41 protein-coding genes and 2 tRNA genes (1 of these 43 running past the window's edge) are annotated in these 57,671 nt (G+C 48.7%); 6 read left to right on the top strand and 37 right to left on the bottom strand.

Annotated elements, in window-relative coordinates; genetic code table 11:
- Positions 1 to 98: 98 nt before the first annotated feature.
- From C3B51_RS15855 to nhaR, 33 genes are all read right to left on the bottom strand, one after another.
- Entirely contained in the window at positions 99 to 2,855 is a 2,757-nt protein-coding gene (locus C3B51_RS15855) for an Ig-like domain-containing protein (RefSeq protein ID WP_130245694.1), read from the bottom strand.
- An 87-nt stretch (positions 2,856 to 2,942) separates the two neighbouring features.
- On the bottom strand, positions 2,943 to 5,585 hold the full coding sequence (locus tag C3B51_RS15860; RefSeq protein WP_130245695.1) for a glycosyl hydrolase family 18 protein: 2,643 nt from the start codon (positions 5,583 to 5,585) through the stop codon (positions 2,943 to 2,945).
- A 19-nt stretch (positions 5,586 to 5,604) separates the two neighbouring features.
- On the bottom strand, positions 5,605 to 7,194 hold the full coding sequence (locus tag C3B51_RS15865) for a lytic polysaccharide monooxygenase (protein ID WP_130245696.1): 1,590 nt from the start codon (positions 7,192 to 7,194) through the stop codon (positions 5,605 to 5,607).
- Between the two features lie 49 nt (positions 7,195 to 7,243).
- Entirely contained in the window at positions 7,244 to 10,405 is a 3,162-nt protein-coding gene (locus tag C3B51_RS15870; protein ID WP_130245697.1) for a glycosyl hydrolase family 18 protein, read from the bottom strand.
- 634 nt (positions 10,406 to 11,039) lie between these two features.
- A complete protein-coding gene (locus tag C3B51_RS15875) occupies positions 11,040 to 12,761 on the bottom strand; it encodes a DUF3466 family protein (protein ID WP_130245698.1) in 1,722 nt (573 codons plus the stop codon).
- Positions 12,762 to 12,772: 11 nt separating this feature from the next.
- Positions 12,773 to 14,686, bottom strand: coding sequence for an ATP-binding cassette ATPase Uup (uup, locus tag C3B51_RS15880; RefSeq protein ID WP_130245699.1), 1,914 nt, complete (start codon positions 14,684 to 14,686; stop codon positions 12,773 to 12,775).
- Position 14,687: 1 nt separating this feature from the next.
- Positions 14,688 to 14,918, bottom strand: a complete 231-nt coding sequence (locus C3B51_RS15885; protein WP_130245700.1) for a glutaredoxin family protein — start codon at positions 14,916 to 14,918, stop codon at positions 14,688 to 14,690.
- Positions 14,911 to 17,022, bottom strand: coding sequence for a bifunctional 23S rRNA (guanine(2069)-N(7))-methyltransferase RlmK/23S rRNA (guanine(2445)-N(2))-methyltransferase RlmL (gene rlmKL, locus C3B51_RS15890; protein WP_125780201.1), 2,112 nt, complete (start codon positions 17,020 to 17,022; stop codon positions 14,911 to 14,913). Before rlmKL ends, C3B51_RS15885 begins: the two co-directional genes overlap by 8 nt.
- Before the next feature lie 121 nt (positions 17,023 to 17,143).
- On the bottom strand, positions 17,144 to 17,674 hold the full coding sequence (locus C3B51_RS15895) for a cell division protein ZapC domain-containing protein (RefSeq protein ID WP_130245701.1): 531 nt from the start codon (positions 17,672 to 17,674) through the stop codon (positions 17,144 to 17,146).
- Positions 17,675 to 17,916: 242 nt separating this feature from the next.
- Positions 17,917 to 18,927, bottom strand: a complete 1,011-nt coding sequence (gene pyrD, locus C3B51_RS15900; RefSeq protein ID WP_130245702.1) for a quinone-dependent dihydroorotate dehydrogenase — start codon at positions 18,925 to 18,927, stop codon at positions 17,917 to 17,919.
- A gap of 256 nt (positions 18,928 to 19,183) precedes the next feature.
- Positions 19,184 to 24,022 carry an NAD-glutamate dehydrogenase gene (locus tag C3B51_RS15905; protein ID WP_130245703.1) on the bottom strand — a complete coding sequence of 1,613 codons (4,839 nt, stop codon included), beginning with the start codon at positions 24,020 to 24,022 and terminating at the stop codon, positions 19,184 to 19,186.
- 202 nt (positions 24,023 to 24,224) lie between these two features.
- Positions 24,225 to 26,555, bottom strand: coding sequence for an efflux RND transporter permease subunit (locus tag C3B51_RS15910; RefSeq protein WP_130245704.1), 2,331 nt, complete (start codon positions 26,553 to 26,555; stop codon positions 24,225 to 24,227).
- The gene (locus tag C3B51_RS15915) at positions 26,555 to 27,553 is read right to left on the bottom strand and encodes a WD40/YVTN/BNR-like repeat-containing protein (RefSeq protein WP_046003128.1); all 999 of its coding nucleotides are present in this window, start codon (positions 27,551 to 27,553) and stop codon (positions 26,555 to 26,557) included. Before C3B51_RS15915 ends, C3B51_RS15910 begins: the two co-directional genes overlap by 1 nt.
- Positions 27,554 to 27,664: 111 nt before the next feature.
- Positions 27,665 to 29,032: a DUF1329 domain-containing protein gene (locus tag C3B51_RS15920; protein ID WP_130245705.1), complete on the bottom strand. Its 1,368-nt coding sequence runs from the start codon at positions 29,030 to 29,032 to the stop codon at positions 27,665 to 27,667.
- Positions 29,033 to 29,043: 11 nt separating this feature from the next.
- The gene (locus C3B51_RS15925; protein WP_130245706.1) at positions 29,044 to 31,161 is read right to left on the bottom strand and encodes a DUF1302 domain-containing protein; all 2,118 of its coding nucleotides are present in this window, start codon (positions 31,159 to 31,161) and stop codon (positions 29,044 to 29,046) included.
- 236 nt (positions 31,162 to 31,397) lie between these two features.
- Positions 31,398 to 31,619 (bottom strand): DUF2835 domain-containing protein, encoded by a 222-nt coding sequence (locus C3B51_RS15930; RefSeq protein ID WP_125721390.1) that lies wholly within the window; start codon positions 31,617 to 31,619, stop codon positions 31,398 to 31,400.
- A gap of 42 nt (positions 31,620 to 31,661) precedes the next feature.
- Positions 31,662 to 34,253: an aminopeptidase N gene (gene pepN, locus C3B51_RS15935; RefSeq protein WP_130245707.1), complete on the bottom strand. Its 2,592-nt coding sequence runs from the start codon at positions 34,251 to 34,253 to the stop codon at positions 31,662 to 31,664.
- Between the two features lie 190 nt (positions 34,254 to 34,443).
- A complete protein-coding gene (gene nhaC / locus C3B51_RS15940; RefSeq protein WP_125721394.1) occupies positions 34,444 to 35,919 on the bottom strand; it encodes a Na+/H+ antiporter NhaC in 1,476 nt (491 codons plus the stop codon).
- A gap of 242 nt (positions 35,920 to 36,161) precedes the next feature.
- On the bottom strand, positions 36,162 to 38,198 hold the full coding sequence (prc, locus tag C3B51_RS15945; protein ID WP_130245708.1) for a carboxy terminal-processing peptidase: 2,037 nt from the start codon (positions 38,196 to 38,198) through the stop codon (positions 36,162 to 36,164).
- A 10-nt stretch (positions 38,199 to 38,208) separates the two neighbouring features.
- Positions 38,209 to 38,880 (bottom strand): RNA chaperone ProQ, encoded by a 672-nt coding sequence (gene proQ, locus C3B51_RS15950; RefSeq protein WP_010386041.1) that lies wholly within the window; start codon positions 38,878 to 38,880, stop codon positions 38,209 to 38,211.
- 8 nt (positions 38,881 to 38,888) lie between these two features.
- Positions 38,889 to 39,173 carry a hypothetical protein gene (locus tag C3B51_RS15955; protein ID WP_125721398.1) on the bottom strand — a complete coding sequence of 95 codons (285 nt, stop codon included), beginning with the start codon at positions 39,171 to 39,173 and terminating at the stop codon, positions 38,889 to 38,891.
- A complete protein-coding gene (locus tag C3B51_RS15960; RefSeq protein WP_130245709.1) occupies positions 39,174 to 39,632 on the bottom strand; it encodes a GAF domain-containing protein in 459 nt (152 codons plus the stop codon).
- Positions 39,633 to 39,754: 122 nt separating this feature from the next.
- The gene (locus C3B51_RS15965) at positions 39,755 to 40,132 is read right to left on the bottom strand and encodes a hypothetical protein (RefSeq protein WP_130245738.1); all 378 of its coding nucleotides are present in this window, start codon (positions 40,130 to 40,132) and stop codon (positions 39,755 to 39,757) included.
- A gap of 89 nt (positions 40,133 to 40,221) precedes the next feature.
- Entirely contained in the window at positions 40,222 to 43,446 is a 3,225-nt protein-coding gene (locus C3B51_RS15970; RefSeq protein WP_130245710.1) for a complex I subunit 5 family protein, read from the bottom strand.
- Positions 43,443 to 44,957 (bottom strand): complex I subunit 5 family protein, encoded by a 1,515-nt coding sequence (locus C3B51_RS15975; protein WP_130245711.1) that lies wholly within the window; start codon positions 44,955 to 44,957, stop codon positions 43,443 to 43,445. The genes C3B51_RS15970 and C3B51_RS15975 overlap by 4 nt, the downstream gene beginning before the upstream one ends.
- On the bottom strand, positions 44,957 to 45,244 hold the full coding sequence (locus tag C3B51_RS15980) for an NADH-quinone oxidoreductase subunit K (RefSeq protein WP_046003137.1): 288 nt from the start codon (positions 45,242 to 45,244) through the stop codon (positions 44,957 to 44,959). Before C3B51_RS15980 ends, C3B51_RS15975 begins: the two co-directional genes overlap by 1 nt.
- Positions 45,241 to 46,002 (bottom strand): Na(+)/H(+) antiporter subunit B, encoded by a 762-nt coding sequence (locus tag C3B51_RS15985; protein WP_130245712.1) that lies wholly within the window; start codon positions 46,000 to 46,002, stop codon positions 45,241 to 45,243. Before C3B51_RS15985 ends, C3B51_RS15980 begins: the two co-directional genes overlap by 4 nt.
- A 33-nt stretch (positions 46,003 to 46,035) precedes the next feature.
- Positions 46,036 to 46,278 (bottom strand): DUF4040 domain-containing protein, encoded by a 243-nt coding sequence (locus C3B51_RS15990; protein ID WP_125721405.1) that lies wholly within the window; start codon positions 46,276 to 46,278, stop codon positions 46,036 to 46,038.
- Positions 46,265 to 46,606 carry a cation:proton antiporter gene (locus C3B51_RS15995; RefSeq protein ID WP_130245713.1) on the bottom strand — a complete coding sequence of 114 codons (342 nt, stop codon included), beginning with the start codon at positions 46,604 to 46,606 and terminating at the stop codon, positions 46,265 to 46,267. The genes C3B51_RS15990 and C3B51_RS15995 overlap by 14 nt, the downstream gene beginning before the upstream one ends.
- Positions 46,603 to 46,860 (bottom strand): monovalent cation/H+ antiporter complex subunit F, encoded by a 258-nt coding sequence (locus tag C3B51_RS16000; RefSeq protein ID WP_130245714.1) that lies wholly within the window; start codon positions 46,858 to 46,860, stop codon positions 46,603 to 46,605. Before C3B51_RS16000 ends, C3B51_RS15995 begins: the two co-directional genes overlap by 4 nt.
- A complete protein-coding gene (locus C3B51_RS16005) occupies positions 46,857 to 47,426 on the bottom strand; it encodes a Na+/H+ antiporter subunit E (RefSeq protein WP_125721410.1) in 570 nt (189 codons plus the stop codon). The genes C3B51_RS16000 and C3B51_RS16005 overlap by 4 nt, the downstream gene beginning before the upstream one ends.
- Positions 47,423 to 50,185: a cation-transporting P-type ATPase gene (locus tag C3B51_RS16010; protein WP_130245715.1), complete on the bottom strand. Its 2,763-nt coding sequence runs from the start codon at positions 50,183 to 50,185 to the stop codon at positions 47,423 to 47,425. Before C3B51_RS16010 ends, C3B51_RS16005 begins: the two co-directional genes overlap by 4 nt.
- Before the next feature lie 146 nt (positions 50,186 to 50,331).
- Positions 50,332 to 51,234 carry a transcriptional activator NhaR gene (gene nhaR / locus C3B51_RS16015; protein WP_125721415.1) on the bottom strand — a complete coding sequence of 301 codons (903 nt, stop codon included), beginning with the start codon at positions 51,232 to 51,234 and terminating at the stop codon, positions 50,332 to 50,334.
- Between the two features lie 178 nt (positions 51,235 to 51,412).
- Here nhaR and C3B51_RS16020 point away from each other — a divergent pair, with 178 nt between their 5' ends.
- Positions 51,413 to 51,718, top strand: a complete 306-nt coding sequence (locus tag C3B51_RS16020; RefSeq protein WP_125721417.1) for an HPF/RaiA family ribosome-associated protein — start codon at positions 51,413 to 51,415, stop codon at positions 51,716 to 51,718.
- 59 nt (positions 51,719 to 51,777) lie between these two features.
- On the opposite strand, the gene C3B51_RS16025 is transcribed toward C3B51_RS16020, so the two are convergent.
- Positions 51,778 to 51,868, bottom strand: a tRNA-Ser gene (locus tag C3B51_RS16025).
- Positions 51,869 to 51,927: 59 nt separating this feature from the next.
- Positions 51,928 to 52,018 (bottom strand) — tRNA-Ser (locus C3B51_RS16030).
- 261 nt (positions 52,019 to 52,279) lie between these two features.
- Here C3B51_RS16030 and C3B51_RS16035 point away from each other — a divergent pair.
- From C3B51_RS16035 to C3B51_RS16055, 5 genes are read left to right on the top strand one after another with little or no spacing between them, the layout of a single operon-like run.
- Positions 52,280 to 52,945 carry a Bax inhibitor-1/YccA family protein gene (locus C3B51_RS16035; RefSeq protein WP_125721418.1) on the top strand — a complete coding sequence of 222 codons (666 nt, stop codon included), beginning with the start codon at positions 52,280 to 52,282 and terminating at the stop codon, positions 52,943 to 52,945.
- Positions 52,946 to 52,999: 54 nt separating this feature from the next.
- Positions 53,000 to 53,353 carry a DsrE family protein gene (locus tag C3B51_RS16040; protein WP_125721420.1) on the top strand — a complete coding sequence of 118 codons (354 nt, stop codon included), beginning with the start codon at positions 53,000 to 53,002 and terminating at the stop codon, positions 53,351 to 53,353.
- Entirely contained in the window at positions 53,350 to 53,709 is a 360-nt protein-coding gene (tusC, locus tag C3B51_RS16045; RefSeq protein WP_125721422.1) for a sulfurtransferase complex subunit TusC, read from the top strand. The genes C3B51_RS16040 and tusC overlap by 4 nt, the downstream gene beginning before the upstream one ends.
- Entirely contained in the window at positions 53,706 to 53,981 is a 276-nt protein-coding gene (locus C3B51_RS16050; RefSeq protein WP_130245716.1) for a hypothetical protein, read from the top strand. The genes tusC and C3B51_RS16050 overlap by 4 nt, the downstream gene beginning before the upstream one ends.
- Positions 53,982 to 53,983: 2 nt before the next feature.
- Complete coding sequence (locus tag C3B51_RS16055) at positions 53,984 to 54,313, top strand: TusE/DsrC/DsvC family sulfur relay protein (protein WP_125721426.1); 330 nt, start codon at positions 53,984 to 53,986, stop codon at positions 54,311 to 54,313.
- Positions 54,314 to 54,319: 6 nt separating this feature from the next.
- Here the strand turns inward: C3B51_RS16055 and C3B51_RS16060 are convergent, their stop codons facing one another.
- A complete protein-coding gene (locus C3B51_RS16060) occupies positions 54,320 to 56,227 on the bottom strand; it encodes a propionyl-CoA synthetase (protein ID WP_130245717.1) in 1,908 nt (635 codons plus the stop codon).
- A 207-nt stretch (positions 56,228 to 56,434) separates the two neighbouring features.
- Positions 56,435 to 57,671, bottom strand: partial view of a hypothetical protein gene (locus tag C3B51_RS16065; protein ID WP_130245718.1) — the 3' portion only. It continues 506 nt past the right edge of the window; 1,237 of the gene's 1,743 nt are visible here — the last part of the coding sequence; its start codon lies beyond the right edge, outside the window — the gene reads right to left on this strand; it ends in the stop codon at positions 56,435 to 56,437.

A 57,671-nucleotide genomic window follows, 5' to 3' on the forward strand; every position in this document is an offset into this window, starting at 1 on the left:
TTTTGCTATTTAGTTGTTATAAATAAGAAATTTTTAACACTGTCAGCGTCATATTTGCTCCGTCAAATTGAACAGGTATTAAGTGGAATGGGTATTATCTACTTGCAATCACCTTTTTCTTTCCACACAGCCCAGCGGCTAGCATTATCGGCCGGATTCTGGTTGCGTGTCCACCACTTGGCCTGGAACAACCGACCGTTATAACTCACCTGTTCACCCGCGGTATAAACCGTATTGGCGGACCAGGCACCGACTCGACATCCAGGTGTCTTTGTTTTGACGCTGATGTTGTGCGTGGCTGAGCGAGTTTGCAGCCCACTCTTATCGCTGGCCACCGCATATACCTCATACGCACCCACTTCGCCCAAGGTCACCGAGGCTGAGTAAGGCTTTGTATGACTGCTTGCCACCTGTTTGCCATTAACAAAATAACGGACTTGAGCCAGGTCCCCATCCTTATCAGACGCACTGACCTGGAGTGCGATTGGCTGCCCCGGTGCAAACTCACTGCCATTTTTGGGGCTGTTCAGGGTTACCTCTGGTGCATGGGTCTCACTTTTTATGGCATTCACTTTGATTGTGCGTGTAACTGCTTCTGAACGGGCACCCTTGTTATCTATGGCAACCGCACTCAGAATGTATTCTCCAGCTTGTTTTGCGGCAAAGTTAAATGCATAAGGTGCCTGAGTAAGCTCAGTCAGCAACTGCCCATTGACACTCACTGATACCTGTTTAATCGTGCCATCTCTGTCGGTAGCCTTTAATGCCACCGCAACTTTGCTGCCTTCACTCACCTCGAGATCATTGTCTGGTGATAAGAAGGTCAGTTCAGGCACCTGATTTGGTTGCTCCGCTTTGATACCACACTCAACGCCGCGCTGCCACACGCCCCAGGAACCTGAGTTATGCGCTGGGCTCTGGCCTCGGTTCCACCATTTGGCCGTATATTCAAAGCCATCAAAGGACGCTTTATTACCCTGGACATAGACCTGACTTTCTCTCCACTGGGGTGTCTGGCATTGCGCAGGGTCAATTAAGGTAAAGCGCACGGCCTCTGAGGTGACTGTCAGTCCTTCGTTATCTTCTACAATCGCGCTGAGTTGATAGGTGCCGGTTTCACCGCTTTGCCAGTTTATCTCATAAGGCTCAGCGGTTAATGTCCGATATTGCTCGCCGTTTATAACAAAAGTGACTTTAGCAACCTCACCATAATCATCCTTTGCATCTGCACTGAAGGTCAGCGCTGAGTTAATCTTAAAGCGACTGCCCTCGCCCGGGTTTGTTATGCTAATTTCTGGTGGTTTATTTTCTGTACAGGCAAAAACCCCCACCTGTTTAAACGCCGCGCCAACCTCTTTAGTGTCGTAGCCCAGCTCCTCGGCGGCATCCGTTACGCCGCAAGCCAGCGACTCAAAATTGCCGTTGTAAACCCAGTAGTGTTTGTTGGCATGTAACATCACTTCATAGGCTTTTTTCACACCCCAGCCGGGTGTGTTTGCCAGATGATAAAATGCTTTATTAAACACCCCAGAGCTATAGTGAACATCCAGCCCTATGGTGTAATCATCCGCATGACCAATCGACTTGCCATCTTTGGTTGGGTCATCCATATAGCGCAGCGCTGTGCGGTTTTTGAAAATACTGGCACCAATTAACCAGTCTACTTCACAATTGCCATCGGCGTCTTGATTCAAAAAGCACTCCAGTGCTTCCGATGTCATATCTGAAAACGCTTCGTTTACACCGCCAGACATACTGCTATATATCAGCTTGGAGTTTTGTGACGTCACACCATGGGCAATCTCATGGGCGACCACGCCCAGTGATGTAAAGGGATATACGCCATAACGCGACAAGTTGCCATCGCCAAACGTCACTTCCTTGCCATTCCAAAATGCATTGAGGTAATTTTCACGGTAGTGCACCCGCATCACCAAATCGCCTTCAAGCGCGCGGCTGCTGTACCAGTCATCAAACATCTCAAGCGTTGCTTTACCATAGTACATGGCATCATTCAGCGGAGAGTACGCACCGTTAACTGACTTATGCTGGTTCTCGTGGCAATCAAACACAAAGGTCTCTGTATTACTGATGTCGTGTTCCATGTCGATAACGCGAATATCATCATGTGCCAGGGCACAACGCCCATCATCACGCTCTGTGGCATAAAACTTTGGCTTATCCTCACCATAATAGTGGCGGCCGATTTTCTCATTGCCGCCGGGGCCCGTGCCAATTTTGCCGTGGGTCAGTGTTTCAACATGACTCAATACCTCTGCACTATGGGCATCAATAAAGAACTCCGGTCGGCTGGGTGCTTGCTCTGTCTCAGCAAAAAAGCTAATCCGATAGGCCAATCTGAACCCATTCTGATAGGGGTACACCACCAGCTCAATCTGTTCGTCCTGGGTCAGCAAAAGGTTCGGGATACTGGCTTTTGCGCTGCGCAAAGCTTGCGCTTCATCAATTGACGCCACAACCGAATCCAGCTTAGGCGCCGGTACCACTGAGCCACTGACACCCGTGATATTCCCCTCTGGGGAAAACCACACACTGAGCAGGTTTTGCGCATCATGATGGGTCACAATTTCACCACCGTGTACTCGTACTCCCTGGTAATACTGACTGCGACGCAGGTGCTTGCCATCTTCGCTGCGGCTGTGGGTTTTAAATTCAAAGTCTGGCTGAGTATTTGCCTGACGGGATTGGAAAAAGCGCGTTGACTGCTGCAACTGTTCAATCAGCTGAGATTCCAGCTGTTTGTTACTGTGGACACTGATCGGTGCGGTGTTTGCAGTAGAACCAAATACACTCACTGCAGCGAGAAAAGACGCTATGGGTGATAACTTATACATGATTTTACTCTTTTTGTTCGTTGTTTTTATTTATCTTTAGAAGCGCATCCCTGCGCTCACAGGAGTTATCCGTAACAGCCGATTAATTTATAGCTTGCGCCACACACCGTTACTGCCAGGCGTCTGACCACGGGTCCACCAGCGTGCCTGCCAGGTTTCGCCGCCATGTGTTACTTTGTCACCGCCGGTATAAACCAGGTCACTGCGCCAGGCACGTACTTTGCCATCGTCTGGGATGATCTCCTGCCATACACCGCCATTGGAAGGCAACGCACCTCGTGTCCACCAGCGAGCGCGATATTCCACACCTTTGTAAAACACCTTGTCGCCGCCTACATACACTTTATTGGCATCCCAGGTGGTGTTGCCATCACCAGGGGTCGGTTCAGGTGTTTCAGTCAGATTTTTTACTGTGACGTTGAATTGACGTTGTACTTCATGGACACCATCGCTGACGGTCACAGTCCCGGTCACAGTCTGTGTTTTATCCACTTCGGAGGCCGTCAGGGTCACAGATGCGCCCTGACCACTGATTGTGTGACCAGGCACATTCCACTGGTAACTCAGTTTTTTACCTTCCGGATCAGTGGCACCCACGGTCAGGGTTTTGCTGGCCTTTTCATCCAGACTAATACTCGCTATGTCTCCAACAACGGGGGCTTTGTTTTCAACTACCATCGCCTTCACCAGTACTTTGACTTGTCGCTGTACCTGGTTCACCCCATCGGAGACCTGTAAGTTGACCGTAAAAACCGAGTCCTGAGCGACATTGGGCGCTGTTACGATAACGCTGTCATGCTCGCTTTGCAGATTCAGCTGAGCATCGCCTGACCAGCGATAGGTCAGCGCTTTGCCTTCCGGGTCCCGCGCGTCGGCAGTCAGGATGTAGATGTCACCCGCCTGCAAAATCAGGCTAGCCGGCACAGTAACTGTGGGTGCTTTGTTCACGGGCACCGGCTTAGTCACTTTCCCGGCCAAGCCTTCGTGCATGGCATTGAGAATATCGCCGTTATCGGCATCAATTTCCCAGGCGAACAAGCCGCCCAGGTTGTGCTCACGGACATACTGGCCCTTGGCTCTGACGGAACGCGGGCTGTCATAGGTCACCAGCGTCCCGGTATCGCGATTCCACACAAAGGCTGCTTCGGCTGTAGTGTCATAACCCACCTCAAAGCCATTAATGCCCTGCTCACCACTGCCAATCATGTGCGCCTTCAGACCTTTATAGTCGATGACACCCGCTTCCCAGACGCCCTGTGACGTGCTGCCTCGTAGCTTACCATTGGCCGGTGCCGTCATCGGGTTGTCGGCGATTTTGGCATTTTTGGGATATACCCCTTCCCAGCCACGTCCGTACATGGCTGCACCGACGACCAGTTTTTCACTGGGAACGCCTTGCTTGAGTAGTAGCTGAATAGCATTATCCAGCGTATAAGCGGGGCCTTTTCTTGCTTCACCTTGCTCATCAACACCCGTGCCCTGGCACTCATCTGAATTCAGATGTGAACCACAGTAAATGCCCGTCTGGTGGCCTGTTTCGTTGTTCCAGCCGCCGTAAAAGTCATAGGTCATGGCAAAGATGTAATCCATGTACTGCGCAGCATCGCGATAATCAACATCTTCGATTTTGTCCCAGCCGGTACCAATGGCTGAAGTTAATTCGAATTCACGACCGGTTTCAATTTCCAGCTCATCCAACATCTCTCTGAGCTCTTTCATCAGCAACACATAGGTTTCGCCATCCGTGCTGGCGCCCAAATCAGGGTGAGCACCATCACCACCGGGAAATTCCCAGTCAATGTCTACGCCGTCATAGAATTTCCAGGTGGTCAGGAACTTGCGCATTGACTTCACAAAGGTGTCGCGATTTGCTTTGTCCGTAAAATCAAAGAAAGGATCGGATAAAGTCCATCCCCCTACCGAAGGTAAGATCTTCAGATCCGGGTTGTGTTGTTTCAGCGCCATTAATTGCGCGTAGGTGCCACGAATTGGATCGTTACTGCTGATCCCAGGCAGTGCCTTTTGAACCGCAGCCCAGGGGTCGTGGATCACCACTTCATAGTCATCAGAGCTGCCACAGGCCAGCTTTAGGGCGCGCAGACTATTGCCATTTTCTATCTCAGCCAACGAATCATTCGGACCACAAATAGGAATAAAGCCATATAAAAGGTGGGTCAGATTATCCGCCGGGATTTGGGTCACATCAAAGTTTCGGCCGTATATGCCCCACTCAACAAAATAGGCACCTACTACCGTATTGGGATCAGTGTCATGCTTTTTGTTATTGGGGTTGACGTTTAGCTTGAGTGGTTCCAGGTGCCCACCATCGGTATCCGCAATTACGATGGGCTTGCTGGCAGAGGTGGCACAGCCCGACGCATCACACAATGCAATGCGCAATTCATGCCGCCCTGATCTATGATAAGGGAAGCGGATCACCCCGCTGGTGGTGCCTTTCGCCAGTTTACCTTCATTGACCACCTTGTCATCAAAGTACACTTTGTAACTGTCACCCCCCTTGCCCGACCAGGCATTCCATTCAATCGCGATATCGACCACCTCTTTGGCCTGGATCAGCTGTTTGTATGACCCTCGGCCATAAATATTCACATCAACAAAGGAGTAGTTTTGCGGTTTCCAGTTAATGCTCGGGGTTGATGGCGCAGCGACAGCTGTCGCTACTGATAAAGCTGATGCGACCGCAGCCGCACTGATCAAATAGTTAAACATGTTCTTTCCTCGTTCGTTGTTATAGTTTTTTCCACACGCTGTGTTTGCCAGGTTGCTGGCCTCGGGTCCACCAGCGCGCCTGATAACGCTCGCCCTGATAGCGCACAATTGCACCGCCGGTATAAGCCACGGAGGCTTGCCATAGGTCTTGCGGTTCTGAGGGCGGCGCAATGCGCTCCCAGGCATGGCTTGTATCGGGGCGTTGCCCGCGAACCCACCATTTGGCGCGATATTGGCTGCCGTTAAAGCTGACAATGTCTCCGCCGGTATAGACCTTATCCGCCTGCCAGGTATCACTATCGGGGGGCGTCGGGGTGTCATTTTGGTTGGTCACGGCAATGACCAGGTTGACTGAGGTGCTGAGTTGTCCGTCGGAAACCGTAACTTTGCCGCTAAATTGCGTGTCTTTATCTACTTGTGGGGCCGTGACTGTGATGGTTGCGCCGTTGCCGGTGTAACTGACTTGGGCAGGCAACTGCCAGTCGAAATCCAGTCTGCTTTGCTGGTCATCAAAGGCATGCACATGCAAATGTGCGCTTTGTCCTTCTTGTACCGTCAAGACGGCCGGGGTATGCACTGTGGGTGGTGTATTCACGGGCCTGGCAACCACACTGAGATTAAAGGTATGCGCCTGATCGCTCAAAAAAACCTGATTGCTCGCCAGATTAGTTGTATCAAAGTGAATATTGCCGTGCGCATCTTGCACCCCAATGCGGATCAGTGCAGCGAACGCCTCATTGAGCTGCGTCGCAAAATACGCTGGCCAGTCGGCAAGGCGCTGCTCAGAAATGGTGAGTTTTTCCTGAATAAGCTCTTTGCCGTTGCCGTCGAACGCCCGCAACCAAATGGTATCGCCAATATTGGCCGTCTGCCCCTGACGCAGATAGTACCCGGCGCTGTGCCAACTTTGTGGCGGCTGGGGTTCAGCGTCTCTGATGAGCGTAATATCACTACAGTTATAAAAGCCTTCTCCGACTATATCATCCCGTTGCCAGCGGCTGTAAAGGATGGCATCGCCCGAAAACTTATCAGGAACGGCCACTGTCATCTCATAATAACGGTTACCGTCGGGTGCCATAAAAAAGTCGACATTGCCATGACTTTGCACCAGCTCCAGATTAGCCCAGCTGAGTGCTTTGTTTTCAAAATCCACGCCCGGCTTGGTTAAATAAAACTGCCAAAAACTCGGGTTGTGCGGCGTTGTGGCCCGATAACGGATCTTGATTTGCCCTTTACCATCGACCATTACAGGGGTTTTCTGCCAGTCTTTGGAGGGTAAGCCCATGCCAGCTTTGTTTTTATCTCCGGCATGGCATAAAGTCCCATCGGGAATATTCGCCTCAACCGCGCTTTGATCGTTAAACTCTGCCGTATTGACGGCAAATTCATGTTTCTGGATAAACTGCACATGGCCGGATTTCAAAAATGCAGCACGGCAAGCTCCATTGGGGATTTTGGAACCATCTTTTGGCCACCAAAACCCGCCCTGCTCCTGACAAATCGCCTGACGGGCCTTGGGAAAGTCCATATAGCCATGGGCATGCGCCTGATTGATGGCAGCCAGGGTCATCCCAACGGCCAAAGCCGATAGGGTTTTATTGTATTTCATAGGGTTATCTCCTGCGGTGGCAGTGATGCCACCGCTATTTTTTTGAGGATTAAAGCGCGCAAACCTGCTGCCACGCACCACCATTAGACGGTGTTGCATTGGTCCACCATTTTGCTTTGTAAACGTAACCGTTATGGATCAGCATATCGCCACCGAGCGCATGACTCGGTGTACCGGCCCAATTAGTGCGCGGCCACTGAGGATATTGATTGATATTGCCCAGCTCAACGCCCTGACAACGTGAGCCCTGTGGTGGATTACCGCCGGATGTGTCGTCCGACTTTTTCGCTACAGGCAGTTGAGGGTATTCACTACTGAAGGCGTATTGTTTGCCATTTTTTTCAATGATAAAGTTAACCGGTCCCGTGATCGGCATGTAGTACATCACCTGGGCATTCACGGTCTCTCCCGGCTTAAACGACTCCAGCTGGCCACCCCACTCGTTTTTCAGGGTAATTGAGAAACGATGGAATTCGTTGTCAAAGCCACCTATGTTATTACCGCGTGTGTTGCTGGCATCATGCTCTACTTTCATGCCGAGCTTTTTGCGGGCATTCCAGTTGGATTTAAAAATCGCCGAGGTTGAGACTGGCACATTGAAGCTGATAGTTGCCCCGCTCAGGTCTAGCTCCGAGTGGTTAGTGAACGCAAATGTAGGTCTGATCGGGTAGTTCTGATCGCCAACCGGGAAGTCTTTGGCATCAAAGCGAATATCGACTGCCATCTCAGGTACCGTGAATTCGGCATCACCCTGCGTCGTTGCGTAGTTAGTACCATCTTGATTGAAGGTGTTATAGGCAAGGCTGGTCATGGTCGAACCCATGAAGTACTCACCTTTATCCGCATGGTAGTCGAAGTCGCCAGCCAGCTCCCAGAACATCACGCCACCCAGACCTTTTTCAACCACATAATTGAGCTTAGTCTGCATGGATCCGGTATCTTCCATCGACAGGAAGACTTTTTTCTGTGCATTGTACAGCCAGGGCGCGACAGCGATGTCATCGTAATGCCGCACATACTCGCCACGCAGCACATCATCCGAGTCTGTGTCTGGTGTTAAGCCATAATCGGTTAGGTAGCTTGGGTTGATACCGTGTTGCAAGTTCTTTGCGTGCCAAAGTGGATTGGAGCCTGCTGCGACTTCTTGTCCGTTTTCAATGTCGTGCCATAGGTTGTCGATGCCAATGGCGCCGTTGCCACATTTGTTTTTCTCGCCAATCCCAGTTCCTTTCGGACAGGCGTTTTGATCTGGCAGAGGCGCGCGACCCCAGAGACCGTTTTCACCGCCACGCACATCTTTAAAGCCACGGGTGTAATAAGGGATGCCTATGTTGATCCGCCCCGCAGGCAATGCACCTCTGAAATAATTCACGGCCCAGTCTGTGTTGAGATAGCCAATTCCCCCAAACTCTTTGGTGCCATAGACATTCCAGGTTTTCAGCTCGGTGTCTTTACCCGTGTCATACAAAGGTGCGTTATGGCCAACATGGTCATTCCAGGCGCCGTGCAGGTCGTAACTCATGATGTTCACAAAGTCGAGATATTGCGCGGTCTGGAACGTTTCCATACCTCTTAGTAAGTAGCCCGAAGAAGGAGACGCTATGGTCAGCATATAGTGCTTACCATCCTGCTCGCCTGCTTTATCCAGTGCTTCACGCAGGGATTTCATCAGCACCTGATAAGATTGATTCAGGCCAGCGCGGCGCTGATTGCTGATCTCAAAATCTTCAGGATGGCCCGAGTCTTTCATCGAGGACGGATATTCGTAGTCAATGTCCAGACCATCAAAACCGTACTGACGTAAGAAGGCCACAGAGCTGGCAACAAACGCTTCTATCCCCTCATGATTAACACTGCCATCGGCGTGGGTGGTCATAGTGTAAAACCCGCCACTGTTGACGCGCTTTCCGGTTTCATCAAAGTAACCGCCCGTTTCTGCCCAGCCACCAACTGAGATCATGGTTTTGACGTGTGGATACTGCTTTTTGTAACGATTCAATAAGTTAAAGTGACCGGTATAAGGCAGACTTGGATCCATTTCGGCGCCCGGCTCGCCCGGCCAGGTCATATTGGTTGCAGCGTTGCCCTCAGCGTTAGGGTCGCCAATGCTTAGCTCATTTTGGCTATTTACATGAGCAAACGCATAGTTAATGTGGGTGATCTTGTCCCAGGGAATATCATTGACCAGATAACTTGGCTGACCGTTTTTACCATGTCGCCAGCTGGTAAAGTAACCAATCACGCGCCGGGGATGATCCGCCCCCATTTTCTCCCGACCTTCGCTATCGTATACATCACAATAAGCACTGGTTACGCCGGGTGTACGATATAGTCCGGCAGGCAAACAATCCAGCTGGCTTGTTTTATCGTCACCAGGCGCTTTCACAATGAAAGTACGCGTTATTGTTTCTGACACCAGGCCATGCTCGTCCGTTGCCTGCAAAGTAAACTCGTGACGGCCGGCCGATGCAGCTGACCACTCATATTGCGCCTCAGTCAGTTCTGTACGCTTAACCTCTTCCCCATTTAGCGTCAGTATCTGAGTTAAACCATCATTTTCTTTGTCATGGCTTCGCAATGTGAGGCGAACCAGACTGCCCACTTCCAGTTCACTGGGCAACTCGGCTGTCAAACGTGAAACCGGTGCGGTGTTTTTTTCTTCCGGCGGTAACGCGTTCACTACGACTTTCCGCCTGGTCGATACAGTTTTTGCGCCATCGTCATCAATGGCCACCGCATGAAACAGGTGTTCCCCTGTACGTGCTTTCCAGTCAAGTACATAGGGGGCTTTGTCTAAAACTTTGACCAGGGTGTCATTGTGATAAACCAAAACCTGCTTGATCACACCATCACTGTCACTCGCTTCAAAAGCGAACTGGATCTGTTCGCCTTCACTTACATTTACCTCACCCTGGGGCTGAGTGACATCAATAACCGGTGACTGATTGGGTAGCTCAGTGCCACGACATTCACCCAGCTTACGCCATTCCTGCCATTGACCGGAGCGGAGCTTAGGTGATGAACGATTCCACCAATTTGCCTGGTAGGCTATGTTATCTTGTTGCACTTGCTGGCCGGACGTATACACCTGACCGGCTTGCCACTGAGGTATCCCACTACAATCCACCGCCGCACTCGCGTGGTGTGCCATTAATGCCAGCGCTATTGCGCTAAGCTTAACGGCTGGCTTTGACATGTTAATTATCTGCATAAATACATCCTCACTTGTTTTTATTTTTAACCTGACATCAATGAAAAATGAGTTTGTTTTCCATCTCGGTCCAGGCGGATGCAGTGTATCGTTCCAAATAGACATAACAAGTGACTATATAAAAATAATAATCTAGTACATTTTTACTTTTATTTACTCTGCAACGTGAGTCATAAATGCTTTTATGCTATTGATAATAGTAAAGATTATTTATTTGTTGCGTTTTTATGAATACTGAGATAACCAGCCTTCATCATTGCGTATCTTAAAACTTACAAAAAGCACTGGTAAGAACAGCCATAAGGATGGCTAAAAATGATTTTTATAGTACTTTTTAACCAATCAGAAGATATAAAATGTATGTTTCACGGGGTAAAATTGATTAAAACAGTGCTCTTATCGCACAATTAAACATGCGAAACGACAGCCAGAAAGAGGACAAACCATCCGTTTTACGTGCTCGATTTGTACAATATTAGAAGTCAGCCATAAGGCCAAACGGTCGCAGTAGGAAACTTATCCTAATCGTAGCCAATAACGACTGGCGGCTTAGGTAGATATAGCGCTCTAAAAGGACAGGTTTGGAGTGGTAATAAATACGGGGCATACCGGTAAAGGCATGCCCCGAGGGTGTTTATTTCTGACGTCTGCGGCGTACCCACAGCAGCGGCAGTGCAAGTAAAGACAACCAGCTCAGAGACGCTGACTGACGTTCATAAGTCTCAGTTTCCGGGGCAACACACTGCTCCAGGTCTGTACTGCCCGTTTTTGTCAATACGACTGGTATAGTCACTGATTCTGACGCTTCATTGCCATCGGAGTCTTTGTCCGGGTTGCCAAATGAATCCAACTTAGTAACCGTTTTGGTTGCTACTGCGTAAATCGTATTATCATCTGTTATGCGAATGGCTTCCGCCACGACATATGGGAATTCATCGCTTTGACAAGGCAGTAAATCATTGATGTTAGTCAGCTTTTCATCGCCAATCTTATACATAAAGGCCTCGCTGCGAGGGCTGGAAACGTTTTTCTCTATTTCACCCTGACCCACAATGTAACCGGCGTTGTTGATGTCTCTGACATAAGTGTCTGAGCCACTGAAATAACTGGGCAGTTCCACAAACGTTTTATTGCTCATATCGTAGTAAAACCCGGCTACTTCAAATAAAGAGCCTTGGTATTGTCGGCCTACATATCCGGCAATGACGTTACTGTCGTTGATGTCGACCGCATTACCGGCCTGGTCAAAAACATCGTGCTCTCGCAAAGTGAAAAATTGACCATCCTGGTAATAGCCCGGCTCTTCATAGGCTTTCAGGCTATCGTCAATTCTGATCCTGGATTTACCAACGGCGACCCCCGCCTTATTGATGGCAAACGCCGAGCTGTAAAATGGATTGTTTTCATCGTCTTTGCGCTCGAGGCCAATACCCAGGTTCTTTGCCTCAATAACGTTGAAATCTTTATCCAATGTCCATTGGAAAGCGCGTAAATCATAGATACCACGGCCCTGACGCCAAATACAAACAGCTTCTGGTTCGTCTTTATTGTCACAGTTATCTGTAATGGTGGTTTGGCTGTTTTCTGGCAATCCCACTGATGCCTGGCCCACCACCAGATAGTTGCCTTCATCGGTCAGGGTAATGTCTGTCGCGATACTGTAGCCGCCATATTCGGTGAACTCAGGCTCAAGTGTGACACGCTTGCCACCTGGCGAGATTACGATACCACGAGCATGCCAGTCACGAACAAAATAGGTTTTCGCCTCACTTTCTCCCTCAGGCGTAAACGTGATCTTTTTAAAAGGCGCAGAGCCCCAGCCAGCCACAGTGCCATCTGCCGCGATGGCGGTCACCGCATTGCTGACGGAACGTGTCAGGCCCGCATAGTCTGGCGACTCGACATCGAACAAGTCAATCAGATTAACACTGGTGCCGGTGAATTCGAGCCCAGATACAGAACTGATTTTTTGGAACTCAGCACTCGCACTTTGTGTACCAGATGACAAGTAACCCAGCATAAAGTTATGTGCTTCTGCGTCTGTTGTAAGCGCATCACCATTCTCTATGTCATCCAGGGTAAAAGAGATGGTTTCTTCCCTGTTTTCTAAAATTCTTTTGTAGGTGTCGTAATAATCGACAATCGAACTGTCTTGAAAATCGATATAACTGATATCGACAGGCAGATTATACAGTCCCGTTACGCGGCCGATGGCATCACCGCTCTCATTGGCATCCGTCACATAGTGCATTTTGCCTATGTCGCTGGTTGGTAATTCAGTGAGTGTATACGGCGCGGCACTCACCGCACCAGACAGGCCAAAGATAATGCTGGCGGCCATAAGTGAATATTTCATTTCAATCCTTACTACTGATTCTGTAATGCTTCTAATTCTTCCCAACGCTCAAACGCGGCTTCAAGCTTGGACTCAAGGTCAGCCAAATGGTTCAACGCGGTTTGGGTCGTTTCAGGATCTTGCTTGAAAAACTCCGGTGAATTCACCAGGTTTTGCTGCTCTTCCAGCTCGTTTTCCAGAGCCTCTACTTTACCCGGCAACGCTTCCAGTTCAAGCTTTAATTTGTAGCTTAACTTGCCGGATTTGTTTTTATTGGCTGATTTTTTGTTATCGCTCGCCTGCTGTTTCTCTTTATCGAGCTTTTCCAACGCTTTTTGCTGCTCCAGGCGCTGTTCCCGGTATGCTTCAAAATCACTAAAGCCACCGACAATCTCGGTTACTTTACCTTCGCCTTCGAATGCCCAGACACTGTTACAGGTATTATCAATAAACTCCCTGTCGTGGCTGACAATCAGGATAGTGCCCTGATACTGGTTAATGATCTCTTCGAGCAATTCCAGTGTTTCGATATCCAGGTCATTGGTCGGCTCATCGAGTACCAAAACATTTGAAGGTTTAAGGAATAGCTTGGCCAGCAACAGACGGTTCTTCTCTCCGCCGGACAAGGCCTTAACCGGGGTACGCGCTCGCGCAGGCGGGAATAAGAAGTCTTGCAGATAACCAAGGACATGGCGACTGCGCCCCCCCATTTGTACTTCCTGCTTGCCTTCGGCAACATTGTCCTGAACGGTTTTTTCCTCATCCAGCTTTTCCCGATACTGGTCAAAATAGGCCACTTCAAGGTTAACGCCCTGCTTCACTTTGCCGTTATCCGGTGCAATATCACCAAATAAAATTTTCAGTAAAGTGGTTTTACCGACGCCGTTGGGACCGATCAGACCCACCCGATCGCCGCGCATGACCAGCGTCGAGAAGTCATCCACAATGCGCTTATCTTTAAAGGCATGACCAATATGTTGTGCCTCGAAGACCAACTTACCGGAGCGCTCGGCTGACTCAATGTTAAAGTCAGTCTTGCCGACTTGCTCAACACGTTGCTTACGCTCAACCCGCAGTGCTTTGAGGGCTCTGACTCGCCCCTCGTTGCGTGTGCGGCGTGCTTTGATCCCCTGACGGATCCAGGCTTCTTCTTCTGCTAGTTTTTTGTCGAATAAGGCGTTTTGTGCCTCTTCAACTTTCAGGTCGTGCGCCTTTTGCTCTAAATATTTCGCATAATCACCCGGGTAAGAGATAAGCTTACCGCGATCCAAATCAAGAATACGCGTTGCAACGCCGCGGATAAATGCCCGGTCGTGGGAGATAAAAACAATACCGCCTTTGAATTCCTTTAAGAATTGCTCAAGCCACTCAACACTGCTCATGTCCAGGTGGTTGGTTGGTTCATCCAGCAGCAACAAGTCCGGGTCGCTCACCAGTGCCTTCGCTAAAGCCACTTTACGCAGCCAGCCACCGGAGAGTTTTTCCAGCTTCATATTGGCACTCAGTTGCAATTGGGTCAGGACCAGCTTGATACGGCTTTCGAAACGCCACGCATCTTTTGCTTCAATGTCGGCTGATAAACGCTCCAGGCGACTGAGCAAACTGCTTGAATGATCCGTTTGCAGTGCTTCACTGACATGATGATAATCAATCAGTAGCTGGGCAATATCTGGCAGGCCACCGGCCACATAATCGAATACACTGCCCTGTGCGCCCTTTGGCGGATCTTGCTCGAGCCGCGATACTTTCAGGCCAGACACCCGGTTAATTTCGCCATCGTCGAGCTGAACTTGCCCGTCCAGAACCTTAAGCAGGGTTGATTTACCGGCACCGTTGCGCCCGACAATACAGACCCGCTCTCCGGCTTCAATGACCGCATCCGCCTGATCTAACAAAGGATGAGTACCAAAAGCCAGCTGGGCCCTTGCAATTCTGATTAAATCCATCTTACTTTAACAACTCTTTTATATCTTGTTCTGTGAAGGGCCAGAACAAAGTTCTGGCACTGTCTGTTGACTTAAGTACGGGAATGGACGTCTGATAGTCAGCCATCAGCTGAGGGTCGTCCACAATATCCTGATGCACTACCGCGTCGCTGTCGACACAGCGTAGCACCAATTCAAGAGCTTGCTCGCAAAGGTGACAGCCGTCAGTATAAAACAGGGTAAGCTTAGCCATGGGTGATCAACCAACTGTTGTGAATTTGCTTGTTGCGCTTGAAATCCGGTGACAAAGTTTGCTCTGACACGTTTTCAGCCTTGAGCCCAAGTCCCATGAGACCAACTTCATCCATTTTAAAGCCGCGCTTGTTATTGGAAAACAACAAGGTACCACCCGGGCTGAGGATTTTTTTCACCCATCCCAGTAGCTGGATATGGTCGCGCTGCACATCAAACACGTCTTTCATACGTTTTGAATTGGAAAACGTTGGCGGGTCAAGGAAGATCAAGTCATATTGACCCTGAGCATGCTCAAGCCACTTAAGACAGTCTGCCTGCTCAAATCTAAAACGTGGGTTACGCAACTCGTTTAACGCGAAGTTCTCTTCTGCCCACTTCAGGTAAGTTTTAGACATATCGACCGTAGTCACTGCTTTTGCGCCACCGAGCGCGGCATGGACAGACGCACTGCCGGTATAGGCAAACAAGTTCAGGACACGCTTGTTCCTGGCATTTTGCTGAATATAGCGCCTGGCCAGTCGGTGATCTAAAAACAATCCAGTGTCCAGATAATCGAACAAGTTAACTTTGAACTTGGCGCCAAACTCTTCAATCACTTGCACTCGGTTTTGCTTGCTGAGAGCATTGTATTGTTCCTGACCTTTTTGCTTTTTACGCACCTTAACCGCAATATCTGAAGGGTCGATATCCAGCGTTTCCGCGGTCAGCGTGATAACATCCTGAAGGCGCTTGTTGGCGACTAACTCGTCGATTTCTTTTGGTGCGGCGTATTCAAATACCACAGCACTGTCGCCGTAGACATCCACCGCCACATTATACTCTGGAATATCGGCATCATACACACGATACGCCTGTACCTGCTCTTTTTTGAGCCAGCTTTTCAAAGCTTGCTTGTTCTTTTTAACCCGATTGGCAAACGCCCGTGACTGTTCAAAATGCAGCGCGCCAGTCTGTTCGTTTTGCGCCACCTGGCGCTCATCCATATCGTAAAGATACAAAGCGACATCGAGCGGACCGTTTTTAAATTTATAACGCTTTTTCGACGACAGTTTGAGGGTTTTAAAGAGTGCCTCATCTGTGCCAAGTAAGGCCACAGACCAGTCTTTATAGTGTTTTTTGAATCGCTCGCCCATACCCCGGTACAGACTAATTAGTTCTGCCATAGAGCCTAAACGCTCACCATAAGGCAGGTTGCTAAGCAATGTACCTGGGCGTTTGGCAACGCAAGTCAGCTGACTGGCATCTCCCTCACTAAAACGGATGTATTGCTCGAGCCCGGCACGTTTGGCGTTGCCTATTGCCGTTTCCAGCACCTGAGCGTCAATGTCCTGACCGATGATCCACAAGGGTTTATCCAGTTGTGCCTGTTTTAACTCGCTTTTTAGCTCTTTAAATTTGGCATCACGAAACCCCGGCAAACGCTTGAAGGCAAAGTCTTTGTTTATATTGGCAGGCAGGTTCAGCGCCATGCTGGCCGCTTCAATCAGCAAAGTACCAGAGCCACAACACGGGTCGAACAAAGGCTTAGAGGTATCATTTAACCAACCACTGCGCTGCACCAATGCCGCAGCGAGGTTTTCGCGAATAGGTGCCCGGCCTTGCTTGGTACGATAACCCCTGTCTGACAGACGTGGACCTGAATAGTCGATATAAAGGGCAATTTTTTCCTTATTGAGTTTAGCTATTACGCGTACATTGGCGTCTTGCTTATCGACGGACGGTCGTTGCTCGTACAGATCCTGAAAATAATCGACAATGGCGTCTTTGATCACCAAACCGGAAAACTGCGTGTTTTTCAGCTCCCGGTTGGTACCATTGAACTCAACCGCAAATGTTTGCTTAGGACCAAACCACTCCTGCCAGCCCTGGAAACGTGCGAACTTGTATAGATCGTCTTTGTTGTTGATGTTTTCGTGCTCATCAATCAGCATCATGACGCGCGTTGCAAAGCGCGTGGTCATACAGAATTTCTGCACTGCCAGACTATCCGCAGTAAAGCGGACCGAACCAACACTTTGTTTGACAACTTCCAGTCCCTGAGACTGAAGCTCTTCAAGCAGTAAGTTTTCAATTCCGATAGACGTTAAGGCGATAAACTGCAATGTAAATACTCAATAATTTCAATTGCAGCGAGTATAACACAGCAAGGAGCAGACTGGCATATCAGAGTCACACAGCGAGACTGACTCTGCAGATATCACAAAGCAGAAATTGGCATGAACGTCAGGCAGTCTGGCTCTGTTTATGTACCTGAATTAGAGGGTGTATTCTGTCGTTAAGGACTTTGATTGCCTGAAACTGTTCAAGCTCGATGTTTTCATCCAGCATAAAGCCTTGTGTCAGATTTATACACAAGCTGGTTTCATGGTTATGATCAACAATCAGGAACTCACCGCGCTGGCACCTTGAATGCAGGGTCACGACGGCGTCGCATAAAGGCTGACCTCCTGTGTAACGACTAAAGAACCAGCTTTTAGCCTGCACAGGAAGTAAATGGAATTTCGCGGCAGTGGCGTTAAGTGCGATTTGACAGCTCTGAGGCTCAGACCAGACTTTGAATCCGAGCAAGTAATCATAGACATTACGATAAAATGCGGCTTCTTCGACGCTTAAGTTAACACTTTGCAGGGAGTCTCCCGTTAATTGTCTGAGACGAAACGGCGTGCATAACTGAAGGTCATCACCCAAATCAACAAGCAGTCTGTTCCTGTGGCTACATCTTATCCACCGCCACTCTTTGGATGCTTGCAAAATGGACCTCCCGATATCAATGTGTTACGCATCTAAGACCTAGACAGAAGTATATCGCGAAATATCGCTGTGTGAAAATTTTTGTAATAACAAATTGCTTTAGATCATCGCGCTATATGAATGATCTTTATAAGGAAAAAACGATCATTGCGGTGTGACAATGATCGTTTTATCAAAGTGTATCTGAATGGCGGCTAAGTTACAGAATAATTACAACTATATTCAGTAGCTTAGAAAACAGCCGGTTAGATCTCCGTGATGATCTTTTTGATCAACTGAGGACCTTCATAAATAAAACCGGTGTAAACCTGGATCAAATCGGCGCCGGCTTCAAGCTTTTCTTTTGCCGCAGCTGCGCAATCGATTCCGCCAACGCCAATAATCGGGAGCTTACCTTCGGTCATGCGCTTCAGTTCGCTCACTACCTGTGTCGACTTTTCGCGTACAGGGCGACCCGATAAACCACCCGCCTCTTCTGCGTGCGCAAGACCTGTAACCGCTTCTCGCGACAATGTGGTGTTAGTGGCAATAACACCATCAATGCGGTTATTAACCAGTGATTCGGCAATTTGCTGCAACTGAACGGCATCCACATCCGGTGCAATCTTAACCAGCATTGGCACTGACTTTTTATGTTTTTCGATCAGATCTATCTGCTCGTTTTTCAGGCTCTGTAGTAAATCATCGAGGGCTTTACCGTATTGCAGGTCGCGTAATCCTGGTGTATTCGGCGAGGAAATATTAACGGTAATATAAGACGCGTGCTCAAACACTTTACGCATACAGTGAATATAATCATCTTTACCCTGCTCGTTCGGCGTATCTTTGTTTTTACCTATGTTGATACCCAGGATACCGCTGTAGCGGGCCGCTTTAACATTTGCGACCAGATTATCTACCCCTTTGTTATTAAAACCCATGCGATTAATAATCGCGTTGGCTTCTGGCAAGCGAAATATCCGGGGCTTGTCGTTACCGGCCTGAGGTCTGGGTGTAACCGTACCCACTTCAATAAAGCCAAAACCCATCTGGCTGAATGCATCAATACACTCTGCATTTTTGTCGAGTCCCGCAGCTAACCCCACCGGGTTGTCGAACTCCAGGCCCAGAAAATTAACCGGTTTCTTTGGAAGTGACTGTGACCAGGCCATACTTAATGGGGTGTTCGCGAAGCGGCGTAAATTTCCGAGCGCAAAATCATGAGCCCACTCGGCATCTTTACTGAACATATAGCGACGCGCTAAATCATAAAACATGGAGACTCCTTAAGTTCCTAGTAACGTATGACACCAATCAGCATTCATGCATAAGCCATTTAAAGGATGAATCGTCGCTAACTGCGCTAAAAATTTCTGATTTAGTGCCACACTAAATAGAAAATTTTTGCCTGGTTATCACCGAGATTGTCTTGCCTCTAAACAGATTACTTAAGCGAAGCGACTTGGTGCCAATTTTCAAATCTGAGATAAAAAAATACCCCAGCAAAGCCGGGGTATTTTAACGGGTTATTTTCTATTTGGAAGTGTCACAGTTGTGACTCAACAACATCAGTTCACGCAATGCCACTGAGAACTTGGCAAAGTCATGACTCTGCGACGTCTTGAACTCAGCCAGCATTTGCTGCCAACGTAGCAATAGCGTTGACTGATTTTCCATCCACTGATTGATCAGTGAATCGACATCGTGATCATCGCCCTCAAAGCTGTTCAGAACAACTTCAGACAATGCGCGTTGCTGCCAGTCCAGCTCTTCACGGTAAGAGGCACGTGCCAGCGCCTGCCAGTGGTTGGCAACCGGTTGTGCCGTGATCTGGTCAAGGAACCAGTGCAGCCCCATGTTCGCACCCAGTTTAAAGTAGGTGTTAGACACTACATCAATGGCACGGCCAGAGCTTGCAGCCACTTCTGCCAGGTCCATGACTGAGAACAGGCTAGACAGAGACACAATGCGCATTGCGATTTGCTCTGGTACACCTTGTACGATAAGCGCATCGGCTTTTTCTGCCAGGCGTGCACTTTCTTCTTCAACCATGTAGCTGTTCAGGTTTTTGCTCAGATCTGCAAAGGTCGGCGCAAAGAACGCAATGGTTTGCTCAATTGTCATACCCTTGTTGCGGTGACGCAGGAACCAACGCGTTGTACGGCGTACAGTACGACGTAGCTGATACAACATTTCTGTCTGAACCGCTGATGGAATATGGTTATCCAGCGCAGCAATTGACTGCCAGGTCTGTTTCATTTCAAAGATTTCGCTGGCAATTGAATAGCACAGCGCAATCTCGGCTTCCGTAGCACCGGTTTCTTCGTGCATACGAACCATGAAGTTCAGACCCATGTCGTTCACTATGTTGTTAGCTAGTTTCGTCGCGATGATTTCTTTACGCAGTGGGTGGTTATCCATCGCCGCGTTAAAGCGCTCGCGCAGTGGCACCGGGAATGAATTCACTAACAGCTGACGGTAATACGGGTTTTCTGAAATTTCATCAACAACCAGCGATTCTTTCAATACCATTTTAGAGTAAGAAACCAGTACCGAAAGCTCAGGACGTGTCAGATCAGACCCTTCCGCAGCGCGCTCAGCCAGCTCTTCATCAGTTGGCAAGAACTCAATCGTACGGTCCAGTTTACCCTCTTTCTCCAGTGCATGGATAAAGCGGATCTTCTCTTTCAGTGTTGCCGGACCTTTCGACTTAGTGATAGACAAGGTATGCGTCTGACGGTAACAGTCAGCCAGTACCAGTTCAGACACTTCGTCCGTCATGGCATACAGCAGTTCATCACGCTGTTTCTTGGTCAGGTCGCCTTCTGCTACCAGACCGTTCAACAAGATCTTGATGTTTACTTCGTTATCCGAACAAGCCACGCCACCTACGTTATCAATGAAGTCGGTGTTAATGCGTCCGCCTTTCTCGGCAAACTCGATACGACCCAGTTGCGTTGCACCCAGGTTACCACCTTCACCAAAGATCTTAGCGCCCAGCTCTGAACCATCAATACGCAGACCGTCATTCGCGCGGTCGCCTACATCCGCATTGGATTCCGACTTAGCTTTAATATAAGTACCGATACCACCGTTCCACAGCAGATCAGCTGGCATTTTAAGCAAGGCTTTGATTAGCTCGTTAGGTGTCATGCTGGCTTTTTTGGTGCCCAGCATCTTCTTCATTTCAGCCGTCAGGTTAATTGACTTAGCTGCACGAGAGAAAACACCACCACCTTCAGAGATCAGCTCTTTGTTGTAATCTTCCCAGCTTGAGCGAGGCAGATTAAACAGGCGTTCACGCTCTACATAAGAGCTTGCTGCATCTGGGTTCGGGTCGATGAAGATGTGCATGTGGTTAAAGGCTGCCTGTAGGCGAATGTGCTTAGACAGCAACATACCATTACCAAATACATCACCACCCATATCGCCGATACCAACCGCGGTGAAATCTGTGGTCTGACAGTCGATGTCCATTTCACGGAAATGACGTTTAACCGACTCCCAGGCACCTTTCGCTGTGATACCCATTTTCTTGTGGTCGTAACCAATTGAACCACCTGAGGCAAACGCATCACCCAGCCAGAAATTGTATTCTTCTGCAATGCCGTTAGCGATATCCGAGAAAGTCGCGGTGCCTTTGTCGGCAGCAACAACCAGATACGGGTCGTCTTCATCATGACGCACAACGTCAACTGGTGGCACAATTTCACCGTGGATGATGTTGTCTGTGATATCTAACAAACCGCGGATGAACATCTTGTAGCATTCCTGACCTTCTTTAAAGAAGGCTTCACGGTCACTTGGCAGCTGCTTACAAACAAATCCGCCTTTAGAACCCACCGGTACAATCACCGTGTTCTTAACCTGCTGTGCCTTAACAAGGCCCAGAACCTCAGTACGGAAATCTTCACGGCGGTCAGACCAACGCAAACCACCACGTGCAACTTTACCACCACGTAAATGCACACCTTCTACGCGCGGGGAGTAGACAAAGATCTCGTACGCAGGCAACGGCAGCGGCATGTCGGGGATGGCACGTGGGTTGATCTTGAACGAGACATAAGACTTATTGCTGTCGTCCGCTTCTTTTTGGTAGAAGTTGGTACGCAGTGTGGCATTGATCATATCAACGTACATGCGAATGATGCGGTCGTCATCCAGATTAGCTACGTTTTCCAGCTCCAGGTAGATCTTCTCAATCAGCTTGTCCAGCGTCTTTTGCGCCGCTTTCTTCGCAGGAGAGAATTTCTTCACAAACAGCTCTACAATTTGCGCTGCAATGTGCGGATAGTGCTCAAAGGTGTTTTCGATATAAGATTGTGAGAATGTCACACCAATCTGACGCATATATTTAGCGTATGCACGCAAAATAGACGCTTCACGGCCTGTCATGCCACCCAGCAATACCATGCGGTTAAAGCCATCGCTTTCCAGACGGTTATTCCAGACATTGGTCAATGCGGCGCGAAAACGTGCAGATACCTTATCGAAATCAGCAATGCCTTTTGAGTCGATCATCATGGAGAAATCCATGATCCAGTTTACCTGGCCATCGCTGGTTTTAATTGCGTAAGGCGTTTCACCAATCACGCGCAGACCAAAGTTTTCCAACATCGGCATAACGTCCGACAGGTGGATAGGCACATCTTTGTGGAACAAGCTCAGACGAACGATTTCGCTGTTTGCTTCTTCCTGAGGACGATAGAACAGCATTTCCAGCTTCTTCTCATCGCTCAGTTGCTCCAGCTTCTCGATGTCGACCACAGCAGCACTAGGCAAAACCTGATCTTTGTATGAATGAGGGAACGCATTGGCATACTTGCGGTTTAGCTCGTTACCACGGGTTTCACCATTGCTGCCAAGCAATGCTGACTGTAGTTTATCTTCCCAAGTGCGAGCGGCTTCTGCCAGATTATTTTCGATGTCTTTCACGTTGTACTTAATACTGTTGTCTGCCACACGTACGATGTAATGCGTTCTCGCCAGTGTGGACTCTGAGAAAAAGGTCGTAAACTCAACTTTTTCATTGGACTTAAATGCATCTGCCAATAGCTTTTGAGTTTCACGACGTAGTGCCGTGTTATAGCGCTCACGTGGTACGTATACCATGCATGAGAAAAAGCGCCCATATACATCACGGCGAACGAACAAACGACACATGTCGCGTTCTTGAATTTGCAATACGCCAGTCGCAACTTCCAGTAGCTCGGCTTCGCGCGCCTGAACTAACTCATCGCGAGGATAGGTTTCGAGCAAGTTCAGCACGGCTTTATAAGCGTGCGTACCTTCTGCAAAATCACATTGCTCCATAATGCGCTGGATCTTGCTCTTGAGCACAGGCACATCTGCCGCACTATTGTTGTAGAAGCTCGATGAGAACAAACCAATGAAACGGTCTTCGCCGATCACATTGCCCTGCTCGTCAAAACGCTTGATACCCACATAATCAATGTAGGCTGGACGGTGAACACGAGACAGAGAGTTAGTCTTAGTTAAAATCAGCAGGTTTTTGCTGCGTGCTTCTTTACGGGCAACTTCTGGCAGCTCAGAAAGCAAACGACCGCCATCGTGGCTGGAGTTTTTCATCAAACCCAGACTGGTGTCTGGCACTGCGCGCAGCTCATGGTCACCTTGTACAGGCACCAAATCGTACTGGCGGTAACCCATAAAAGTGAAGTTATCTGAAGATAGCCATTCAAGGAACTCAACCGCTTCATCTACTTCTGCCTGTGTGCAGTCATGGTGACGAGTTGGGATCTCTTTACTGACTGCAACCAGCTTATCGCGGATTGGCTTCCAGTCTTCAACGGCAACAGACACGTCTTTCAATACTGATTCCAGTTCTTCGGTAAACGCTTTGATTGCTTTAGCATCTGTCTGACGATCAATTTCAATGAAAAAAACCGTCTTGGTCGACGATGATTCTTGTTCTGCTTTTAAATTTGAAAGTGCAGTGATCTTGTTATTACTGTCGCGCTTGATTTTAAGCGGGCTATGTAACAGCAAGTGAGACACGATGTTTTTGCGGCTCAGTGCCATGCGTACCGAGTCAACCAAAAATGGCATGTCTTTGGCGATGATCTCGACGATCGTGTGAGAGGATTGCCAGCCATCTTTGGCTACTTCAGGGTTGAAAACGCGAATAACCGCATCGTCAGTGGCATTCTTTTCGAGAGAATTCCAAAGACTCAATGCGGCTCCGTATAAGTCACTGTCGTTACGATGTGCCAAGTCCTCTTTAGACATATTGCTGTACAAGGCTTTGGCAAAAGTTTCAACGAGCGACACGTTTTCGGCATGAACTTTTTTGTGGATCAGCTTGGTGACGTTATCCAGGATAACCGATGCTGGACCTTCATTTTGTGTCATTATGTGTTCCTTAATCTATACCACCTTTGAACGGTAGATTATTTGTACAGCCATTTATTAGCGTGGAGTCATGTGAATTTTAACCTTTCTGGCGCTAATAAAAAGCCTTTTCGACGAAAACATTATAGCCTTTTCAGCCGGTTGGTCAGATATTCACTAAATATAGATATAAATGGCCGAAACCGGCCATTTATAAGCACTTTTATTCACACTTTTTTTTCTGGTCTGTCCAGATTAAGGTTCCTATTGCAGGTAATAATAAAACAGCACCCAGCATATTAACCAGGAACATAAAGGTTAATAATATCCCCATATCGACCTGGAATTTGAGTGCAGAGAAAATCCAGGTGCTGACACCGATGGCCAGAGTGATACCGGTAAACAGCACCGCACTGCCGCGCTCGGCCAGCGCGTTCCGATATGCATAAGCAAGAGGCACGCCTTGTTTCAGTTGCGTCATCATCGAAGACAGAATATAGATGCCGTAATCCACACCTATACCTACCCCCAGCGCAATCACCGGCAGGGTAGATACCGTCAGACCAATTTCCAGCTTTACCATCAGCGCTTGCGCCAGCGTCGAGACGATATATAGCGGCAATACCACGGCGATGGTCGCACGTATACTTCTGAAACTAATCAGACATAACACAATCACAGCACCATATACATAAATCATCATCGGCAACTGCGCTGCCGAGACCGATTCGTTGGTAGCGGCCATTACACCAATAGGACCCGATGCCAGTTTGAACTGCACCTGATCTGTGCCCTCTTCTTCTGCAAACGCCTTAATTTGCGATACCACATTATCTATGGTTTGCGCCTTGTGATCGGCCATAAAGATGATAATCGGCATCACAGAGCAGTCACCATTTAACAAGCCCGTGCTGGTTTCAACCCGAGATGTGGCCTGAACCAGCGACGCGCTGTTACGCGGCAGGGTTTGCCACTTAAGGTTACCTTCGTTATATCCCGCGTTCACAGATTGTGCCACAGAGCTTAACGAGACAGCGGACTGGACCCCTGGCAAATTCTCGACGCGCCACTGGAAGCGGCTGATCCTGTCCATCGTGTCATGCTCTGTACATGCAGCCGGATAGGCCTCCACCAATACTTTAAGGATATCCGAAGAAATAGCGTAACGGTCTGAGATCAGGAAAGTATCCTGATTGTAGCGGGCATCTTCGTGTAGCGCTGGTGCCCCTGCATGCAGATCACCAATTTGCATATGCTGTGACTGCCAGTATCCCAGGCCAAATAACACGGCACTCACCAGCAGGATAACCCGGGCAACACGCTTATCTGTGGTTTTCACTAAGGTTTCTCGCATGGTGGTAAACAGCTTGTGGCTGAAAGAATTACCATCGTCAACACGGTGAATTTTGCTGGAGTTATAGTAAGAAGCCAATACGGGCAATAAGATCAGATTAGTGAAAATAATCACAGCAACACCTAAACTCGCCGTGATTGCCAGCTCACGAATAATACCGATATCAATGGCTAGTAAGGTCAAAAAGCCTACGGTGTCGGATAACAACGCAATACCACCCGGAATCAACAGGGCTTTAAAGCTCGCTTCTGCCGCCACTTTACTGCTCACGCCTTCTGCTACTTTTTTACCGATCGCATTGATCATTTGTACACCATGGCTCACACCAATGGCAAAGACTAAAAATGGTACCAGGATAGACATAGGGTCTAAACCAAAACCTAATACGGTGAGCAAGCCCATTTGCCAGACAACGGCAATCAGGGAGCACATGATGGGTAAAAGTGTCAGTTTGAAACTTTTACAGAATAACCACACCATGATAAACGTGAATAAAATTGCTACCGCAAAAAATAGCACAACGCCTTTGGCACCATCGGCAATATCACCGGCCATTTTGGCAAAGCCGATAATATGAATAGACACCTTGTCTGTGCTCAGTGGCTCACGAATTTCACTTTCGAGCTTTTTCGCAAATGCCAGTGTATCGAGCTTTTCCTGCGTTTGCGGATCCGTTTCCATAAGTTGAGCTGTAACCATGGCACACGAATAATCACTGGCTACCATACGGCCAACCACTTTCGCTTTTTCGATGTTTTGCTTTACAACGGCCAGACCAGCTTCGTCAGCTGTGAAATTTGCCGGAATAATGGGACCGCCGGCAAAGCCGTCTTCAACGACCTCTACAAACCGTGCGCTGGGTGCAAAAATCGAGTTAACCAGTGGGCGATTGACCCCCGGAATAAAATACAGCTGGTCGTGAACGGCTTTCAGTTGAGTAAAAAATTCAGGATTAAAAATATCTCCGTCGGCATCACACACAGAGATCAGAATACTGTTCGCACCACCAAACTGCTTTTCATGCTTCAGGTAAACCTGCATATACTCATGGTTGAGCGGAATATTTTTATTGAAAGAGGCATCAAGCTGGATCTGCGTCGCGCGAAAGCCTAAAAACAGCGTTGCGACAATGAAGAACAAGATCATCGCAACACGATGCCGGAAAACGACGTAAACAAGTTGGTTTAACAATGACTGCATTAGTGTTTCGCCTCTTCTATCTGGATCCCTTGTTCCGTTGCCAATATCAAGTTTCCTTCAAACAACACACCGGCCATGATGGACTTGCCATTTTTAAGCTGTTTGGTAGACAAACCGGCTTCATTTCTGGTGTGAATAACACCACTGTTTGCAAACAGATATTGCTGTTCATTCACACTCATAACATGGTTAATCGTGGCAGTTTTAGTGAGCGCAAGGCGCTGAAATTGAGACAAATCCGAGTTGGACACAAATGCGTTGCCACGCAGACCAGCCGCGACCACCCTGCCGTCTGCTGTTTTATTAATGGAGAATAACGAACCGGCATAAAATGCGGGTAACTTGCGCCAGCTCTTTCCTGCATCATCACTGATAGCGAACAAGCCCATTTCACCGGCCAGCAGATATTGCGAGCCATCAATCAGCAGCGCATTGAAGTGAGGCAAAATAAACGCGGTTTCATCTTCATAAGCTGCCGGATCATCTTCTTTGAGTTCGGCAAGATAAGTGACGTCATCCGGGTGAACAAAGGCATCAATAAACCGCTTAGTCCATTTTTTTCCGCCGTCTGTGGTTTCATACATCATTCCGTAAGCACCAACAGCATAGCCAGTTTGTTCATCGGCAAAGGTAATATCAAGACAAGGTTTTTCAATATCTGGTAAATGTTGCTGGATCTGCCAGCTTTGACCACCGTCTTCGGTGTTCAGAATCGTTGCGTCATGGCCACATGCCCAGCCTTTTTTTTCGCTGGCAAAGGTCACTGCGGTCAGTAGACTTTGCACAGGCACAGTGGCTTGCTGCCAACTTTTACCATCTTTGCTGGTTACTATGGTGCCATGCTTACCAACCGCAACCAGCTGCTGACCCGTGTAACTGATATCTGTCAATAGTGTACGCTGTGGGTGTGCCACCATTAATGCATCAGAAGCTGCGGCTACTGCATCACTTTGCATTGCCATCACAGCAATCGTGGTTGCGACTAACTTCTTAATCATGATGAATACTCGATAAATTTAGTGTGAGAGAGAATAGGAAGAGCAGGTTCAGGGGCTGCAAAAGCAGCCCCTGAGAAGTTGTGCTGTGCCGGCACTAACCGGCCACTGTGCTTATCGTCTACCCTCGCGGCGTAACGCGCTTTGTGTAAACTCATTGTCCTGGAAAGACTGGCTGAAATCATACATGCTTTCTTCGTTGTCCAGGCCAATAGCCAGGTAACGACGAGAGTTCAGATCATGATACACGTCTAGCGTACTCCAGTGGGTAGGTACCTCATAGTAGTTCAGACCATGAGCCATCGCCACACGATACATCTGGTCTCGGTTATCATACAGGTCAGCAATGTGGATCTGCCAGCTGTCTTCGTCGATGTAGAATACACGCTTCTTATAGATGTGGCGTGTGCCCTCTTTCAGATTCGCTTCAACCACCCAAACACGGTGCTTTTCATAACGAACATGCTCAGGGTTTACATGACCGGCCATCAGAATATCGTCATACTTTAGCTTATCACTGTGCAGCTTGTAGCTGTTGTAAGGGATGTACAGCTCCTGCTTGCCTTTAAGCGTCCAGTTGTAACGGTTAGGTGAGCCGTTAAACATATCGAAATCATCGGTAGTACGCAGGCTGTCTGATGCTGTTCCCGGTGCATCGTAAGCTACGTTTGGTGCACGACGTACACGACGCTGGCCCGTGTTGTAAGTCCATGCCTGACGAGGGGTCAGGATCTGGTCCATGGTTTCGTGAACCAACAGAGCAGTACCCGCAAGGCGTGCAGGTTCTGTTACCTTCTGCTTGAACTTGAACAGCACGTTAGACTCTTTCAGTTCAGCCGGTGTCGCATCTGGATCTGAATATTTTACTAGCAGTTGCTCATCGAATCCGATGATGTTGTAAGACCCTGAAGCCGTAGGCATTGCCTGTCCGCCGAAACGCGCGATAGACAAACCACGATAGCGCAACAGGTGGTTCCAGATTGCCTCTAAACCATTTTTAGGAATAGGGAAAGGAATACCAATAGCGGTGTCTTTGATACCGTTACCGTCTTCAATTAACTGTGCAGTCGAAGCATACTTTTGAGTTGCATCGTAAACAAACTGAGGAAAAGCTGCACTACGACGAGTTGGGTAGATGTGCATCTTAAAGGTGTCCGGGTAAGTCTCGAACAAGGCAACCTGTCCCGGGCTCAGCTTATCTTTATACTTGTCCAGATTGGTTTTATCAATCGTGAACAAAATTTTGTCATCGGCGTATGGATCTGGGTGGTGCATGCCCACTTTATATCCCGCAGGTGGCTTAGTAATGCCCCCTGTCCACGCTGGAATACTGCCGTCGGCATTACCCGCTTTTTCTGCGCCGATTGGCGTCAGGTCCGCGCCCAAGCGCGCAATTTCTTCTGGGGTCATTTTTGCAAATGCACCCGGTGCTGCCATCATAGTTATAATTGTTGCAGCAAGCATAGTAGGTTTTCTAAACATATTGAAAGCCCTTAGATTGAATACTTGATATTAAATGAAACGAAGTCACGATCTGAGAATGTGTTGGTCTTGCCGCCACCCCAGAATGCGTTATAACCGAAGTCAAATGACCAGGCATTTTGGTAGTTAAAGTTCAGGGTCAGACCAACTGACTTACGATCTTCGACAAACAAGAACATAGGATCAGGTGTTATACCATTCACGTCGTGAGAGAACACGATGCGCGGTGACATATTCACGCCTGCGAACAGGTTGTTGTACTCACCCTTAGCAATTAAGCGATAACCCCATGCTGAAGCCGTTGGGAACGGGTTCACTTCAGGACCATTGGAAATTGCCATATGCAGCAGATCGTAGCTTTGACCGTTAACACCTTCAATGGTGCCGCTTCGGCCAGTACCGGCTACGTTTAAACGTAGCTCATCGTAACTTGGCATGTCTTTGATGGTTACACCACCGACTTCACCGACCAATGCCCAGCTATCCGCCCCCAAAGAAGGGCCAAACAGATGTGTAGCGGTAAACTGTAGTTGCATCGTGTCTTTCAGGACATAGCCTTGTGCGATTTCACCCGGTTTTACATAAGCAACGTCGTCGCCTTGACTCAACTGAGACAGACCCGCAACGTCGGTACGAATGCCAGCTAATGCAAGCTGTTCCAACATACCTGCATAAAGCAATTCTACGTCGTCAATTTGCAGCGGCTCATCTTCGCGATAGGCAAATTCACCTGAGAAAGCCGTTTCGCCAATGGCGGTGTTGAAGCTCAGGCCATACAGCTTGATGTCTTCAGGGTATTCAATCAGACCTTGCGTAAATGCGTTGAGGTTCGTGAAGTTTTCGTCGTTAAGCGTGTTGTTCTGAATGTAGTTCAGATCGGCGACAATGGCATCGCGGGTAAAGTTAGAGGCTTTACCTGAGATCAGAGGACGACGCGCATGATAATTAATGTAATATAGTGCGAACTCAGTATCGTTTAGCTCTGGGGCAAACATGCCCAGGCGGATACCGAACTGACCACCATCTTGTGGCTCTTTCTTACCATTATGACCCTTGCCTTTCAAAGCCACTTTAGTCGGGTAAGCCAGATACATAGAAGTGAGCTGTGACACAGCCGCTTCACTTTGTAATACGTTCGGGTCGGTTACGTCCAGGCCTTGAGCCGCCAACGCCCCCATCCAGTTAGCATGAAGGTTATTAAGCGCTTCAGTCAGGTGTGCCAGGTCAATGTCTGGGTTTGCCGTAAAGCCAAGCTGAATGTTCTGGTTGTAGCCGTTCTCTGACGCGAAGTCGTTAGTAGAGAAATAGCTACCTGTCGCAGGAAGACGAGTCTCGTGCCATTCGTACTGATAGAAGGCTTCCAGTGTGACGTTGTCAGTCAGGCCGAGTGAGGCCCAGAACATGCCAACCGGGATAAAGGCTTCTTTAAGTTCAGCACCTGGTGCTTTCAAGCGGTCGATATCAACCGGGTTAACGTTGATGCCGTGACTGATAAGCGTACTTTCACCCCAGTTAACAACCTGACGACCCAGTCTTACTGACAATGGGTTTTTACCATCATTGATGTCAAAGTCGGCCCAAACGAACGCATCTAACAGGCGCAAGTCTGAACACACTTGCTCTTTAGTCTTGTCGTCTGCACAGGGATCTACTTTTTGCCCTGATACTGGGTTGGTGTATGCAAAATCACCGTCTTCCATTGCAAAATCTTTGAAATACATGAAGCGAGAGAAGAAACCATAATTGTCCTTCGTAATGCCAAGTTCATGTGTTCCTTTTAGCAACTGAGAAAAAGTGTCGCCCGAATCGAAGTTCAGATCGCCGGCATCACCGTTATTTGAGTATGCACCCTGCTGAGACCAGATCTGAGATGACGAGTAAATGGTATTGCCAAGTGACGCGTTATAACCAGTCCAGTTATAACGTGGGTGATTACTTTTACCAATGTGATCAAAATCACGGTCTTCTACACGAATGCTCTGACCGTAAGAAAACGTGGAATCAAAGGTTACATCAAAATCACCAACTTGGAACGTGGCGGCTTGCGCAGCAGTGCCAGCGACACCAAGACATGCAGCGCTCAGGCCCAGCATTATCTTGTTCTTCACAAAGCGCGATGTTTTTATCATTATTTCTCCCCCCTTTGGCGGGTAATTCTTATCAAGTTATTGTTTTTTGTTGTCGTAACGATAGAAGCGATAGCTTTAAATTACAAATAATACGCGTCTGATCGGTGCATTTTTATCTCATTGGAGCGCATTTCACTCATGGTAAGACGTCCTACCAGAGTAGTTATAACACGTAATTTAAGTTTAAAACAAACCGATTTAACAAAAATACTTTATGTCTCGTCGCATAATTGTCATCAAACTACTTTTTCCAACGCTACGAAGCGGTTATTTTCATCTAGCAATAAACGGAAGCGCCCTCGGACCCCTAAAGTAGAGACATGGCGTCTGATATGATGAGCCGGAAAGCGAACTCGCTTCCCGCCATCCTCGACAACCTGGATAAACTCAACATGTCCATGGTAATACGCCATACACTGTTCATGGCTCAAATCCATGTAAAAGTAATACTCATGCATTTTGTGGATAAAAACCTTTACACATTACAACTAGATGCGCTGTTAATTCAGCGCTTTGTCAATTTTCTCGTACAAATCATCGCTCAGTTCAGGCAATCTCGCCAGCTTTTCTAACTGAGTCTTCATCAGACTTTGCCGGGTTTCATCAAAGCGTTTGAAAGACAGTAAAGGCGTGATGATCCGGGAAGCATTTTGCGGGTTGACCTGGTTTAGTTCCGCTATCAAATCACCCAGTAATGCATAGCCCTGCCCATCATTGCGATGGAAGTGACGCGGATTGCTGCGAGTGAATGCACCAATAAGTGCACGCACCCGATTTGGATTCGCTTTATCGAAACAGGGGTGGCTGTACAGGGACAAAATGTTGTCTATGCAGTTGTCATCGCGCCGGCTCGCTTGTAGCGCAAACCATTTGTCCATCACCAGCAGATCAGATTGCCATTGTTTGTCGAAATCATCCAACAACAGCTGGGTCAGCACGTGCTCCGCATTAACTGCGGCCCTGAGTGCCCCCAATTTTAGCGTCATGTTATGGCTTTCACTTTGTTCCTGGATCCAGCCTTGGATTTGTGAGTCCGATACCTGTGCCAGGTAATACAGACATTTATTCTTCATTGTACGAATAGCAACAGCGGCACTGTCAAGACTGCCGTCATCCTTAAGCTGGGCGTAAGTTGCACACCAGGCTGGTTTAAGCTTTTCGGCAATCTGATATTCGATAGTCGAAATCGCCTGATCCAGCTGCTCAACCGGAACTGGGTTGTAGTCAGCACTAAGCGCATCAAAACCTGGCACTGTAAATTGCTCCGCCAGAATCGACAGATCTCCGCTTAAGTCGTCAAGCAACACTCTTAGCGCGTGACTCAAACTCTCTGGTAGCTGATACTCAGCAAATGCCTGTGTGTTGACCAGTGATTTAATCTCGGCTCTATACAGCTGCTGAATGGCTTCCCAGCGCGCGTAATCACTGCTTGCAAACTTAGCAATGTGGAGCAACTGATGCTGTTTATAATCGTAGTTCAGTGTGCAGGGAGCCGAAAAGTCCTCCAGTAGTACGATCACAGGTTCATTCTTTAGTCCCGCAAAAACAAAGCTTTGTTGTTTCTCGGTCAATTCAATGACTTTGCCTTGTTTGGCGATCGATTCAGGAATTGCAATCACCTGCCCTTGCGGGTCTAACAGCTCAATCGCCACAGGAATATGCAGTGGCGCTTCAACTGGATCATTGTCTGCATGGCTCTGTGCCAGATGTAAGGTAAACTCACCCTGCTGCGCATCATAACTTGTTCGTGCGCTGATTTTCGGTGTACCTACTTGATTGTACCAGTGTTTAAATTGGCTCAAGTCTTTACCATTGGCATCACTCATGGCGGCTACAAAGTCATCGCAGGTGACCGCCTGGCCGTCATGACGCTCGAAATACAGCTTCATGCCCTTTTGGAACCCAGCCTCTCCCAGTATGGTATGCATCATACGGATCACTTCAGCGCCTTTGTTATACACAGTCACCGTATAGAAGTTATTCATTTCTATCACTTGTTGGGGTCGAATTGGGTGCGCCATTGGCCCGGCATCTTCAGCAAACTGATGGGTACGCACCGTATTAACCGCATCGATTCGGTTTAGCGCGCGAGATCCCAGGTCACTGCTGAATTCCTGATCACGAAAAACCGTCAAGCCCTCTTTAAGGCTCAACTGGAACCAATCACGGCAAGTTACACGGTTGCCTGTCCAGTTGTGGAAGTACTCATGCCCAACAATCGACTCAATCACGTGAAAATCTCTGTCGGTTGCGGTTTCCTGATTGGCCAGCACGCAGGCACTGTTAAACACATTGAGGCCCTTGTTTTCCATTGCCCCCATGTTGAAAAAGTCCACCGCGACTATCATGTAAATATCGAGATCGTACTCCAGGTCAAAGCGCGCTTCGTCCCACGCCATGGCCTTCTTTAAAGACGTCATCGCATGGGGTGCCTTGCTCAGATTACCTTTATCAACGAAGAGTTGCAGGTCCACTTGTCGGCCAGAGCGAGTTTCGAACTTATCAGACAACACATCAAAATCACCGGCGACCAGGGCAAATAAATACGATGGCTTTTTAAAGGGATCTTCCCAGCATACGTAATGGCGGCCATCAGCCAGCTCTCCACTGTCGACCTTATTACCATTGGACAGCAAATAAGGCATCTCTTTGGGCCCGACTATCTTGACCTGATAGGTCGTCAGTACATCCGGTCTATCCAGGAAATAGGTAATCTTTCGAAACCCTTCAGCCTCGCACTGGGTACAGTACGCCCCATCTGACAGATACAAACCTTCAAGAGAGGTATTGGTGCCGGGTGAAATAGTATTAACGATTTCAATTTCAGCGCGAGAACTCAGCCCAAATAATTCCAGACCCATATCATGTAGTTTGTAATCACAATGGTTTTGTCCATTCACTTTCACAGAGTTAAGTGTCAGATCAACGCCGTCAAGCATCACAGACGTTGCATCACCTTGCGCCGTTAGCGTAAAGCGTGCAGTGACCAGAGTGTTTTGAGGGTCCAGTTCGAATGTTAAGGAGAGGTTTTCTACTGCATGGGTGGGAGGCTGATAATCATGCAGGTATTTGGCCTGAGGTTTTGAGGTCATGACAATTCCTATTATCAAATTCATTTTCTGAAGTCTGCGTGCTGCGACTAAGCAAAATGAAAAAATGAGTACAAATCAATATCTTTATTGTAGAACGGCACGCGCTAAGGGCAAAGGGATTTATGACTGTGAGACGAGTAAAAACGCCTCATATTTAATGAGGCGTTGTTCTGTGATTCAGCTTAAACGCTTATGATGCGTCAGAAGCGGATTTCTCCTGTTGCATTGTTTTGGGCTTAATTTTCAAAATCTTGATACCCAGGTAAGCATATACAATCGCCAGGAATGGGTTGATCAGGTTAAAGAAAGCATAAACGGCATAGTCAAGTGGATTGATCAACAAGACGCTTTGCATATAGGCACCACAGGTATTCCAGGGTATAAGAGGACTGGTGATCGTCCCGCCATCTTCCAGCGTTCTGGATAAGTTCACGCTTCTCAGGCCACGTTGCTTATATTCTTCTTTAAACATACGCCCAGGCACCACAATGGCGATATACTGATCAGCCGCAACCAGGTTAGTGCCAAAACACGTTGCAACCGTAGAGGCAATGAGAGAGCCTGTGCTCTTTGCCACTTTGAGAATGCTCTTAACAAATAGCTCAAGCAGCCCTGTTTTTTCCATAATGGCGCCAAACATCAACGCCGTCATGACCAGCCAGGTTGTTGTCAACATGCTGGACATACCGCCGCCACTGAGTAAGTCGTCCATTTTGGCGTTACCCGTTTCAAGGCTGAACCCGTCAAAGAAGGTCGCCCAAACCAGTTTGAAATGGCTGACCAGCACACCTTCGTCTGGGTTGACCTGGCTCGCTATCAAATCTCCCTGGAACAACAGCGCCCAAATTGCGCCAATGACCGCGCCGATTGAAATAGCCGGAAAAGCGGGCATTTTTTTAATGGCAAGGCCCAGTAAGATAGCAAGGGGCACCAGATTAATAATGCTGATGTTGAAGTTGCTTTGCAGGATAGTGGCAATTTCATCGATTTTGCTCGACTCACTCGACACATCCGCGTTGAACCCCATAAAGATAAAGATTATCAAAGCAATGACAAAACTTGGTACTGTGGTCCACAGCATGTGCTGAATATGCTCAAACAGGTCACTGCCTGCCACTGCGGGTGCCAGGTTAGTTGTTTCTGAAAGTGGCGAGAGTTTGTCGCCAAAGTAAGCACCCGAGATCACCGCGCCAGCTGTGACAACCGGGTCGAGCCCCAAACCATTAGCCACGCCTAATAAAGCGACACCTATGGTTGCAGCCGTCGTCCAGGAACTACCGATACTCATGGCAACTATGCCACAGATCAAACAGCCTGCAGCATAAAACCAGGAAGGATGAATGATCTGCAAGCCATAATAGATCAAGGTCGGTACCGTACCAGACAACAGCCAGGTTCCGATCAAAGCGCCGACCATCAGTAGGATAAGGATTGCCCCTAAAGAAATCGTGATACCTTTGATCATGGCTTCTTCGAGCGTTTTCCAGGTAAAACCATTTTTTAGGCCAATTAATGCGGCCGTAAAGGTCGCAAACAGCAGGGCTATCTGGTTCGGCCCTGAAGAAGAGTTATCACCGTACAGGTATACAGCAGCGCCTAACAGGCTGACTAGTACCACAATTGGAATAAAGGCATCCAGATAGGATGCTTGCTTTTGTTGTCTCAAACCAGAATACTCCTTCGCACTTAATGGAGTGCTTTATTATTATCTCTGCCGGGTCAGTTCAATGGTTAAGCACAACACCTGAATCTGCGCCCAAGACAGCGCCAGACAGTTTCTTGCCTGACTATTTTTAATATTGCAGCTGTCAATAATAACAAATTTCCCACGCACTGGTAACGAAAAAAGGCGCTCAAAGCGCCTTTTCATCGTTTAGCCTGCTGTATACCTGGCTTTAAAACGGGTGTTCAGTCACCTGAATTGTTCTTGGCCAGGCGACCGTAGTTGATCAGATCTTGTGTGATCAACGCCGCTTCTTCCAGGTAAGGGTCCAGCTCTGCGATGATATCTGGTACATCGTCCAAATCTTTCACAGGTTCCTGCCCTAAGCGCTTAAGGCGTTCGTTGGTGCGCTTCAGTGCACGCTCGTCACGCTCTTCACGCTCTTTGGTACGCTCAGCTTCCACCAGTGAAATGGCAATATCGTCTTTTTGTTCTTTATATCGCGCAATATCATCGTAAACGTAAGCAAACTCAGGTTCTTTTGCAATACGAAGCCCATGACGTTCGCTCAAATATTTAATCGTCGGACTCAGGTCATCTAACTGGCGATATTTGGCTCTGACAATACTGTCCCAAGGTAACGCATTATCTTCCTGGCTCTCACCCCACTCTGCCGGGTCAACTGCAGAAGGCAGTAAAATATCCGGAATAACCCCCTTGTTCTGGGTGCTGCCACCATCGATTCGATAGAATTTAGCAATGGTGTAGGTAATGCTGCCAAGTGCGTTATCAAACAGATCATAAGTTTTTCTGAGGCCACGGTGTTGCTGTACCGTACCTTTACCGAACGTTTGCTCCCCGATCACCACTGCACGACCATAATCCTGCATTGCAGCGGCAAAAATCTCTGATGCCGATGCACTGTAACGATCTACCAATACGGTTAGCGGGCCGTCGTAATAAGTCACACCGTCACTGTCTTTTTGTGCTTCAACACGGTTATATGCAGTATGGATCTGCACTATCGGGCCTTTATCAATAAATAACCCTGACAGCTGAGTGGCTTCGTACAATGAACCGCCACCGTTTTGTCTGAGATCAACGATAATGCCGTCCACTTTTTGTTCTTTGAGCTTTTCCAGCTCCCTTTTCACATCTTTCGACAAGTTGTTATAGAAGCTGGGGATTTCGATCACACCGATTTTGCTGGTGAGATCTGAATATTTGGCTTCAAACACCTCTGACTTCGCAGCCCGGTCTTCAAGACGGATTTTATCTCGCACGATTTCCACCACTTTGGGTGTACCATGGGTGTCACTGCCTTTAAGATACTGAAGCCGTACTTTGGTCCCTTTTGGACCTTTAATGAGATCGACAACATCATCGAGACGCCAGCCAATCACATCGACAAACTCTTCCCCTTCCTGTGCCACACCCACAATGCGGTCATCCGGTTTGATTTTTTCTGTTTTGTCGGCTGGGCCACCAGGAACAAGACTGCGAATAATCGTGTAGTCTTCGTCATAACCCAACACAGCACCTATCCCTTCCAGCTCAAGCTCCATGTCCATTTTAAATTGCTCAGCACGACGAGGCGATAAGTAGGAAGTATGCGCTTCGATGCTACGCGCAAAGGCATTCATCACAATCTGAAAGGCATCTTCGTTGTTGGTTTGAACCAAACGTTTGATGGTGTTTTTATAGCGCTTGGTCAGCACTTCTTTGATGCCTGCCCAATCTTTGCCAGTGAGTTTTAAGCGCAAAGCGTCGGACTTAACGCGTTGACGCCAATACTCATCCAGCTCGGCCTGAGTGCTGGCAAATTGCATCTCTTCTCTGTCAAATACAAACTCGTCTGGTTTATCAAACTTCATTTCTGTATCTAACAGAGAAATCGCGTAGTTAAAGCGCTCGTAGCGACGCTGCATGCTGACGTTGAACATGTCAAAGGCAAAATCGAGTTTGCCTTTTTTCAATGCATCGTCAAATTGCTTTCTGTAGTTCGCAAACTTGTCGATGTCTGACTGAAGAAACAGAGACTTGTTATAATCGAGATTCTCGATATAACGGTCAAAAATTTGCTCAGACAGCGCATCGTCGAGTTTAAAGCGCTTGTAGTGCTCACGAGTAAATTTACTGGTTACCCTTTTGGTTGCCGTCGCATGCTGGATTTCAGGCTCCAGTACAGGAATGTCTTTTTCCGTGACAGTCTGTGTTGCAGCTGAACACACGCCAGACACAAACAGTGCGATTGCACCAACTAAAGGTAACTTATTACTCATACACTACTCCTTAAAGAATAAACAGGCTTTCTGCTTTTGTTTTAACTTGCATACCTGTCACTAATTCAACATGAACTTCATCTTTGTTGACTTCAGTGATGGTTGCATTAACTAAGGCCTGTCCTAACTTTACTTTAACCTTATTATTTACCTTGACCTCATTTGCCGGCAGAGGTTCAACTTTACCTGAGCTACGACGTTGCTGCTGCTCTGGCTTAGCATTAACTTTAGCGTTTTTATTGCCGTGACGGTGCTTGTTCTCACCGCGAGATTTGTAAGATTTTGTGTCACCATCGCGACGGCGCTCACCACGACCATCTTGTCTTGGGCGTTGTGGCTTCTTACGTTTAGCCATTTTAGCACGTGACTCTTCAAGTGCTTTTTGCGCATGTTCTACATGTTCCTGCTCAACTTTCTCGGCATCATTACCGTCCAAGTCAACACGAAATTCATTGTTAATCACGGCTTCTAAGTAACGCCACGAAGAAGTGTACTTGCGCAGCGCCTGGCGGACCTGAGTTTTACTGACTTTTTCAGATCCCTCGATTCTGGCGGCAATATCTTTGAAGATACCGACCTTAAGCGGTTTAATACCGTCTTTTTGTTTAAAACACTGAGGAAACTCGGCATATAAAAAGTCGAGAACCTCTTTGATATCTTTTAGCTTGTTTGTGGTTTCCATGTCTAAACCTATAGTTCAATATTATCATCAAGAGATGACTGAATGTAATGTGTAACCCAGTCAACGAGTTCATCATACTCGGCTTCAACAAGTGCTAAATCGCCGCGCAGATGTTCCCATATTCCATTTATAATTAAATCAATTTGCTCGCACGCCAGATCGTCAGGTATTTGCTCCCAGGCTACGTGGATAAGCTCATTCAACGTTTCTGCGACACGCTCTTCGTCCCCTTCCCAGTCTCCGACATCGAAATTTGAAAACAGGTAATCCTGAACGTTGAGTAATTCTTTCATTTACAATGTACCCTCAAAGCATTTAACCAGTGCTTCCAGGCCTATTTTATCTTCATCGTCAAACCTTGCCAAACTCGGGCTATCGATATCCAGCACAGCAAATAATTCACCGTTTCTCATCACAGGGATGACGATTTCGGAGTTTGATGCAGCATCGCAGGCAATATGACCATCAAAGCTGTGCACATCCTCGACGACTTGAGTGGTTAGCTCAGCAGCCGCCGTGCCACATACGCCTTTGCCAAGCGGAATTCGAATGCAGGCGGGATTGCCCTGGAAAGGACCTAATACGAGCTCATCTTTACCATCTAAAAGGTAAAAGCCAGCCCAGTTTATGTCTTCCAGTGAGGTAAATAACAGGGCGCTGAGGTTTGCCATATTGGCGATGTAATTGTGCTCATCACCAATCAGGGCCTGAGCTTGTAGGCTAAGAGTATCGTAGAACTTTTTCTTCTGCATTGCGGTCATTCAACAAATTTACATAAGAAGTAAAGGTACTCTTTCGTGCAGCTAAATGAAACCTTTTAGACAGAAAAACTATTAAATTAGTGTAAAACACCACCGGGCTGTATAAAAAGCCATCACACCCTATGCGCATTGCGACGCAAACTGAACAAAAACAGCCCTGCACCCAGTGCCGCCATCACCGCATTGATAATAAAAACTATACCGGAACTGGCAACGAATAAAAAGCTAAACAGCGCCCCTCCGAGCATGCCAGCCGTCAAAATGCCTGAATAACTTAGCTTGTTATAGCGCAGCAGCAATAAATAGGCTGGTAAGACAAAAAATGCCATGGATAACCCAACGATATGGGCATTCGCCACGGCCGTCATCAGAATTTGAAACAGCACTTTACTCTGGCCGCTTATCAGCGCGTAATAGCTCCCCAGCACAAGCCCAATGATGAGCGGAGACAGTAACGAATACCCCACAGCCTTAGCTACTTGTCTTTTGATCATCTTTTTCACCTTTTCACACTTTGCATAGACATGTTCAGTGTTAACGGCAAACGCATGTATCACAAGTCAACTTTGGTCTAATAGGTTTAAACAACCATAAACCATAACAGCATGCTCAAAAGCACAGCAAACAACACACCCGGCGTCACCGCAGAGCGTAAGGTCGCAGTGGCTATGCCTATCAGCCGTGCCTGCCTTTGTACAACCTGCTGAGGCAGCTGCCAGGAGGTGCTCTTTATTTCACCTTTCAGCAATTGCAAACCATCCGCCGTGGTATTTGCACCAAGACGCACCAATGTGCCGGCCTCTACATACGCAAGATTGATATCACCTGGTGGCAGTGGTTCCATATTATTTACAAAGGTACGTGTTGCGAAGTACAAGCCAACCCCAAGTAAAACTGGCCATGCACTCCCCCACACACTCGCCACGGTAAGTTGCGTAGACCATGCTGCGTCAGCCTGAGGGATCAGATAACTCATGACTAAAACCAATGTAAACAATGCCGCATATGCGCCTAACTGAAGTCTATCCGGCTGACCCGTTGTGGCGTTTGCGCGCTTTTGCCCTATCAATTGTAAAAATCGCATCATCAGCCAGGTGGTACCGACTGCGGTTAATGGCAATACAGTGCCCATCAGCAAATCCCGCCCGACCACATCTTTTAGCGCTACCTTGGCAACCGCGCCACTGGTCAACGGCAACCCGGCCAGTGCTGCAGCAGGCAGCGTTACTGCTAGCCAACACAGCCAGGGATACTTCTGCCATGCCAGGGTGCTATTCATCCCTGCAAAAAGGAACAGCGCTGCTTTAGCCAGCCCGTGGTGCACCGCGTATAATACTATTGCAGGCAACAACAAAGACCATATTTCGGGATATTTCAGCCCCGCCCCAATCGCGGCTATCAGAATACCCATCTGGCTCATTGTTGAGTAAGCAAGTAAAGCTTTGGGGTTTTCCTGCGTTACGCCCACTAAAACACCAAAAAATGCCGCAAACAGGCCAAGCACCACAAGTACAGAGCCAAAGGTTGCAAAGGCGACTTCACCAAACGGAATAAACTTCAGCCAGCCCAGCAGGCCGGCTTTGACCATGATGCCGCTCAACAACGCACTGGCGGCAACGGGGGCAACGGGGTGCGCCAGTGGCAGCCACACGTGCAGACCAAACAATCCCGCTTTAACGCCAAACCCGGCAAGCAAAAACCCAATTGCCCATGCTGGGTAAGCCTGCTCAGGGTTACCTGCTGAAGACGGGTCAACTGAGCCAAAAGCAAGACCAGCCAAAGCCGTAAACAGCAACAACTCTCCCAGCACCGCCCATTGCATATAAGACTTACCGGCCTGATGTGCCTCCTGTGTATCAAAGTGTACAACCAGGCCGTACGAGGCCAGGCTCATTAAAGTAAAGAAACTGATGAACCCAGACATGTCCTCGGCGAGTATAAGCCCAAAGTTACCGCACATGGCGAGCAGGAAAAACAGGCAAAAACGCACTTTGCGCGCATCGTCTTTGGCAAAGTTGACGGCAAAAACCGCCGCCAGAAGCCATAAGCAGGCCGCAAGCAGGAAAAAGGTCGAGGTAGTGTCATTGAGCGTCATGATGCTGCCAAAGAACAACCAGGGCGTGGTATTTGTGCCTTGCGATGACGCACAAAAGGCTAGCAGCGCTGCGGCGGCTGACATCGGTAAAAACCAATGAGCAATTTCCTGCATTCGTTTGAGGACGAGCAGCAGCACGCAGAATATGGGCGTAATAATTGCCAGCCACATCCAGGGGATCTGTTGCGAGCTTACCGCCAGTATCGACACAAACTCACTACCATACTCCCGGGCTGCTATTAGCTTAACCCAGTTGAGCGGACTAAACTGAGCATCTGCAAATAAGCCTGCACTCAGTGCAAGTATCGCGGTCACTATGGGCGGCAGCATCAGCATCCAGTGCGTTTCAAAGCGCCCGCGCGGTTGCTCTTTGGGCCAGTCTCCCTGCTGCGGCTTAAACCAGGCAGCATACAGAATGGGCAGGAAGTAGATAGCATTAAGCAGGCTGCTAATAATCAGCACCCCAAGCACCCAATAAAAACCCGCCTCTAATGCACCGGTACCCAGATACCATTTGGAAATAAAGCCCGCAGCAGGCGGGATCCCTATCATCCCCAGCACCGCCAGACTGAACGCCAGCATAGTGAGTGGCATGCGCTTACCAGCACCATTCATTTGACTGACCTTAGTGACGCCAAGTGTTTCTGCAATACTACCGGCACAAAAGAACATAGTGATTTTCATCAACCCCTGATGGACCAAATGTGCAATCCCGCCGATCGTCGCAATCGGCCCGGCAATGGCAGTCCCCAGTGCAATGTAGGACACCTGACTGACCGTCGAATAAGCCAGCCTGCGCTTCAAATCATCCTGAAACACCGCCCGGGTCGAGCCATAAACAATGGTAATAGAGGCCATGACGGCCAGTATGATGGTCAGCCCCAGCTCCTGTGCAAACTCAACGCCATAAACATCATATACCACTCGCACTATGCCAAATGCGCCCGCTTTCACGACAGCAACGGCATGCAACAAGGCACTGACCGGCGCAGGTGCAGCCATGGCAGACGGTAGCCAGCCGTGCAGCGGTACCAACGCTGCTTTGACACCCAGGCCTATGATGATCAGAGCAAAGATCACTTTTAAATGAAGCGGGTCCAGATGCGGCATGGAGGCCAAAATCCCGGTTGCGGTGAAATCCAGTGAGCCCGCCAGGGCTTTAAGCCAGACAACACCGGCCAGCAGGCTGACTCCACCCAGCATGGTGTAGATCAGATATTTACGCCCTGCTGCCAACGATGCCTTATTCCCTTTATGCACAACCAGCGGATAGGTTGTCAGCGTCAGCAACTCATAGAATATCAAAAAGGTGATCAGGTTGCCCGCAAGCGCAACACCTATGGTCGCAAATACGCACAGACTAAAGAACCCGAAAAAGCGACTGCGATTGGGAGATTGCTCCAGATAGCCGATGGCATAAATCGTGGTCAGCAACCACAAAAAACCGGATAAGGCGACGAACAGCAATGACAGCGCATCCGCATGTAGCACCAGATCCATGTTAGGCAGTAAAGGGAGACGCGTTTCAAACACCTGCCCCTGATAGACGCCCGAGATCATCACTAAGATTAGAGCCACACAGCTGCCAGCCCCCAAAAAGTTCAAAGTCTTTCTGAGTATCGGCTTGTCGTCACTGACAAAGAATATTGCAATGCCCGATGCCAGCGCGCTCAGTAAAATCAATAAAGGCAGAGTACTTTGCCACATCATTCGCCGCCTCCTATCATGATGAGATCAATGATCAGATCCGCATTAAAGCCCAGCGCCATCGTACAGAGCGCAAGTGCCAAACCACTGAGCGGCATCGCTACGGGCACCTTCTGCCAGTTATCGGGGACAACCTGCTCAGAGGCGTGCTCTGGTTTAATAAATGCCAGATCCAGGACTCTGAATATGGCCAGTGCCGCCAATAGTCCGCCGGTGAGAATGATCACAACCCACCACCACTGGTGCGTATCTATGGCAACATTAAGCATTAACCATTTAGCGATAAACCCGGCACTGGGTGGCAAGCCAATTAAACTGCCACCGGCTATCGCAAACGTGAATAAACTCAGCGGCATATACTTAGCCATGCCCTGCAACTTGGCGATATCATCGTGCCCCAACGAATGGATGATATTACCAGCAGCAATAAACATTGCCGCTTTGGCACAAGCATGCGCAACAATAAAGTAGGACACCGCAGCCAGTGCACTTTGATGCTGTGCAGCCAACTGTGATTCTGACACCCCTTCTGCGCTCATCAATAGCGGGAACAGTAAAAACAAATACCCTATCTGCGCGACGGTCGAATAGGCCACCATCAGTTTTAAGCGTGTCGCTCTGAGTGCCTGAATGCATCCCCACAGAATCGCCAGCCCCCCAAGAATACCCAGTAGCATCAGCGCATCGTTGGTGACAGCCGGCGCTAAAATCTCCATCCAAAATCTCACCAGCAGATAGAACGAGGCTTTGACAACCAGTGCAGACAAAATAGCGCTGACCGGTGCCGGAGCACTGCCGTGCGCATGGGGCAACCAAAAATGTAGCGGAACCAGCGCCGTTTTTAACACAAGACCCACAGTGATAAGCGCCAAGGCTGCCCAGCTTAGTGGGTTCGAATCGGCCTTCGCAGCAAGCTGAGCAAAGTCCAGTGTGCCGTAAAGGTGATACAACAAAGCCACAGCCATTAAGTAACAAAGTGACCCAAGCAAGCCCACCAGCAGATACCGCAGCGCCGCTGTCAGGCCCGCCTTGTTACCACTTAGCGCAACCAGCGCAACCGCAGCCAGCCCGATGATCTCGAGTGTCACATACACATTGAAGATATCAGCCGATAAAAATAGCGCGTTAATCCCTGCCACCAGCAACCACCAGAGCGGCCAAAAACGCACACGAGCAGGCGAAGCCGAAAAATAATAAGCAGAATAAAAGGTCAATACCGTGACTAAGAAAGTCGTCAACGTCAGCAGCAGTGCAGAAAATCCGTCCAGACTCAGTGCAATACCTAACGGCGCCTGCCAGCCAGCGAGAGGGTATCTGAATGCCGCTGTGCTCTGGAGCCCCTCAGAAGGTAGGCCTAGTAAAATAGCACAGATCACCAGTACCAAACTCAATGCCGCAAGCAACCCTGTCAGCACCTGCCCATGTTTGGAATTTATCAGTACAGAAAAGATGGCGCCTGTCAGGGGAATAGCGACCAGCAGAGGAAGTAAAGAGGATACGTCAGATATCGGCATTAAGCGTCTTCCTCTTGCTGTTCAAGTGCGTTAATTCTTACCACCAAAGACAAAGCCATCGCAGTACCTGCAACGGCCACAACAATGCCAGTCAGCACCATCGCATGTGGCACAAAATCAGCGGCAACGCCAGATGACGCATTGGCGATAAACACCATAAAAACCCCAACGCCACAAATGTTTATTGCGAGGATCTTTTTCATCACGTGAGCAATCGCCAGCACGCCAAACAGCCCCACGCCAAACAAAACAATGCCAAAAACAGCATATAACATCGCTTGCGTCATGAGTGCTCCTCCTTTTTTGGACCCTCGTACTTTGCACGGGGTGGTTCAACCTGCAACGCACAAAACAGCAACACTAAAATCGCCGCAATGGTTAACGTTGCCGCGACTTCTATTACCAGAATTAACATTCCAGCCCAAGCTTGCGGGTAAGCCAATGCGATGCCGCTTGACAGGATCACAGCTGCGCCCACCAGTAAAAATACAGCCAAACCCACAACTAACAATAATCGCGCGGCTGGTGCATTAAAATTAAAACTATGATGGCCGGCCAGCAGTAACAGAATACCGGCGCCCGCCAGTAAGGCACCAGCCTGAAACGCCCCGCCTGGCAAGGCTGCACCGGTCCATAAAAGATACCCTGAGGTCACCACAATCGCGGGCAGTAACCAACGCAGAAATGCCTCCAACACAAAGCTGCGCTCGGTCGGTACCGACACGCTAATAAATCTCAACTTGCTTTGCTCTGTGCTTGCAGGCATTACTGCCAGTGCCACAATCAACAGCACCGCAACCTCAAGTAACGTGTCGTAGCTGCGAAAGTTGAGCAACACCGCAGTGACCGGATTATCAACACCACTTTGTGCAAGGTTGGATGCGACCAGCGTCACAAGGGGCTGCTCAGCAGATCCAAAGTCGATAAGCGCTTTAATCAAAAAAAGACAAGCTGCGGCGATTGCCAGGACAAGCATAATCAAGACGCCGAGTGGCAGACCTGCTTTTTGTTGCGTATTACGACCCAGCGTCAAGTCATTAAACATAGATTACCTCTGCGGTGAGTGTTCAGATCAGCCTTATTGACTGAGCTGCCTGCGAGTGGCGATGAGCAGCGCGCCCGTTAAACCAGCACCAATGGCTGCTTCTGCAATCGCAACATCCCAGGCACCGAGCCTGACCCAGGCAAGTGTGACCAGCAGGCCCATACTGATAAATAGCAGAATGGCCTGGAATAAGTCTTTAGCTGTCAAGCACAGTACAGCCGTCACGACGGCACCACAGCCCAACAGCAGATCGATAACTAACTCACCGTTTATCATACGTCTGCTCCTTAAATTCGCGCCCCTGCTCATTGCCGCTTTGCTCGCTAATTGTTGGCCCTGTTTGACTGGCCAACAAATAGCAGGAAACTGCACCGGCCAGCATAACCGCAACCCAGATCACCAACAGCTGGATTGCATCAGCCACCTCGCCAACCTGAGGAAGCACACCCAGTACAATAAACCCCAGCCCTAAATTATCGGCTTTGGTCAGGGCATGTAGTTTTGATAGTTCATCAGGAAAGCGCCATAATCCGACGCAACCTGCAACAAAAAAGAACACACCCAGTGTCACCATCACCAGGCTGTACCAGTCGAAGAGCGTCATGATTTAGTCTCTCCCATCTTCACCAGAATAACCGTTGCGGTCGGTGCCAGCAGAGCTAAAACCAGTGCCACATTAAACAACGCGCTTTGCTGGTAAACCACAGCAAGCAGTGCCAGAATGGCCACACCTATGGTGCCAAACAGCTGCAAAGAAAGTATCCGGTTAAGTTTGGAAGGACCTAACCACAGGCGCCATAATCCACCTAGCAAGACCAGGGTTAAAACCGTAACGGCCAGACTCAAATAGTCACTCATAATTGCTCCTTCAATGCTGGCACCGTTTGTTTATCTATTTCTAAATCAAATAAATAGGCGATTTTTTGTTCACAGTCAATCACATCTCTGTAATTGTCCTCACTCACCTCTAGCATATGGATCAATAATTCTTTTCCTTCTAGCTGAGCACTCAAAGTACCCGGCAACAAGCTGATCAGGTGTATAAACCACAGCTGTGTATGCCCCACTGGTAATTGTACTGAGTACAATATAGTTCCCGGGCGCATTTCAATACGCGGCGAAAATGCCAGACGTGCGGTTTGTATTCCCCCTTTTAACGAGTTCAGCAGAAAATACGGCAACAGACGCAGCAAGCGGCCATAATGCAGCTGGCCTGTTACAGGATTGCCATTATTCTCTGCTGTACTCGGTGTACTGTTAAATAGACACATGCTCATCCAGACAGACACAGGCACAACGACAATGCCTACCACCCAGGAGGACCATGCTCCTTTCGTGAGTAGCAGCCAAAGTGCACTGAAGATCAATGCTCGGATAAGCAAGGTCCGTTTGTCTGAAGTGTGAGAATGTGTCTTTGAGTTCATACTGATTCGCTCACTCTGTTAGTGTTTGGATCTGACGTGGCCTGAGACGTTTTATTTCTGCCGCGCAGGTGCTTCTCAACCCCAACAATCAGGGATATTAACCAACCACAGGCAATAACACGCAGCCAGGCTTCCAGCGAGATAGGCGCACTTTGGAACCAGTCATTCATTAAAGGCTGATAGGTAAACAAGAGCTGCAGCGCCATCATCAATGCGATACCAATCCAGATCCAGCGGTTTGAGAACATCCCGACTGAAAACACGGAGCGGTCCAGCGAGCGACAGTTAAACAGGTAGAATGCTTCGCCGACGACAAACATGGCAACCGCCACGGTTCTGGCTTGTGCTTCTGTTGCACCCCACATCAGCTCCAGCTCGTACAGGCCAAAGGCTAAGATACACAATAACGACGACACCAACAAAATACGCCACATTAAGACACCGTCTATAATGGGTGCATCCGGGTCGTATGGAGGACGTTCCATAATGCCCTTTTCTCTGGGCTCAAACGCCAGCATCAGACCGAGTAATATCGCGGTGGTCATGTTAACCCACAGAATATGTACGGGTAACAAAGGTAAAGAAACACCCAGTAGCACGGCCAGCAAGATAACCAGGCCTTCCCCGCCGTTAGTTGGCAATGTCCAGACAATGAACTTTTTGAGGTTATCGAAGACACCCCGGCCTTCCTCAACCGCTGCGCGCACAGTGGCAAAATTATCATCGGTCAGCATCATATCCGATGCATCTCTGGCCACTTCGGTTCCGTTGAGCGCCATGGCCACACCAATATCGGCCCGTCTGAGCGCTGGAGCATCATTTACCCCATCCCCCGTCATCGCCACTACATGGCCTTCAGCCTGGAGCGATTTTACCAACTGTAACTTGTTCTCAGGGCTAACCCGTGCAAACACGTCATTGTTACTGGCAATGTCACTGAACTCATGCTCCGACAAATCCCCTAACTGATAGCCAGTGACGGTTTTACCCGCGCTTTGCGGTTGAATAATGCCAAGCTGTTTGGCGATGCTGGTAGCGGTCAGTGCGTGGTCGCCGGTGATCATCTTGACCCGGATCCCTGCGCGGTGACAGGCTGCAACGGCCTCAATGGCTTCCGGGCGAGGCGGATCTATCATTGCCTGTAAGCCGAGGAACACCAGCTCACCAGCCACATCGTCATGACTCAGCGTAGTTTGCTTCTGGGAAGTCGCTTTGCTGGCAAAAGCAAGTACCCGCAGCCCCTTAGCGGCAAGGCGCTCCACTTGTTGTTCAATGGTATCCTGGTCAAGCGCGACACAAGCGCCCTGCTCATTGAGCATAAACTGACACTTGGGCAAAATACTCTCGATGGAGCCTTTCATGTGAATGATGCGCGCATCGTCAACGTCATCCAAAGTAGCCATATACTGATATTCAGATTGGAACGGGATGCAATCGACCCGTTTGGCGTTCAGGCTGCCTGAGGCCATATTGGCTTTATGTGCCGACACCAGCAATGCCGCCTCAGTCGGGTCGCCGCTAATGCGCCACTGTGCGTTTTGCGTATCCGGTGCCATAAGCTGAGCGTCATTACACAAAGCCCCCGCTCTGAGCGTTGCATAAAGACCCGGCTGGGTGCTGGGGTCAATGGCCGCGCTCTGTAGCTCGGACTGTGGCATCTGAGCCTGAATTTCACCCTCTGGATCATACCCATTGCCAGATACCGCATAGAGCATTCCGCCGCTGTAGATTTGCTCTACCGTCATCTCGTTTTTGGTCAAGGTGCCCGTCTTGTCAGAGCAAATAATAGTGGTGCTTCCCAGTGTTTCAACCGCTGGCAAGTTACGGATCACCGCTTTACGTTTCGCCATCCGCGAGACGCCGATGGCCAGCATAATTGTGACCGCCGCAGGTAAGCCTTCGGGGATCGCGCCCACCGCTAAGGCAACCGCCGCCATAAAGGAGTCGAGCAAAGGCTGACCGTGCAGATATCCGATCAATAAGGTGATTGCCGCCAGACCCACAATCGCGTACAGCAATACATGGCTGAACTGCTTGATGCGCTTGGTTAATGGGGTATCCAGTGTTGGCGTGGTTGCTATTAGCTCGGAGATTTTGCCAATTTCGGTATTGTCACCGGTCTCGGTGACTACCCCAACGCCGGTACCATACACTACCAGTGTCGACGAAAACGCCATATTCTGGCGATCGCCCAGCAAGGCTTCTTTGGCAAGCACCTCAAGGTTTTTCTCGACAGGGACCGACTCGCCGGTCAGTGCCGACTCATCAACCTGTAAGTCTCTGACCTTTACCAGGCGCATATCCGCCGTCACTTTATCACCTGCCTGCAGCAATACGATATCGCCTGGAACGAGTTGTTGGGCGGGAATGGTGGATTTTACACCGTCGCGGATCACGGTTGCGGTTGACTTAATACTGCCCGACAAGGCATTGATGGCATTGATCGCTTTAGACTCTTGTACAAAGCCAATGATGGCGTTGAGTAACACCACAGCGAAAATGACGATTGAGTCGACCCACTCCTGGAGGGCCAGCGTCACGACGACCGCAGAGAGTAGAATATAGACTAAGGGCTGATGGAACTGCAGGGCAAACCGCTTGAGTGGCCCATCGCCATCGTGTTTAGTAATGGCGTTCGGCCCAAACTGAGCTTGTTGCCTGTCGACCTGTTGCGGTAATAAGCCCCGCTCCGGGTCAGCCTCGAACTGCTTGAGTACTGCTTCTGAGTGTTGACTGTGCCAGTCTTTCAGATCTTGCATAAAACACCTCGGGAACTAGTTGTACTAAAACTATACTAGGGTGCAGCAACAATATGTAAAACTCGAATTATTAAACTTAAAGAGTCGAAAAATACGAACAGTAAGTTTGGCACAAAGTTGATCTTATGCCACTTTAGCGTCGTATATTACTTAAATAAAGACGCCTTGGCTGCGTTAAAAATAGCCGCAATGGCCGGGTGGCGGATCTTACGCTCTGCCGAAATCGCATAAAACTTTTGTTTGATGTGAGGCAGCTCTCCAACCGGGCGCACGTGAAATGCATCACACACATCTTTGGCAATCGTGCTGGGCATAAAAAATAGCCCCAGGCCAGACTGGCCAAACGATTTCATCAATGCACTGTCGTCAAACTGGGCGACAATATTGGGGTGAATATTTTGGTCGCTCAGCCAAAAATCAAACTCTTTGCGAATTTCATGTTGCTGTGTCGGCAGCAGCAAGGGCGCGTTATTCAATGACATAGGAAAGTTTTTGGCATACTGACGGGCCAGCGCCGGCGCGGCCAAAAAGGTGATACCGCTTTCTCCAAGTAGATGATTATAAGCCTTAACACTGAAAGCCCCCGTCACGGGCACATCACTTAAAACCAGATCAACTTTATGTATCGCCAGATCGGCGAGCATACTATCAACAGGCCCTTCCAGACTGGTCAACCGAATGTCCTGCTCAATGTGCATGGCCGGCTCAATGATCTTATGGACTATGGTTTTAGGTAGTACGCTCGACGCTCCCACAATAAACTCCGCCGGCCCCACCGCGCTGTTGCCTTTTAATACATCACTGAGCTCATTGCCCAACTCAAAGATTTCGTCGGCATAACGCAATACGACTCTGCCGGTATCGGTTAAGCGCAACCCGCGCCCCTCTTTTTGCAGTAGCTCGTTGCCTACCCGCTCTTCGAGCAAAGACAACTGGCCACTGATGGTTTGCGGGGTAATATTTAGTTTGGCACTGGCTTTGGCGATACTGCCCTCATGGGCCACCGCCCAAAAATATTTTAAGTGTTTGTAGTTAATGACATCCTGCATGGGGCTTCCTCATAGTCAAAGACACTTCGAATAATCCGAACTGTAGTATATAGAACAAACGATTTCTCTTAATTCTTTTCGATTGATAGGCTTGATCAGGTAGCACTTCATACTAAAGGCAACGTTTGAGTATGCCTAAAAGACAGGCTAGTGATAAAGCAATCAACGAGAGTAGAATATGTGGGTAGATGTGTTTTCATCCCATAGTGACACAACAGAAGCCGAGGATAATCATGTCGATGCGCAAATAAGGCTAATGCTTGGCCGCTATGCAGGGCAAATAGACAAAGTCGAAGTATATCTTTTAACCGATGAGGATATGGTACAAGCCAGTCCCCAATATCATTGCACCATACGGGTTGGACTGAAGGGCTTTCAGGCCATAGAAGTCAAAGAGGTAGCGGGTAAGGCGTCTGATGCGATTGATGCCTGCGCGCATCGCGCCAAGCGCTACGTAAAAAGAGCATTGCGGTTTGCGGGCTAAGCACAGTCTGATGGCGGAAAAGAAAAAAGGCCGCGAGTCTGAGGCTTGCGGCCTTAATGTGGCGGAGAGATAGGGATTTGAACCCTAGATACGCTATTAACGTATGCCGGTTTTCAAGACCGGTGCTTTCAACCACTCAGCCATCTCTCCAAATCAGATTGTCGCCGCTCGCCTGTGAACTCTGATGGGCAAGCCTGCGTAAAATAAAGTGGCGGAGAGATAGGGATTTGAACCCTAGATACGCTATTAACGTATGCCGGTTTTCAAGACCGGTGCTTTCAACCACTCAGCCATCTCTCCGCAGCGGGGCGAATATTAGAGAATCCCGGCCCCCTTGTGAAGCTTTTTTTTCGCTTTTTTGTTTAATTGGTTAAAATTCACTTGATTTGTACAAACATCGGACACATTGAAAGATTTTAGAGGCTAATGTCAGTAGTTAAAGAACTTTTACGGGGGTTTTAAGGTCTACTTACTCAGAAAGGTTTGCCGAGTGATTTAACTCTTGGTAATCTTGGCCTAGAATAATTTTCGGAACATTGTGTTTCTAATAAGGAGCTGAAAATGGCGTTCAATCATTCGTACACTGGCCAAAAAGTGGCTATGTCGACGGTCGAAACTAACAAGGTGCTTAAAAACACCTACTTCCTACTGGCAATGACACTGGCATTTAGTGCGATTACTGCTGCCATCTCTATGACTATGGCACTACCGCGCTTTACCGGTCTTGTCTGTTCATTAATTGCTTTTGGTCTTTTATTCGTTATCCAGAAAAAAGCGAATTCCAGCTCAGCGATTGGCTTGGTTTTCCTGTTCACAGGTTTACTTGGCTTTGGCTTAGGCCCACTGCTTAGTCACTATGCGGCGATGCCAAATGGTAGCCTGTTGATTGCACAAGCGCTTGGTTCAACGGCGTTGGTGTTCTTTGGTTTGTCTGCTTACGCGTTAACAACTAAAAAAGACTTCTCTTTCATGGGCGGTTTCCTGGTTGTTGGTATGTTGGTCGTGATTGTATCTAGCCTGGTTAACCTGTTTATCGGCAGCTCAGTTGCTTTTATCGCGATTAACGCGGCGGTTGTATTGCTTATGTCTGGTTTTATCCTGTACGACACAAGCCGTATCGTTAACGGTGGTGAGACAAACTACATCCTGGCAACGGTCAGCCTGTACCTGAGCATCTATAACTTGTTCACAGCCATTCTTTCGCTACTTGGCTCAAGTGATGACTAATCTGCTCAGTTTGCTAAAATAAGCCCCATTCGGGGCTTTTTTTATGAGTAACTTTTGAGCCAGTACGTACTTTCCCTGCACAGCGATGTCAGTAACCACGATGCGTTACAACAGTTGCTGCGCTTTACCCAAGCTTTACAGGCACAAGATCATCAAGTCGCTTGTATCTTCCTTTATCAGCAAGCCGTTTTGTTTGCCAGTCAGCATTTTAGTTTGGCCAGCGACGAACTTCAGCCAACACAGCTGTGGCAATCCCTGCATGACGCAGGTATTGCGCTAAAACTGTGCGTTACCGCGGCAGAAAAACATGGCCTGGACACCACCCAATGTGGCCCTTTTGAGGTTGCCGGGTTGGCAGAGTTTGCCATGCTGGCAACGAAAGCGGATAAATGGGTGCAATTCAAATGAGTGAAAACATTCTGGTTATCAACCACACCGCTCCATTCGACGGCGCCCGTATCCGGGAAGGATTAGACATGGCATTGATTTTTGCTGCGCTGGATCAAAATGTCTCCTGGCTTTTTAAGGGTCCTGCGGTATTAGCTTTAAAACAAGGCAACGATGCATCCCACTTAGGTATCAAGAACTACTTTAAACAGCTCAAAACGCTGGAGATTTATGATGTTGAGCAAGTCTATGTCTGCGCTCAAGCCATGCAGCGTTTCGCGCTTACCCCTGAGGCGCTGAATATTGACGCCCAGGTCCTGACTTTGGAGGCACAACAAGCATTACTCGCACAGCAAAGCAAGGTGGTTAGTTTATGAGCCTTCCAACATTACATATTTTTTCTAAGCCACTGAGCTACTATCATGATGTATTCAGTGCAAGCTTGCTCGGCGAGCAAGATGTGCTGCTGCTTACACGGGACGCCTGTTATGATCAGGCGGCGTGGCGCTCGCTTAGCACCAACCGCACCTGTATGCTCAGTGTCTGTGCGCAGGCACGCGGGATCAGCGCGCAAGATAATATCGAACCGCTCAGCGACCAGCAGTGGGTCTTGCTGGTTGAGCAATGTCATAAAACTATTACGTGGTAACTATGCTCGTTTTTCAAGACAAACAAATCGAAACAGACAAAGAAGGCTACCTGCTCAATCATCAGGACTGGCATAAAGAGCTGGCGCCATTGCTGGCCCAGCAAGAGAATATAACGCTGACAGACGCCCACTGGGAAGTAGTCAACTTTGTGCGCGATTTTTACGAAGAATACAATACCAGCCCGGCCATTCGTATGCTGGTTAAGGCCATCGGGCAGAAGCTGGGTGAAGATAAAGGTAAAAGCATATACCTGTATAAACTGTTTCCGAAAGGTCCGGCAAAACAGGCCACAAAAATAGCCGGTCTGCCAAAACCGGCTAAGTGTATCTAGTCTGCCTTAGGCTTGTTGCTGTGTGGCATGCCACAGCACACTGATTTCATCAAGCGTGGCAGGGTCGTCAATGGTCGACGGGACTGTCATCGCTTCACCATCCACCAGCTGGCGTAAGTTTTTGCGTAATATCTTTCCCGAGCGTGTTTTTGGTAAACGCTCTACAACCAGAATTTGCTTCAGACAAGCAATTGCGCCTATTTTGCCTCGTACAGACTGAACAAGTGCTGCGCGCAGCTGCTCCTGGGTAAGATCCACACCATCTTTAAGCACCACCATAGCCACGGGCACCTGGCCTTTTAGCTCATCTTTCGCTGCAAATACGGCACATTCGGCCACGGCTTCATGCGCTGCAACCACCTCTTCCATTTCACCGGTTGATAAGCGATGACCAGCTACGTTTATGACATCATCCGTGCGCCCCATAATGAACACATAGCCTTCTTCATCAAGGTAACCGCCGTCTCCGGACAGGTAATAGCCCGGAAATTCTGATAGGTACCCTTGTTTAAAGCGACGACTATTTTGCCAAATATTGCTCAGACATCCGGGCGGCAATGGGGTTTTAAGTGCAATGAGGCCTTGTTCGTTCGCGCCGCAGGGTTCACCGTCTGAATTCAGGACACTCAATTGATACCCGGGTGTTGGCACTGATGCGCTGCCCGCTTTGGTCGGCAAGGGTGATAATCCCATTGGGTTTGCCGCAATCGGCCAGCCAGTCTCGGTTTGCCACCAGTGATCAATTACCGGCAAGCGTGTAACAGATTGCAGCCAGTCATAGGTTGCCGGGTCCAGGCGCTCACCTGCGAGGAACAAGGTTTGCAATGAGCGAGTATCATACTGAGCAAACAGTTTTCCCTCTGGATCTTCTTTCTTAATAGCACGAAATGCAGTCGGCGCACTGAACAGCGCATTCACCTGATATTCTTCGACCACCCGCCAAAATGCGCCTGCATCCGGCGTTCTGACAGGTTTACCTTCGTACAATATGGTGGTACAGCCAAATAAGAGTGGCGCATAAACAATATAAGAGTGGCCCACAACCCAACCTATATCCGACGCGGCCCAAAATACCTGCCCCGGTTTCATGCCGTATACGGTATCCATACTGTAGTGCAATGCGACAGCATGACCACCGTGCTCACGTACAACGCCTTTGGGCGTACCGGTCGTACCTGAGGTATACAAAATATAAAGGGGGTGCGTTGCACTCAATGGCACAGCATCGACCTGCGGAGCCGCTGCAACCTGCTCGCACCAGTCAAGATCACGCGGCGCAGACATCTGCGCACGATATTGAGGGCGCTGCCAGACAATCGTGTGCTCTACTTGATGCTCCGCCAGCTCTAACGCTTCGTCCAGCATGGGCTTGTATTCAATCACCCGGCCTACCTCAACACCACAGGATGCGCTTAGCACCAACTTAGGTTTCGCATCATCAATGCGTACAGCCAGCTCTTTGGGTGCAAAGCCACCGAATACCACAGAATGGATAGCCCCGATCCGCGCACAGGCCAGCATAGCTATGACAGCCTGCGGGATCATAGGCATATAAATCACCACCCGATCACCGGCTACCACACCAAGATTGCTCATCGCGCCTGCAAATTGACTCACTTCCTGTAATAATTGCGCGTAGGTGTAGCTGTGTTTTTGCTCGGTCACAGGCGAGTCATAGATAAGTGCAACTTGCTCTGCCCTGCCCTCGTTGACATGGTGATCCAGCGCCAGGTAGCTGGTATTCAGTTTGCCATCTGCAAACCAATGGCTCAGTGATTCTTCATCAATGCTGACGCCCGTTTTAGGTGTGGTATGCCAGTTAAGGCGCCCAGCCTGGTTTAGCCAGAATGCCTCCGGGCTTTGCTCAAATTGTTCGTATGCCTGTTGATAGGCCTGATATGCGGTTGTTGTCATAATGATTTCCTGTTGGGCCGGGTTCAGCAGGTATGAAACCCTGCCAGCTGGTAAATACCCGGTAAACGGCCAATACCGTATTAAACATAGAATTACTGAAATAAAGACAACACTAGACATTGGTCGATGACGCGAGGGAATTTGATCTGTCGCAAGCTTTCAATATGCGTAAAGTTAAGGCCCTCTGATGAGGGCCTTTAACTTGATTTATTCATCAACTGGCCAGGTATAGGGGACAGTTGGCACGGACAAGCCGCGGTCGGTGATAGATTCCGCTACTGTCTTGCTTGGATCGGTGGGTGCCCACAGATCCTGACTGAACGCCAGCGATGCATCTTCGAGTGTAATATCACCCAGCACGCCACTGGCATCAATGTCGAACACAAAACTGCCCGTACCATCATAGCTACATGAAGCGGTGGGGGCATATTCAATGTTTGCTTTACTGCCGCTGCCGTCATAAGTTGCCGTTGCTGCGTCGTACTGGAAGAACTGACGCTGCGAGAATGCCTGCATACTGTGGTCATTGCCCGGTCCTGCCCAGTTACAAATAAAGCCCTGGATCAGGCCATCTGTATCCTCTATTTTTGTGCCGTAGCCAAAGTGTGCTTCACCGTTGTCCAGGCTGGGGGAATTAAATCCGATATTAAAAATTCGGCTGTTACTGTCATTCACTCCGGCCTGCCAAACATAGGCATATTGCCCAGCCAGCGTTGTCAGATCAAAGTTTGCACCAAATATCGAAAAGTTCTCGCTCCAGCCATCCGGATTATCGATACTATGGTACTTGTTGTTCACGTCAACCTGGTTGTCGCTGTTGAACATACCGCTGTTACCGTGACCACACAGCGTCGCAACCCGGGCTTGCAAAGACATGTTGTCGCCTGCACGCTCATAGGCCAATGAGCCCGCTCGGGTACGCTCATTTTGCGCGCAATTTCCACCAGGAAATTCAATGCCGCTTACGCCCTGCTCGCCTTCAACCTGATAGGTCAGATGGCCCGAGTAATTTAACAGATCGGCGCCGGGTGTATGGGCCATAGATAACGAAATATCATAGTCGGTGCCACTCACCGTATACGTGAGCGAAATGGTATATTGCCATTCACTGCCAGCGCGTGTGATGGCGGCAGTGCTGAATGTTACGCCAGCAACGCCTTTGGCATTCATTTCACCGGTGACATCAATACTACTGCCATCTGCGGGCAGGCTCATACCCGAATCGAGCGCTGCTGATACCATGCTGGCTAAGGTCATCAGGCTCATTCTCGACTGATCTCTGAGTCCGCTCAATAAAGCGTTGGTCTGCGCCACTGCACAGGCATTGCCGTCAGTGTCACTTTCCAGCCACAGCCCTAAATCACCACCCGGTAAAGTGCCAGAAGCTGAAGCGGGATTGGTTGCATCCGGATGTCCTGTATAGGCCACCTGAGGCCCAAAACAA

This window comes from Pseudoalteromonas rubra (genome assembly GCF_004212645.1).
In the GTDB taxonomy this organism is placed as follows: domain Bacteria; phylum Pseudomonadota; class Gammaproteobacteria; order Enterobacterales; family Alteromonadaceae; genus Pseudoalteromonas; species Pseudoalteromonas rubra_G.

Coding starts and splice junctions, on each gene's coding strand:
- C3B51_RS15855 (WP_130245694.1), bottom strand. CDS start 2,855: ATGTATAAGTTATCACCCATAGCGTCTTTTCTCGCTGCAGTGAGTGTA.
- C3B51_RS15860 (WP_130245695.1), bottom strand. CDS start 5,585: ATGTTTAACTATTTGATCAGTGCGGCTGCGGTCGCATCAGCTTTATCA.
- C3B51_RS15865 (WP_130245696.1), bottom strand. CDS start 7,194: ATGAAATACAATAAAACCCTATCGGCTTTGGCCGTTGGGATGACCCTG.
- C3B51_RS15870 (WP_130245697.1), bottom strand. CDS start 10,405: ATGCAGATAATTAACATGTCAAAGCCAGCCGTTAAGCTTAGCGCAATA.
- C3B51_RS15875 (WP_130245698.1), bottom strand. CDS start 12,761: ATGAAATATTCACTTATGGCCGCCAGCATTATCTTTGGCCTGTCTGGT.
- uup (WP_130245699.1), bottom strand. CDS start 14,686: ATGGATTTAATCAGAATTGCAAGGGCCCAGCTGGCTTTTGGTACTCAT.
- C3B51_RS15885 (WP_130245700.1), bottom strand. CDS start 14,918: ATGGCTAAGCTTACCCTGTTTTATACTGACGGCTGTCACCTTTGCGAG.
- pyrD (WP_130245702.1), bottom strand. CDS start 18,927: ATGTTTTATGATTTAGCGCGTCGCTATATGTTCAGTAAAGATGCCGAG.
- C3B51_RS15905 (WP_130245703.1), bottom strand. CDS start 24,022: ATGACACAAAATGAAGGTCCAGCATCGGTTATCCTGGATAACGTCACC.
- C3B51_RS15910 (WP_130245704.1), bottom strand. CDS start 26,555: ATGCAGTCATTGTTAAACCAACTTGTTTACGTCGTTTTCCGGCATCGT.
- C3B51_RS15915 (WP_046003128.1), bottom strand. CDS start 27,553: ATGATTAAGAAGTTAGTCGCAACCACGATTGCTGTGATGGCAATGCAA.
- C3B51_RS15920 (WP_130245705.1), bottom strand. CDS start 29,032: ATGTTTAGAAAACCTACTATGCTTGCTGCAACAATTATAACTATGATG.
- C3B51_RS15925 (WP_130245706.1), bottom strand. CDS start 31,161: ATGATAAAAACATCGCGCTTTGTGAAGAACAAGATAATGCTGGGCCTG.
- C3B51_RS15930 (WP_125721390.1), bottom strand. CDS start 31,619: ATGCATGAGTATTACTTTTACATGGATTTGAGCCATGAACAGTGTATG.
- pepN (WP_130245707.1), bottom strand. CDS start 34,253: ATGACCTCAAAACCTCAGGCCAAATACCTGCATGATTATCAGCCTCCC.
- prc (WP_130245708.1), bottom strand. CDS start 38,198: ATGAGTAATAAGTTACCTTTAGTTGGTGCAATCGCACTGTTTGTGTCT.
- proQ (WP_010386041.1), bottom strand. CDS start 38,880: ATGGAAACCACAAACAAGCTAAAAGATATCAAAGAGGTTCTCGACTTT.
- C3B51_RS15955 (WP_125721398.1), bottom strand. CDS start 39,173: ATGAAAGAATTACTCAACGTTCAGGATTACCTGTTTTCAAATTTCGAT.
- C3B51_RS15960 (WP_130245709.1), bottom strand. CDS start 39,632: ATGCAGAAGAAAAAGTTCTACGATACTCTTAGCCTACAAGCTCAGGCC.
- C3B51_RS15970 (WP_130245710.1), bottom strand. CDS start 43,446: ATGATGTGGCAAAGTACTCTGCCTTTATTGATTTTACTGAGCGCGCTG.
- C3B51_RS15975 (WP_130245711.1), bottom strand. CDS start 44,957: ATGCCGATATCTGACGTATCCTCTTTACTTCCTCTGCTGGTCGCTATT.
- C3B51_RS15980 (WP_046003137.1), bottom strand. CDS start 45,244: ATGACGCAAGCGATGTTATATGCTGTTTTTGGCATTGTTTTGTTTGGC.
- C3B51_RS15985 (WP_130245712.1), bottom strand. CDS start 46,002: ATGTTTAATGACTTGACGCTGGGTCGTAATACGCAACAAAAAGCAGGT.
- C3B51_RS15990 (WP_125721405.1), bottom strand. CDS start 46,278: ATGATAAACGGTGAGTTAGTTATCGATCTGCTGTTGGGCTGTGGTGCC.
- C3B51_RS15995 (WP_130245713.1), bottom strand. CDS start 46,606: ATGACGCTCTTCGACTGGTACAGCCTGGTGATGGTGACACTGGGTGTG.
- C3B51_RS16000 (WP_130245714.1), bottom strand. CDS start 46,860: ATGAGTGACTATTTGAGTCTGGCCGTTACGGTTTTAACCCTGGTCTTG.
- C3B51_RS16005 (WP_125721410.1), bottom strand. CDS start 47,426: ATGAACTCAAAGACACATTCTCACACTTCAGACAAACGGACCTTGCTT.
- C3B51_RS16010 (WP_130245715.1), bottom strand. CDS start 50,185: ATGCAAGATCTGAAAGACTGGCACAGTCAACACTCAGAAGCAGTACTC.
- nhaR (WP_125721415.1), bottom strand. CDS start 51,234: ATGCAGGATGTCATTAACTACAAACACTTAAAATATTTTTGGGCGGTG.
- C3B51_RS16020 (WP_125721417.1), top strand. CDS start 51,413: ATGTGGGTAGATGTGTTTTCATCCCATAGTGACACAACAGAAGCCGAG.
- C3B51_RS16035 (WP_125721418.1), top strand. CDS start 52,280: ATGGCGTTCAATCATTCGTACACTGGCCAAAAAGTGGCTATGTCGACG.
- tusC (WP_125721422.1), top strand. CDS start 53,350: ATGAGTGAAAACATTCTGGTTATCAACCACACCGCTCCATTCGACGGC.
- C3B51_RS16050 (WP_130245716.1), top strand. CDS start 53,706: ATGAGCCTTCCAACATTACATATTTTTTCTAAGCCACTGAGCTACTAT.
- C3B51_RS16055 (WP_125721426.1), top strand. CDS start 53,984: ATGCTCGTTTTTCAAGACAAACAAATCGAAACAGACAAAGAAGGCTAC.
- C3B51_RS16060 (WP_130245717.1), bottom strand. CDS start 56,227: ATGACAACAACCGCATATCAGGCCTATCAACAGGCATACGAACAATTT.